Source organism: Nonomuraea dietziae, from assembly GCF_014195505.1.
GTDB lineage: Bacteria > Actinomycetota > Actinomycetes > Streptosporangiales > Streptosporangiaceae > Nonomuraea > Nonomuraea roseola.
Window position 1 is genome coordinate 2,625,494 of sequence record NZ_JACIBV010000001.1, and the last position, 57,194, is coordinate 2,682,687.

The following is a 57,194-nucleotide window of genomic DNA, read 5'->3' on the forward strand; positions in this document are numbered from 1 at the left end:
CGGCGGCGCTCTTGCTTCTCAGGATTCAGGGCTACTTGGGACGAGCCATAGGGAGGATCCACTCAAATGGCATGCGACCAGAGGGAACAATGGCTGATTTGGACCCGTCGACCACGCCAGAGCGTCCGGTCTGTTTATCGAACGCACTTGAAAGGTCAGGGCCGCCAAGAGGGGCAGCCGTGCCCGCAGCCGGCGGCACGGGGCCGCTCAGAAAATCCGAGGACCCCGTGCCGCCGGACACAGGCGCTCCTCTTACGGCCTCGCGAGCTTAGCTACCTAACCTTTTTCGGCTTCTTCTCCTTCTTCGGCTTCCTCGGCTTGGGCCCGAAGCGGTAGTCCGCCTGCAAGCGCACCGGGAACATAGTGAGGATGGACATGCCAACCTCCGATAACAAATTGGGTACTCCTTCAGGGGGTACAATACCGGCCAACTCAGGCCATTCACCCCAAATTCACGTCAATCCGGCCAGGGGGTCTTTGGCGAACATTTTGGCTGGGTGCGCACTGAAACTTTTCCTCCAATTGCGCCCATGCCAGGCTCCGTGGACTCAGGGGAACACGCGACGCCCGGTTCAAAGCGCTGGCAGATCTTTCGTGCGCTGCGCTGCAGCCCCGGCGAGACCGGCACCAGCGGCGCCCCGACAACTGTTCACAACGGCCAGCCGGTAGCAGCGCGAAGCCCCACCCCTCCCTTCGGGATGGGCGGGGCTGTTGCATGCTGTCCAAGGCCCCGGTTTACCGGTCCTTGTAGTCGAACCACCACGAGCCGTTGTACATGTAGCAGTCGGTGACCAGGTAATACCGCTTGAATTCCGTGCGTTCGCTGATGCAGCGGCTGTAGTTGCCGAACGGCCCTCTGGGCTGCCAGTACGGCGCCTGGATCGTGATCGGGGCGGTTGTCGCGGACGGGCTGGCGTGCGCCACTGTTCCCAGCGGCGCCAGGGTGGCGAGAGAGACCAGGGCGACCGTAGCGGCCCTCTTCACAGCATGGATCACGAGCACCCACCTTGAGGAAAGAATGTTGTGTGTGCTCATCTTGAGAGTTCTGCAGTCGTCTTACTATCGCCATCCCTGCCAAAGATCGCCTGAATAGTGCCATCGCGCCACGATCATTCTCTTCGGAGGGTGGGGGCCTCCTTTGCATCGTCGACGATTCGGGCGGATCGTAGGATCCCTCGCGCGTCACAGTGGCTGGTTTCGACGTGCCGCAGACCTGAAACGGTCCTTCCTCGCTCTGGATGCGGTGTGCGGAGATTTCCGCTGCGCCGCTTTCCAACCTGCTCGTACTTGCCGGCGAGGTAGCGGCTGACGTGGAGCGGCAGGCCTGGTTGATGGAGGCGCACTCAGATCGGCCGCGCCTGGTGGAGGAGATCGATCGCCACACCTGGTGGGCAGAGGTCGACGACCCATACGCCGCACCACGACCCGCTCCCCCGGCATCAGTCGGGCGACGCTCGGGGGCGGCTCCACGATGCCGGCGGTGATCCACGCGCCGAGCTCCCGGCCGCCCGCGCTCATGCTGCTGTCGACCGGCTGCCGGTCGTAGACGCGGACGGGCTCAGCCACTCCCCTGTCGGTCAACACCCTCTGCGCCCGCTGAGCGGTGTCGCGGCCAACGCGGTAGCGGGCAGTCAGATCATGCTCGCTGGGCAGCTGAGCGCCCGGGCCGGTAGTCGCCCGCCTCGATCGCGCCGAGTCGCTCGGCCGCGATCTCCTCGAAGGCTTACCGCTCGGCGCTCATCCCACCCATCACTTCTGATCGTGCGCATCTCGTGCGCAGAACATGGGCTGGGGCGGCGGTCATCCTCGGGTACAGCCGTGCATCATGTGTTGCGTTTCGCATGGTCACAGCCTTGATCGCTCATCTGACCAGCAGGGCCACGCACTCCACGTGGTGCGTCATCGGGAAGGCGTCGAAGGCGCGCAGGTCGGCCAGGCCGTAGCCGAGTTCGGCGAACCAGGCCAGGTCGCGGGCCAGCGTGGCGGGGTCGCAGGAGACGTACACCAGGCGCGAGGCCTCCAGCGAGGCGATGCGCGTGACCACCTCGCGTCCCAGGCCCGACCTGGGCGGGTCGACGACGACGAGGTCGGCGCGTTCGATCTCGAAGCGGTCGAGGGCGTCCTCCACCCGTCCGCGTTCGACCTGGGCCCACGGCAGGTCGCGCAGGTTCGCGCGGGCGTCCCGTACGGCAGCGGCCTCGTTCTCGACCCCGAACACCGCGCCGGAGGGGCCGACCGCCTCGGCGAGCCCGGCGGCGAAGAGGCCGACCCCGCAGTAGAGGTCGAGCGCCCACTCGCCCGGCTCAGGGGCGGCGTAGCTGAGCACCGCGTCGAGGAGGGTCTCGGCGGCCCCCGGGTGGACCTGCCAGAAGCCGCTGCCCGTCACCTGGAAGACCCTGTCGCCGACCTGCTCGTGCAGCATGCCGGAGCCGTGCCTCGGCTCGGAGCGGCCCTTACCCTGGTTGACCAGGATGGAGGCGGGCGCCTCGAGCGGGGGCACCGCGACGGAGCTGCGCGGCTTGGGCGCGATGACGACGGCGTGCTCGCCGCCGGAGGAGGCGATGACCTCCACGCCCATGGAGTTGCGCCAGGTGTGCGTCTCGACGCCGACCTCCTCCACGGAGGGGTGGGCGATCAGGCAGGCCTCGACGGGCTGGATGTCGTGGGAGCGGTGCTTGCGGAAGCCGAGCACGCCCTCGCGGGTGGCGGCGAACTGGACGCGGGTGCGCCAGCCGAGGCCGTCCTTCGCGCCGGGCACCTCTTCGACCAGCACGTCCCTGGTGATGCCCGCCAGCCTGCTGAGCTGCTCGGCCACCACGCTCGCCTTGAGCGCTCGCTGGGCCTCGAGGGTGGCGTGCTGCCAGTCGCAGCCGCCGCACAGGCCCGGCCCCCGCATAGGGACAGGGCGGGGTCACCCTGTCGGGTGAGGCTTCGAGGATCTCCACGGCGTCGGCGCGGAGGAAGCGGGTGGTCTCCTCGGTGATCTCGGCGACGACCCGCTCTCCTGGGAGCGCGTGCCGTACGAAGACGACACGTCCTTCGTGTCGCGCCACACACCAGCCACCGTGGGCCACGGGCCCTACCTCGAGTTCCACCACCTGCCCAGACTACTCGTCACGCCTGTCGGGCTCGACCTCGTGCCACGGACGGCGGACCGATCCCGCGGCGTACGGGTCGCGGCGGCCCCTCAGCCTGTCGGAGGAGTGCAGCTGCCACGGCACGCTGGTCACCATGACGCCCGGCTTGAACAAGAGCCTGGCCTTGAGCCGCAGCGCGCTCTGGTTGTGGAGCAGGTGCTCCCACCAGTGGCCGACGACGTACTCGGGGATGAAGACGGTGACCACGTCGCGCGGCGAGCGCCGGCGCAGGGCCTTGACGTAGTCGAGGATGGGCTGGGTGATCTCCCTGTACGGCGAGTCGAGCATCTTGAGCGGGACGGGGATCCCCCTGCGCTCCCACTCCTCCTGCAGCGTCCTGGCCTCCGACCCCTCGACGCCGACCGTGACGGCCTCGATCGTGGAGGGACGGGTGGCCCTTGCGTAGGCCAGCGCCCGCAGCGTCGGCTTGTGGATCTTGGAGACGAGCACGATCGCGTGGTTGCGGGCCGGCAGCATCGACTCGTCGATCCGCTCGTCGACCTCGAGCTCGGCGGCCACGTTGTCGTAGTGGCGGCGGATGCCCTTCATCATCAGGAACAGGATCGGCATCGCGATGCAGACGATCCACGCGCCGACCAGGAACTTGGTGAACAGCACGACCACCAGCACGACCGCGGTCATGACGGCGCCGAAGAAGTTGATGGCCCGCGAGCGGTGCATCTGGTGGCGCGCCCTGAGGTCGGTCTCGGTCTTCAGGTGGCGGGTCCAGTGGATGACCATGCCGGTCTGGCTGAGGGTGAAGGAGACGAAGACGCCGACGATGTAGAGGTTCAGCAGGCGGCTGACGTCGGCCTTGAAGCCCCACAGCAGCAGGCAGGCGCCCAGCGCCAGGATGACGATGCCGTTGGAGAAGGCCAGGCGGTCGCCGCGGGTGTGCAGCTGGCGGGGCAGGTAGCGGTCCTGGGCGAGGATCGAGCCGAGGACGGGGAAGCCGTTGAAGGCGGTGTTGGCGGCCAGGAACAGGATGAGCGCGGTGACGGCCGAGATGATGACGAACATCAGCGAGCCGCTGCCGAAGACCGCGTCGGCCACCTGGGAGATGATCGGCTGCTGGTAGTAGTGGGGGCCGACCGGCGTGCCGTCGGGACGCAGCAGGTCGACGGCGACGTGCTGCGGCTCGGCCACCGTGACGCCCGAGGCGAGGCCGAGCGCGATGATGCCGGAGAACATCGTGACGGCGACCAGGCCCATCATGAGCAGGGTGGTGGCCGCGTTCTTGCTCTTGGGCTTGCGGAACGCGGGCACGCCGTTGCTGATCGCCTCGACGCCGGTCAGGGCCGCGCAGCCGGAGGAGAAGGCGCGCAGCACGAGGAAGGCGGCGGCGAAGGCGGTGAGGTTGGTCTGCTCGGCCACCACCTGGAAGCCGGCCGTCGGCGCCCTGAGGTCGTCGCCGAGCACCAGCAGCCTGAATCCACCCCAGGCGACGAGGCCGAGCACCGAGATCATGAAGGCGTAGGTCGGGATCGCGAAGGCGGCGCCGGACTCGCGCAGGCCGCGCAGGTTCACGATCGTCAGCAGCACCACGATGGCGATGGCGACGGCGGGCTTGTGCTGGGCCACGAACGGGACCGTGGCGCCCACGTAGTCGACGCCGTTGGCGACGGAGACCGCCACGGTCAGCACGTAGTCGACCATCAGCGCGCTGGCCACGGTGAGCCCGGCGTTCTTGCCGAGGTTGACGGTGGCCACCTCGTAGTCGCCGCCGCCGCTGGGGTAGGCGTGCACGTTCTGCCGGTAGGAGGCGACGACAGTCAGCATCACGACCACGACGGCGATGGCCACCCACGGGCTGTAGCTGTAGAACGACACCCCCGCCAGCGACAGGATGACGAGGATCTCCTGGGGTGCGTAGGCCACGGAGGAGAGCGCGTCGCTGGCGAAGACCGGCAGAGCCACGCGCTTGGGCAGGAGCTGCTCATGGAGTTGCCCGCTGCGCAGCGCGCGTCCGACCAGGACACGCTTGACTAGATCCGTCACCTTCGCCACGTCTGACGATGCTAGTCCTCGTCACCCTCCCTGCCGACGCGGCACTCCACGTGCGCGCCATACTGAGGGGAAGGCACACCCGTGGGGAGCACATGCATATCGTGATCATGGGATGTGGTCGGGTGGGGTCCACCCTCGCCCACATCCTGGAGGACAACGGCCACTCAGTCGCGATCATCGACCGCGACCCGCAGGCGTTCAGGCGGCTGCGGGCGGGTTTCAGGGGGCGCCGGGTCACCGGCGTCGGCTTCGACCGTGACGTGCTGCAGGAGGCCGGCATCGAGTCCGCGGCCGCCTACGTCGCCGTGAGCAGCGGCGACAACTCCAACATCATCTCCGCGCGTGTCGCGCGAGAGACCTTCGGCGTCGACAACGTCGTGGCCCGCATCTACGACTCCCGCCGCGCCGAGGTCTACCAGCGTCTCGGCATCCCGACCGTGGCCACCGTGCGCTGGACGGCCGACCAGATCCTGCGCCGCATCCTGCCGGAGGGCGCCGAGCCGCTGTGGCGCGACCCCACGGGCACCGTGGTGCTGGCCGAGGTCGCCACCAACCCGGCATGGATCGGCACCAGGGCCACCAAGCTGGAGGAGACCGTCGGCGCCAGGGTCGCCTTCATCAACCGCATGGGCGAGGCGCTGGTCACCAAGTCCGACACGGTGGTGCAGGAGGGCGACATCCTCCACGTCATCGCCGCCGAGAACGACATGGACCGGATCAACAAGGTGCTGGCCGCCGCACCGGAGGAGGACCACTGATGCGCATCGCCATCGCAGGCGCGGGCGCGGTCGGCCGCTCCATCGCCGCCGAGCTCCTGGAGAACGGCCACGAGATCCTGCTGATCGACATCGACCCCAAGGCCATCAAGATCGACGCGGTGCCGCGGGCCGAGTGGCTGCTCGCCGACGCCTGCGAGATCTCCTCCCTCGACGAGGCGGGGCTCAACAACTGCCACGTCGTGGTCGCCTCCACCGGTGACGACAAGGTCAACCTGGTGGTCTCGCTGCTGGCCAAGACCGAGTACGGCGTGCCGCGCGTGGTCGCCCGCATCAACCACCCCAACAACGAGTGGCTGTTCAACGAGTCGTGGGGCGTCGACGTCGCGGTCTCCACCCCTCGCCTGCTGTCGGCGCTGGTGGAGGAGGCGGTCAGCGTCGGTGACCTGGTCCGGCTGATGACCTTCCGCCAGGGCCAGGCCAACCTGGTCGAGCTCACCCTGCCCGAGGACGCGCCGGTCGTCGGCCAGCGCGCGGGCTCGGTGCCGTGGCCCGTCGACTCGGCGCTGGTGGCGATCCTGCGCGAGGGCAGGGTGCTGGTGCCCACGGCCGACGACCCGCTGGAGGCGGGCGACGAGCTGATGTTCGTCGCCAGCCAGGAGGTCGAGGACGAGCTGGCCCAGCTGCTGTCCCCCCACTAGCCCGGACGGCGGGCCGCCCACCACGCCCATGCGGTGTGCAGCGCCCAGCCGGCGGCCGTGAGCTCGGGCAGCGCCTCCAGCAGCCTGGTCGTGAGGGCGCTGCGCCCTGCCAGGTCGATCCAGAGGTGCGCCACCGTCAGGGCGGCCATGCAGGCCGTCGCCGCCGCTGCGACGGCCGCCGCCGCCCGGGAACGCCGCCACGTCCGCGCCGAGGTCGTGGCGGCCCACGCGGACAGCAGCGCGTAGGCCAGGCTCGTCGTCACGTGGGCGGCGGCGCCCGTCTGGTAGCCGCCCAGGTAGCCGGCGAAGGCCACGAACGGCAGCGCCCTGGTGAGGGTGGCGTTGACGCCGCCGTCCGGCAGCAGGTCGCGCGGGAGCACGACGGCCAGCAGCGCGACAGCGGCGAACAGCACCAGCAGGGCGGTGCCGGGGGCGAGGAAGGTGAGCTCGGTCCCCATCCGCCTGGCCACCCTGGGCACGGCGTAGGCGAGCACTCCCAGCGTCGCCGACGTCACGGCGCCGAACCTGAGCCCCCTGACCACCACCGCCGCCGCCGCGCCTCCCCCCTCACGCGCCGGCCCGCGCTCCCCCGCCGACCGCGCCGGCGCCTCGCGCCGGACCTCCGCCCCGGCCGGCCCCGCCGGAGAGGCCACCCCCGCCGGAGAAGCCACCCCGGCCGGAGAGGCCGTCCCCGCCGGAGAGAGCGGGGGCACGGGACCGGGGAGCGGGTCCGCCGCCTCGGATCTCCCCTGCGACCGAGAGGGCGCCGAACCGGGCGTCCCTGGAGTGAACGTGGCCGGTGTCTCGGGCGCCCTCGGAGAGGACGCGGCGCCGTGCCCGCCCCGAGCGGCCGTCGCAGGCGCCCCGGGACCACCCGGCGAGAGTGCGTCCCGCACGCCAGAAGAAGGAACGGACAACCCGGGGGTGCCGGGAGCAGGCGGGGTGGGCGCTCCGGAAGCGTCTTGAGCACGCGGAGCAGGCGACCCCGGGGCGTCCTGAGCAGGCGGGACATACGACCCAGGCGTGCCGGGAGCAGGCGCGGGCGCTCCGGCGGCCTCTTGAGCACGCGGAGCAGGCGACCCCGGGGCGTCCTGAGCAGGCGGGGCGGACAGCCCGGGGGTGCCGGGAGCTGGCGGGGTGGGTGACTCGACACCGCCAGGAGACGGCGGGGTGGACCAGCCGGAAGCGGTTGGAGCAGGCGGGGCGGGCGACCCGGGAGCGTCCTGAGCGGACGGGGCGGGGGAATCGGGGGCGTCCTGGGCGGGTGAGGTGGGCGGGTCGGGGGCTGGCGAAGCGGGGCCGGGGTCCTGGGGCTGGGCTCTGAGGGGGTCGGTGGGAGGGTCGGGGTCGATCTGGTCCTGGCGTACGAGCAGCGCCAGCGCCCTCGATCCCTCACGCCTGCGCGCCTCCTCGCCGTGCCGCCGCCCCGCCACCACGGCCAGCGCCGCGCTCGCCGCCTCCAGCGTCAACCGCTCCTCGGGTGACCTGCGCATGAGCCCCTCCACCACGGGACGCAGTCGCATGCCACGCCGCATGGGGCGAGGTTCGCGCATCAGGATCGCCGCCATCACCGCGACAGGGCTGTCCATCGCGTACGGCGGCGCCCCCTCGACCGCCGTGTACAGCGTGGCGCCGAGCGCCCACAGGTCGGAGGCCTCGCCCGCCGGCTCCCCCTCGAGTCGCTCGGGCGCCATGTACGCGGGCGAGCCCATGAGCATTCCGGTCGCGGTGAGCGTCGGGGAGTTGGCCACGTGCGCGATGCCGAAGTCGGTCAGCACCACGCCGCCGTCGTCGAGGAGCAGCACGTTGGCGGGCTTCACGTCCCTGTGGGTGATGCCGGCGGCGTGAGCGGCCCGGAGCGCCCCGAGGAGCTTGACGCCGATGTCGGCGACCACGTGCTCGGGCAGCGGCCCCGACCGCTCCAGCACCTGGGCCAGCGACGAGGCCGGCAGCAGCTCCATCACGATCCACGGATGGCCCTCGTCCACCACCACGTCGTGGATGGTGATCACGTAGGGGTTGCGCAGCCTGGCGGTGGCTCTGGCCTCGCGCAGAACCCGTTCGAAGGCCCTTTCCCTGTCCTGCTCGCTCATCCAGCCGGGCACCAGCACCTGCTTGAGCGCCACGGGCCGGTCGAGCACCTGGTCGTGGGCGCGCCAGACCGCCCCCATCCCGCCCCTGCCCAGCTCCTCGGCCAGCAGATACCTGCCGCCGATCAGCCGGCTTTCGGAAGGATCACCCACAGCCAGCCCCTACCCCCACATCCACCCCGCTACATCCGCAATGTCCACCTTCGCACAGTCGTCGACGGGTGATGCGGAGCACGCGAGCGGTGTCGCCGGAGTCGGCCGACCGGTCGTCGAAGGGAGCGAGAGCGGCGGGCATCCCAGAGAGTCAAAGGGAGCGAGAGCGGGCGAGGGCCCCAGGGAGTCGAAGCGAGCGAGAGCGGGCGAGAAGCGCCAGACAGTCGAAGGGAGCACGAGGCCCCGGCAGGTCACGGGAGGGATGTCCGCGACGCCGAGATCGAAGAACGCGCCCGGCATCCCCGGCGTAACGGCGGGTCACGGCGCCGCTGGAGCGCCGTGAAAGACAGAGGGCCACCGGTGACCCCGGTGGCCTCTCCCGTGCTGTGCCGTGAAGGATGAAAAAGGATCAGGTGGCGGCGGCGGCGATGGGGGTGCGGCCGCGGCTGAGGAGCCAGGCCATGGCGGCGAGGCTGGCCACCTGCAGCGGCCACCCCATGAGCACCTTCGCGATGCCCAGGGCCGCGATCGCCTCGTCGCCCCCGCCGAACAGGTAGATCGGCAGTTGCACCGCCACCCGCACCACGCACGGCAGCATGAGCAGCCACGTCAGCTTCGTGCACAGCCGCACGATGCCCGCGTCCTTGTGCCAGGCGGTCGGATCGCCGGTGACCGAGCCGATGAGGAAGCCCACGACCGGCCACCTGGACACGATGGAGACCAGCATCGCGGCGGCATAGCCGGCGTTGTAGAGGATGCCGGGCAGGTAGACGTCGCGCGCGTCACCGGTGCGCGAGGCGAAGAACCAGCCGATGCCGATGCCGATCAGGCTGTTGATCACGAACTGCGGCGTCGAGCGCTGCACGAGGCGCACCACCAGCAGCACCGCCGCCAGGGAGGCGCTGATGATGAGCGAGAGCTGCAACCGCTCGGTCACCAGCCATGACACGGTGAAGGCGATGGTGGGCACCGCCGCCTCGACGATGCCGCGGATGCCGCCGAGGGCCTTGGACAGCTGGGACCTGATGGCCGCCTCGACGGTCTCGTGCGCCGTAGCCTGCTCAGTCACGGATGGGTCGCTCCTTGTCAGGCGCTTGGGCGCAGTTCGTAACGCGGGTTGAACATCACCTTGCGCCCGTCTTGCATGCTGACCAGGCCCTCGGCTTTGACGATGCGGCCAGGCTCGATGCCCGCGATCTTGCGTCGGCCCAGCCAGACCAGGTCGATCACGTCGGAGCCGTCGTAGAGCTCGGCTTCGAGAGCGGGGGCGCCGCCGCGTGGCCGCAACGTCACTGTCCGTAGCGTACCGGCCACACAGAAGCGGCGCCTGCCACCACAGGAGACGATGGGCGTGGCGCCCGCCTGATCGGCGTCCTCCCGCAGCTCTTCCGCCTCGAGTTCGGCCTGCGTGGATGCCAGCCTGCTGAAGAAGCCGCGCAATCCCCCACGTTTGTGGGGCTCTGCCGTACTAGTCATGATGACCCAGCTTATGCGATGAAAAGCTCAGCGGAGCTCGCTGATCTCGGGGCCTCTCCTGAACGGGTTGAGAGGGACGTTCTGCTCGGCGGTGGCGGCCGGGCGCTCGCCGGGAATGCGCAGCAGGATCGGCTCCTCGGGCGCCATCGGGTCGTCGCCGCGCACGACGACGACGTCGCGGATGACGTCCTCGAGGGGCTGGGCGACGTCGGCGTCGAGGGCGGCCTTGCCGCTGATGACCGCCCGCAGGAACCAGCGCGGGCCGTCGACGCCGAGGTAGCGGACCGGCTGGGTGCCGCCCTCGGCGGGGATCTGCCCCACGAGCTCGGGGCCGAAGGGGCCGTCCTTGCGCTCGACCGTGCCTCCCGCCTCCTTCACGCTGGCGGCCAGCTTGGTCCTGACCTCGTCCCACAGCCCGCCCCGCTTGGGCGCGGCGAAGGCGTGCAGTTGCAGGGCGCTGTCGTGGTGGATGACCACGACGCCGATCGGCTGGTCACCCGCGACGGCGACCTGGACGTCGTAGTCGGGGCTCACGCTGATGCGCATACCGCCGAGGTCGACCCTGTCCCTGTCGGGATGCGGCTCGTCGGCGTCCCACGGGCCCGACTCGCGCGCCTCCTGCAGGGGAGCCGCTTCCGCGACAGCCTGCTCGGGCTGCTCACGCTTGCGACGTCGGAACACTGTCGATCACTCCCTCATCGTCCTGTGGATCCGAAACCGCCCGCGCCGCGTACGGAGCCCGGCAGCCGGTCCACCTCGTAGAAGGAGGCCCGTTCGACCCGCTGGATGACCAGCTGGGCGATCCGGTCGCCGCGGCGTAGCCGGAGGGCCTCCTTGGTGTCCGTGTTGAGCAGCGTCACCTTGATCTCGCCGCGGTAGCCGGCGTCGACCGTGCCCGGCGCGTTGACGATGGTGACGCCGTGCTTGACCGCCAGGCCCGACCTCGGGTGCACGAACGCGGCGTAGCCGTCGGGCAGTGCGATCGCGACGCCGGTGCCGACCATCGCCCGCTCGCCCGGCAGGAGCTCGACGTCCTCGGCGGCCACCAGATCGGCCCCCGCGTCGCCCGGGTGCGCGTAGCTGGGCACCGGCAGCTCGGGGTCGAGGCGGTGGATGAGCACCTCTACGGTCATGCGGTCTCCTCGCTCAACCCCAACGTACGCGTCATGGGGCACGAGACTACCCCTTGGGCTGCCCGGATTCGCTCTTGACGGGACCCTCCGGTGGTGTCGGCGGCGCCGGTGGCGGCAATGCTGGCGGTTCGTGCCGAAGCTCGGGTAGCGCCCGGTAGATCACCGCTGCGACCGGTACGGCCACGGCCGCCCCCGCGATGCCGCCCATGATGCCGCCGACCGCCAGGACGATGATGATCGCCAGCGGGTGGAAGTTGAGGGCCCTGCCGACGATCAGCGGCTGCAGCACGTGGTTCTCCAGCTGCTGCTCGACGATGAGCACGGCCAGGAAGATCAGCGCCTTGATCGGGCTGGTGGTGCCGAGCACGACCAGCGTGGCCACGGTGCCCGCGAAGAAGATGCCGACGATCGGGATGAAGCTGGCCAGGAAGATGAGGATGGCCAGCGGCGCCCACAGCGGCACGCCGAGCCCCGCCAGCACGATGCCCATGACCAGGCCGTGCACCGCCGCGACCGCCACGGTGCCCTGCACGTAGTGGGAGACCGTGAGCCAGGCGGCCCTGCCCGCTCTGTCGACCCTGCCAGACATGCCGCCGAAGCCCTTGAGGAACCAGGCCCAGATGCGGTCGCCGTCCTTGAGCATGAAGAACGTCACGAACAGCATGAGCACGATCGAGGCCAGCACCTCGATGGCGACCTGCCCCGCGGTCAGGACCGTGTTGGTGATCGCGGTCTGGGAGGTCTGCAACTGGTTGGTTATGGTCTCGACCCAGTCGTCGAGCTGCTTGGTCTCGAGGTGGATGGGCCCCGTCACCAGCCAGTCGCGCAGCTCGTTGATCGACTTCTGGACCTGCTCGACCACGGTGGGGAACTCGTCGCTGGCCCTGGCCCCGATCAGCCAGCCCGCGCCCACGATGATGGCGAGGGCGACCAGCAGCGTGATCCAGGCGGCGTAGATGGGCCGCAGGCCGGCACCGGTCAGCCTGCTGGACAGCGGATAGAGCAGCGCGGTCAGCAACAGCGCGACGGCCACGGGCAGCGCCACGAAGCTGAGCCGGGCCACGATGAGCGCGAAGATGTAGACGACCACGCCGACGACGATCAGGCACACGCTCCAGGCGGCCATCTTGGCCAGCACGGGCGGCACGAGCTTGGTGGGGCGGTCGGAAATCACGTGTTCAAGACTGGCACGCCGCGCGGCAGAACGCGCGCGGTTATCGCCGTGGACGAAAAGATCGAGTGGGGGTACGACCTGGCCGTACCCCCACGCGATCAGGCCAGCTCGACCGAGACGGTCAGCTCCTCGCCCTGCTCCAGCACGAACTCGTCGACGTTGCCCGACCCGCACAGGTCGTCGGCGCCCTGGTGGACCAGCTCGGCCTGCGGGCCGCGGACGGTCAGCCTGGCGATCTCGGCGCGCATCGACACCTTGGCCTCCGACTTGGCCTTGCGGACCTGCCTCAGCACCTCGGAGACGACCGCGAGCAGCGCGGGGTCGCCCTGCCCCGCCTCCGCCGACGGCCAGGCGGCGCGGTGCACCGAGCCCTCGCGCCACCACGACCACACCTCTTCGGTCACGAACGGCAGGAACGGCGCGAACAGCCGCAGCTGCACGTCGAGGGCGCGCCGCAGCGCCGCGTGGGCCGAGGAGGCCGCCGCGTCGCTGTCGTAGGCGCGGGCCTTGACCAGCTCGAGGTAGTCGTCGCAGAAGGACCAGAAGAAGCGCTCGGCCACCTCCAGCGCCCTGGCGTAGTCGTATCCCTCGAACGCCTCGGTCGCCTCGCGCACCGTCTGCGCCAGCGCCGACAGCATCGACAGGTCGAGCGGCTGGGTGACCTCTGCCTCTCCCTCGGGGAAGCCCAGCACGAACTTCGACGCGTTGAGGATCTTGATCGCCAGGCGACGGCCGATCTTCATCTGACCGGTGTCGAAGGTGGTGTCGGTGCCGGGCCGGCCGCCCGCGGCCCAGTAGCGGACCGCGTCGGAGCCGTACTCCTCGAGCATCGCCATCGGCGTGGTGGCGTTGCCCTTGGACTTGGACATCTTCTTGCGGTCGGGGTCGAGGATCCAGCCGGAGATCGCCACGTTGCGGAAGGGCAGCGAGTCGAACTCCTGGTGGGCGCGGACCACGGTGGAGAACAACCACGTGCGGATGATCTCGTGGGCCTGCGGGCGCAGGTCCATCGGGAAGACGCGGCCGAACAGGTCGGGATCGTCCCTCCAGCCGCCGACGATCTCGGGCGAGAGCGAGGAGGTGGCCCAGGTGTCCATGACGTCGGTGTCGCCGACGAAGCCGCCTGGCACCCCGCGCTGCTGCTCGGTGTAGCCGGGCGGCACGTCGGAGGAGGGGTCGACGGGCAGCATGTCGTCGGTGGGCAGGATGAGCGCCCCTGTGTCGACCTCGTACCAGACGGGGAACGGCACGCCGAAGAAGCGCTGGCGGGAGATCAGCCAGTCGCCCGCCAGTCCCTTGACCCAGTTCTCGTAGCGCACCCGCATGTGGGCGGGGTGCCATTCGAGCTCGGCGCCGCGCTGGAGCAGCCGCTCGCGCAGCTCGGCGTCGCGCCCGCCGTTGCGCAGGTACCACTGCCTGGTGGTGACGATCTCGAGGGGCTTGTCGCCCTTCTCGTAGAACTTCACCGGCCTGGTCACGGGGCGCGGCTCGCCGTCGAGGTCGCCGGACTCGCGCAGCATCTCCACGATCCGCTCGCGGGCGCTGTGGACGGTCTTGCCCGCCAGCTCCTTGTACGGCTCGGGCTCCACCCCTTCGGGCGCGTCGGGCAGCAGCCTGCCGTCCCAGCCCATGACGGGCCTGGCGGGCAGGCCGAGCTCGCGCCACCACGTGACGTCGGTCAGGTCGCCGAAGGTGCAGATCATCGCGATGCCCGAGCCCTTGTCGGGCTCGGCCAGGTGATGGGCCACGACGGGCACCTCGACGCCGAACAGCGGCGTCAGCACGGTGGTGCCGAACAGGCGCTGGTAGCGCTCGTCGTCGGGGTGGGCCACCAGAGCGACGCAGGCGGGGATGAGCTCGGGCCTGGTGGTCTCGATCCAGACCGGACCGTGGTCGCCGTAGAAGGAGACGCGGTGGAAGGCGCCAGGCCACTCCCTGTCCTCCAGCTCGGCCTGGGCCACGGCGGTGCGGAAGGTGACGTCCCACAGCGTCGGCGCCTCGGCCTGGTAGGCCTCGCCCCTGGCCAGGTTGCGCAGGAAGGCGCGTTGCGAGGTGGCCCGCGAGGCGCCGTCGATGGTGGCGTAGGTCAGTGTCCAGTCGACCGACAGGCCGAGGCGCCGCCACAGCTGCTCGAAGGCCTTCTCGTCCTCGATCGTGAGCCGTTCGCACAGCTCGATGAAGTTGCGCCGCGAGATCGAGATCTGCTGCTTGCCCGGTTTGTCGGGCGGCTCGAAGGCGGGGTCGTACGGCACGGAGGCGTCGCCGCGCACGCCGAAGTGGTTCTGGACCCTGCGTTCTGTCGGCAGTCCGTTATCGTCCCAACCCATCGGGTAGAAGACCTCGCGCCCCCGCATGCGCTGGAAACGGGCGATGGTGTCGGTGTGGGTGTAGGAGAAGACGTGGCCGACGTGGAGCGAGCCGGAGACGGTCGGAGGCGGGGTGTCGATCGAGTAGATCTGCTCGCGCGTCCTCGAGCGGTCGAACCGGTAGACGGCGTCGGCTTCCCAGCGCTCTACCCATACCTGCTCCAGGCCGTCGAGAGAGGGTTTCTCGGGCATGGGCGCACGGCGTGATCGCTGAGTCATGCCTCTAAATGGTACGCGTCGAAGACGAATAGGGTTGCACACATGAAGACAGAGGAGAAGCCGGACATCGCCTGGCGCGTGATCGGCGGCCTGGTCGGTCTCGGCACCGCATGGGCGGCCAAGAAGGTGCTCGGGATCGCGTGGGTGAAGATCACGGGCAAGGAGCCGCCCATCGACACCGACTCCGACGAGGTCGGCATGGCCGAGGCGATCGGCTACGCGGTGCTGATGGGCGTGGGCATGCAGGTGGCCCAGATCGTGGTGAACAAGACCGCCAAGAAGCGCTACCTCGCCTGGAAGGCGCTCAAGACTCCAACGCGGTGAGGAACTCGCTGGCCCAGCGGTCCACGTCGTAGGTCGAGACCCGGCGGCGCATCGTGCGCATCCGCCTGGCCACCTCGTGCGGCGTGGCCCGCATGGCCGCGAGCATCGTCCGCTTGAGCCCCTCCACGTCGTAGGGGTTGACCAGGTACGACTGCCGCAGCTCGTCGGCGGCCCCGGCGAACTCGCTGAGCACCAGGGCGCCTCGCAGGTCGTTGTGGCAGGCGACGTACTCCTTGGCCACCAGGTTCATGCCGTCGCGCAGCGGTGTCACGACCATCACGTCGGCGGCCAGGTAGAGCGCGGCCAGCTCCTCGCGGTCGTACGACTGGTGGAAGTACTGGATCGGCTGGTGGCCGAGCATCGAGTGCTCGCCGTTGATCCTGCCGACCTGCAGCTCGATGTCGTCGCGCAGCCTGCGGTACTCCTCGACCCGCTCCCTGCTCGGGGTGGCGATCTGGATGAAGACCGCCTCGCTGGCGTTCAGCCTTCCCTCGGCCAGCAGCTCGCCGAAGGCCTCCAGGCGCTGGCCGATGCCCTTGGTGTAGTCGAGCCTGTCGACGCCCAGCAGGACGTGCTCGGGGTCGCCGAGGTCGGAGCGGATCTCCTTGGCGCGCTGCACGATGTGCGGCTCGCGTACCAGGTTGTCGAGCTCGGAGAAGTCGACGGAGATCGGGAAGGCCTGCGCGGTGACCGAGCGGCCGTCGCCGGTGTAGACCTCGTTGCCCTTGTAGGACAGTCCGAGCAGGCGGCGGCAGAGCCTGATGAAGTTGGAGGCGCCCCCCGGCCGCTGGAAGCCGACCAGGTCGGCGCCGAGCAGGCCCTCGACCAGCTCCGTGCGCCACGGCAGGCGCCAGAACAGCTCGACGGGCGGGAAGGGGATGTGCAGGAAGAAGCCGATGCGCAGGTCGGGACGGCGCTTGCGGAGCATGGCCGGCACGAGCTGCAGCTGGTAGTCCTGCACCCAGACCACGGCGCCCTCGTCGGCGGCCTCGGCCGCGGCGTCGGCGAAGCGCTCGTTGACCTTGCGGTAGGCGTCCCACATGTGGCGCTCGAAGACCGGCGGGGCGACCACGTCGTGGTAGAGCGGCCAGAGCGTGGCGTTGGAGAAGCCCTCGTAGTAGAGCTGGACCTCCTGCTCCGACAGCGGGACGGGGATGAGGTTCATGCCGTCCTGCTCGAAGGGGCCCAGCTCCTCGTCGGGGGCGCCGTGCCAGCCCAGCCACGCGCCGTGGCGGCGCTGCATCACCGGGGCTATGGCGGTGACGAGCCCGCCCGGACTCCTGCGCCAGGAGGCGGTGCCATCCGGTTGCAGGCTCCTGTCCACCGGCAAGCGGTTCGCGACGATCAGGAACGAGCTTCGGGCGGCCACCTATGTCCTCCAGGGATGTCGAAAGTCCGTTGTCATTTACCCGTGGAGTGCGCAAACAAACACAAACCGGTCAGCTATCCCAGACGTAGAATCCCTTACCGCTCTTACGGCCCAGCTCTCCCCTCGCGACCATCTCGCGCAGCAGGACAGGGGGCTCGAAGCGGGGGCCGAGCCTGGCGTGGAGGTACTCGGCGATGGCCAGCCGCACGTCGAGGCCGACCAGGTCGCCGAGCTTGAGCGGGCCCATGGGGTGGCCGTAGCCGAGGGTCATGGCGGTGTCGATGTCCTCGGCGCCGGCCACGCCCTCCTGCACCATGCGGATGGCCTCGAGACCGACCAGCACGCCCAGGCGGCTGGTGGCGAAGCCGGGCGAGTCGTTGACCACCACCCCCGTCTTGCCCAGCGCCTCGACGTATCTCCTCGCCCTGCCGAGCACCTCGGGCGGGGTGTGCGGGGTGACGACGATCTCGACCAGACGCTGGACGGGGACGGGGTTGAAGAAGTGCAGCCCGATCAGCCGGTGCGGGCCGCGCAGGGCCGCCGACAGCTCGGTGATCGACAGGGAGCTGGTGTTGGTGGCAAGGACGGCCTGCGGCCCCATGCGCGCCTCGGCCTGAGCCAGCACCTCGGCCTTGAGCGCGGGATCCTCGGGCACCGCCTCGATCACCAGCTCCGCGGTCTCCGGCACGGGCCCCAGGCTGAGCCGTCGCAGCGCCTCATCGGCCCGTACGTCAGGCCGCCTGGCCTCGGCCGTCCTGAGCCCCTTGGCGATGCGCCCCTCCGCCGCCCTCGCCGCCTCCTCGCCGGCCTCCTGCACGCTCACCCAGGCGCCCTCGGCCAGGAAGACCTGGGCGATGCCCGCCCCCATCCGCCCGCCGCCGATCACCGCGACCCGCACGCTCACCGCCTCCTCAGGGCTCGGACGTCAGGCGTGACGGCGCGACTGGACGAGGTGGAAGCGCCCTGCCACGAAGCCGGGATCGGTGAGCGAGGCGGTCGCGGCCGGATTGGCCCCTGTGCCGTGGTAGTCGCTGAAGGCGGCCGACTGGTTGACGAAGACGCCGCCGGTCAGGTTGCACGACAGGTTCACCCCCGCCTCGAGCGCCGTCCTCTCCGCCGACTCCAGCACCTGCTCGGAGGTGGAGTAGACCGAGGCGGTCAGCGCCCCGCGGCCGGCGATCGTCCGCCTGAGCACCTGGAGCGAGTCGTCGGTCGAGGCCGTGGCGACCACGAAGGCGATGGGGCCGAAGTGCTCGCGCCCGTAGACGTCCTCGCGCTCGGCGGGCAGCTCGACGATCACCGGGGTCCGCACCGTCGCGCCGGGGAAGGAGGGATGCGCCACCGCCCTGGACTCGAGCACGACCTCGCCGAGCGAGGGGGCGGCCTCGAGCCGCTCGAGCACGCCCGCGTTGACGATCGCCCCCGTCAGCTCGACCGCCCGCGCGTCGTCGCCCAGCAGCCTGCCGACGGCCGCGGCCAGATCGGCCGCCACCTCGGAGAAGCTCTTGTGCCCCACGTCGGTCGCGATGCCCTCGGAGGGGATGAGGATGTTCTGCGGCGCGGTGCACATCTGGCCGCTGTAGAGCGACAGCGAGAAGGCGATGTTGCCGAGCATGCCCTTGTAGGCGTCGGTGGAGTCGACGACGATCGTGTTGACCCCCGCCTTCTCGGTGTGCACGAGCGCCTGGGTGGCGTTGCGCTCCAGCCAGTCGCCGTACTCGGTGGAGCCGGTGAAGTCGACGATGCGCACGTCGGGGTGGGTGGCCAGCTGGGTGGCCAGGCCCTGCCCCTCCTCGGCGGCGAGCGTGACGAGATCGGGGTCGAAGCCCGCCTCCGCCAGCACCTCGCGGGCGATGGCGACGGTGATCGCGAGCGGCAGGACGGCGCCTGGGTGCGGCTTGACGACGACGGGGTTGCCCGTGACCAGCGAGGCGAACAGGCCGGGGTAGGCGTTCCAGGTGGGGAAGGTGTTGCAGCCGATCACCAGGCCGACGCCGCGCGGCACGACGGTGAACTTCTTCGACATCACCAGCGGCTCGCCCTTGGCGGGCTTCTCCCAGCGCGCCGAGGGCTGGGCGGCGGTCATCGCGGCCAGGCCGTAGGCGACGGCCTCGAGGCCGCGGTCCTGCGCGTGGGGGCCGCCGGCCTGGAAGGCCATGACGAACGCCTGTCCCGTGGTGTGCTGGACGGCGTTGGCGATCTCGAAGCTGCGCTGGTTGATCCGGTGCAGGATCTCCGCGCAGACCAGCGCCCGCGCCTTCGGGCCCGCGTCGCGCCACGCGGGCATGGCCGCCTTGGCCAGCTCCACGAGTTGCTCGGGCGAGGGCTCGGGGTAGGTGATCCCGAGCTCCATGCCGTACGGCGAGCGTTCGGCGCCGATCCAGTGACCGGTGCCGTGCTGGTCGAGAGGGAAAGGCTTGCCGAGGTAGGACTCGAAGGCCTCCTTGCCCCGTTCGGCCGCGCCCTCGCCGTACACGCGGGGGCTCGGGGACTCGGGGTAGGCGCTCCAGTAGCCGCGTTCGGCGATCGCCTCCATGGCCCTCGACAGCGTCTGTTCGTGCTGGTCGAACATGGTTGTCCCTCCCTTGACAGGACCCGCCGACGATGATGTGTTTACCGAACATTCGGTCAGCTGACAAGGGAGACATCCGTGGAAGGCGCGCGTCGGATGATGGCCGACGACGCGGCCTCGGCCGCGCTGGGCATCGAGCTGACCGAGCTGGCCGAAGGGGCCGCCGACTGCCGCATGACGGTTACCCCTGCGATGATCAACGGACACGGCCTGTGTCACGGCGGATACGTCTTCCTCCTGGCCGACACCGCCTTCGCGTGCGCGTGCAACAGCCACGGGCCCGTCACCGTGGCGGCGGGCGCGGAGATCGTCTTCGTCTCCCCCGCGAGGGAGGGCGAGGTGCTGACGGCCTCGGCCCGTGAGCGCACCCGCTTCGGGCGCAGCGGCGTCTACGACATCACTGTGCGGGGAGAGGACGAGCGGGTGGTCGCGGAGTTCCGCGGGCGCAGCCGTACCTTGAGGGAGGGTCCATGACGTCACCGGACGAGCTCGCCGCCCTCCGGCTGGAGCGGCCCCAGGTCGGCGGGCACGCTCCAGCGCATGGCGGACCTTCGGGATAATCGACCACATGACCACCACTCCGGCCCGTCAGCGCGGGCGAGGGCACGACCCCGAGTCCGTGCTGCACACGGCTGTGGCGGTCTTCAACGAGCGCGGGTACGACGGCACGAGCATGGAGGACCTCGCCCGCGCGCTCGGCATGACCAAGTCGGCGATCTACTACCACGTTCCCGGCAAGGAGCAGCTGCTGGCACGGGCCCTGGACAGGGCGCTCGACGGACTGTTCAGCATGGTCGACGACAGCATGGCCACCTCGGGCCCCGCCATCGCCAGGCTGGAGTGGGTGGTACGGCGCAGTGTGTCGATCCTCGTGGAGCGCCTGCCGTACGTGACGCTGCTGCTGCGGGTGCGCGGAAACAGCGCCACCGAGCAGCACGCGCTGGAGCGGCGCAGGCAGTTCGACAGGTTCGTCAGCGGCCTGGTGAAGGAGGCGGCGGCCGAGGGGCACGTCAGGCCCGACGTGGACCCCGCGCTCGTGACGCGGCTGCTGTTCGGCGCCGTCAACTCGATCACCGAGTGGTACCAGCCCTCGCGCGGCGGGTCGGCGGAGGATCTCGCCGACGCCATCGTCAAGATCGCCTTCGACGGCCTCCGCACGCGCTGAGTTCGGGCGGCGGGCCGGGGGAGGGCCCGCCGCCCGGACACGTCAGCTCTCGAGCTCGGCCGACCCGGCGGGGCGGGGCAGGGCGGGCCGCTTGATGCGCAGGTCCGCGCGCACCGCCTCGCCGAGCTTCTTGGTCGCGGCCCTGTTGAGCATGCCGCCGGCCACCGCGCCGGTCAGGAACGGGCCGAGGGTCGTCAGGTGCCGTCCGAGAGTTCTCATGAGCCTGTTGCGCAGCGCGGTCTTGGTCGCGGCGCCCAGAGCGAGCGTGACTGAGGCGGGCGCCAGCGGATCGATGCCGCGCTGCTTGGACCAGGCGGCGGCGAACGCCACGGCCCGCTGCGTTCCCGTGCCGGGCACGTCGATGCCGTAGACCGCGTGCAGCTCCGCCAGGAGCTTGACCTCGACGGCGGCCACGACGATGGTCTCGGCCACGAGCTGGGCCGGCGCCGACAGCAGCAGGGGCGGGGCGGCGAACTCGGCGGCGGCCAGGGCCCCGCCGATCGCGCCGACCGTCATCGTGGCCTTCTGCGCGGTGCGGACCAGGTCGTCGGCGAGCTGCTCGCCGGTGAGGCCGTGGTGGTGCTCGGAGAGGGTGGCCAGGTCCCTGATCGGAATTCTGGGCGCGATGCTGAGGAAGACGTCAGCCAGCCAGCGGCCCCTGCCCACTCCTGAGGCGCCCGCCTTCCTGCCTCCGTCGGCCAGGGCCTTGGTCAGGCGGCCGAGCAGCCTGCGCCGCTCGCCGCCCTCGAGCTCGTCCGCCTGGACCAGACGTCCGACGAGCTCGCCGACCTCTTCGTTCGGGTCCTTCTCCTCGGCGGAGGCAGCGGGAGACTCTGCGGGTCCAGAGTCGTTCACAAAGTCGTCCCGCTCCTCTTTCTTCGGTGACACGATGCGTTGCCCTCTCCGTCAGGCGGCGCACTCCCTGCAGACCTGCTGACCGTTCCTCTCGGAGGCCAGCTGGCTGCGGTGGTGCACCAGGAAGCACCGTGAACAGGTGAACTCGTCGGCCTGACGAGGAATCACCCTCAGGGACAGCTCCTCGTTCGACAGGTCCGCGCCGGGCAGCTCGAGCGACTCGGCGAGGTCGGTCTCGTCGATGTCGATGCTGCCGGATGACTTGTCCGTGCGCCGCGCCTGGAGTTCCTGGAGGCTGTCCTCCCCCAGGTCGTCATCGGTCTTGCGCGGGCTGTCGTAGTCGGTAGCCATGGTGCTCGCTCCATCCCCCTCATCTATGGTTTCGCGCTCGTCGCGCGTGTCTAACGTCCGAGAGGCCCATCTTGTGCCCGATTCCTTCAGGGAGATTTGTGCATCGGTACCCCGCGGGAACGGCCACTGAACCTCCCTACACGAAGGGCGTGCTGCCAACGGCCCGTGGTTAGCCAAATATGGCGAAACACACAGCATTGGCGGCATGCACCACCGTGTTCGACGGCACATCCAACCACATGTACGGCGTGAACGAGACTCCCCCGTCAGATCAACACGCCGGACTACCGCCCAGGGAGTCGAATGGTCACGACAAGTCCACCGCCGTCGCGCGGCACCGCGGCCACGTTTCCGCCGTGCGCCTGCACGACCGCGCGGACGATGGACAGGCCGAGCCCAGATCCCTTCGCCGAGTCCACGCGGTCAGCGTGGAGCCGCCTGAAGGGCTCGAACAGGCTGTTCACTTCGTACGCCGGGACATGCTGTCCCGTGTTGGCCACCTGAACAACCAGTGCCCCGTCCGCCATTCCCGTGCGGATCCACACTTTTCCGTTTTCTTGCACGTTGTACTTGACGGCGTTCTCCAGCAGGTTGCTGATGGAGCGCTCCAGCAGCACGGGGTCCCCCACCGTGGGCGCCGCCGACAGGTCGGCGGTGAAGGTCACGCCGCTCTCGGCGGCGAAGGGCGCCAGCTGCTCCACGGCGGTCTGGGCGACCTCCCTGACGTCCACGGGCTTGCGCACGGCGAGCTCCCGCTCGCTGCGCGCCAGCAGCAGCAGACCCTCGATCAGCTTCTCGTTGCGCGCGTTGACCTCGAGGAGGGTACGGCCGAGCGCCTTCAGATCCTCGGACGCCTCGGGGTCGGACAGGGCGATCTCCAGGACCGTCCTGTTGATGGTGAGGGGCGTGCGCAGCTCGTGCGAGGCGTTGGCGACGAACCTGCGCTGAGTGTCGAAGGCGACGTTGAGCCTGGTCAGCATGGCGTCGAAGGTGTCGGCCAGCTCCTTGAGCTCGTCCTGGGGCCCCTTGAGGTCGATGCGCTGGTGGGCCAGGTTGCTCTCGGAGAGCTTCTTCGCCGTCGCGGTCATCTGCGCGACGGGGCGCAGCGCCCTGTCGGCCACGAAGTAGCCGAGGATCAGCGCCAGGATCCCGACCCCGATCAGCACCATCACCGACTGCCTGACGAGGTACTCCAGCACCGCGTTGGTGTTGTTGTTGGCCAGCAGCTCCGACTGCTCGTTGAGCCAGTCGGCCAGCGACGGCGGCGAGCCCGCGGGCAGCCTCAGCGTGAAGGAGAGGCTGTCGAGCACCGACCTGACGATCAGGTGCATCGCCACCAGCAGCACGGCTCCCGCCATGAAGAACAGCGCCCCGTAGGTGAGGGTGAGCCGCCACCTGATGCTCACCCTGTCGCGCATCACCCTGATCCGCTCGCCGAGCGTGTCCTCGTCGGCGGCCTGGACGGGAGGCAGCCCTCCCCAGCCTCCCCCTGCGTCCGGTTGTTCCTTCCTCGCCCTCGTCATGCTGGTCCGCTCCGAGTGAGGGCTGATCATCGGATGGGTCGGCACGGCCGGGCGATCCGGCTTCTCGCTCACAACTTGTATCCCACTCCCGGAACGGTCTCGATCACCTGCGGCTCGCCCAGCTTCTTGCGCAGCGTCATCATGGTGACGCGCACGACGTTGGTGAACGGGTCGATGTTCTCGTCCCACGCCTTGTCCAGCAGGTCCTCCTGGCTGACCACGGCGCCGTCGGCGCGCAGCAGCTCCTCGAGGACCGCGAACTCCTTCTTGGTCAGCACGATCTCCTTGCCGTCGCGCTCCACCAGCCGCTTGCCGGGGTCGAGCCGCACGCCCGCCCTCTCCAGCACGGGCGGCAGCGCGGGAGCCGACCTGCGGCCCAGCGCCCGCACCCTGGCGACCAGCTCGATGAAGACGAACGGCTTGGCCAGGTAGTCGTCGGCGCCGAGGCCGAGCCCCTCGACCTTGTCGTCGACGTCGCCCGCGGCCGTCAGCATGAGGATGCGCGAGGCGCTGCGCTCGGAGACCAGCCTGCGCGCCACCTCGTCGCCGTGTACCACGGGCAGGTCCCTGTCCAGCACGATCACGTCGTAGTCGATGTAGGAGGTCTTCTCCAGCGCCGTTCCGCCGTCGTAGGCGACGTCCACGGCCATGGCCTCGCGGCGCAGCCCAGTCGCGATCGCGTCCGCGAGCACCCGCTCGTCCTCAACCACAAGCACCCGCACGGCCTCTGGCACCTCTCCCCACCTCTGGATCCGGCCCTCATTTTGACCACATCCCCGATAAACGCACGGTAAGCCATCGACGAAGCGGCCGTGACGCAGGGCACACGAAGCCGGAGGTTTCGGATCGGCACCGTTGTGGGTAGACCCGCGGGACACCCATCGCCGCGTGCCCTGGAACCCCTATGACCGCACGCCCGGCGCCCCCCGTGATGTTGCTGAGAGAGAAGGTGAGATGGGCGAGTTCACGACCACGATCGAACGCCGCCTCTGCCAGGCCAAGAGGGGTCTCGACGAGGCGAGGTCCGTCGGCGACGACTACCTCGCCGACACCCTCACCGCCGAGATTGAGGATCTGCGCCGCCTGGCAGACGAGCACGGCGTCCTCCTGCCGCGCTGAACCGCACGCCTGAGAGAACGGCCGGGGCCCCCGAGGGCTCCGGCCGTTCTCCGCGTGGCTCAGGGGCTGGCGCTCAGGAGTCGCGCTCGGGGCCGAGGGGCACCAGCAGGTCGTGCAGCTCCTCGAACAGTCCCTGCGCCGCGCACAGCGTGAACTCGCTGCCGGGCCCCTTGCCGTTGAGCCCGCCGAGCCTGGCCCCCGCCTCGCGGGCGATCAGGCCCGCGGCGGCGTAGTCCCAGTAGTTGATCCCGCGCTCGTAGTAGGCGTCCACCCGGCCCGCCGCCACCGAGCACAGGTCGATGGCGCACGAGCCGCCCCTTCTGATGTCGCGCACCGCCGGCAGCACGGCGGAGACGACCGAGCCCTGCACCGCGCGCCGCGTCGCGTCGTAGCCGAAGCCGGTGGCCACGAGGGCCTGGCCCAGCGGCACGCCGCTGTTGCAGCGCAGGCGCGAGAGCGCGAGGCCGTCCTTGTGCAGGACGGCGCCGCCGCCCAGGGAGGCGCTGAACAGCTCCCCTCGCGGCGCCACGTTGACCACTCCCGCGACGATCTCGCCGTCGACCTCGACGGCGATGGAGACCGCCCACTCGGGCAGGCCGTACAGGAAGTTGACGGTGCCGTCGATGGGGTCGACTACCCAGCGCACCCCCGAGGTCCCGGGGGTGTCGCCGCCTTCCTCGCCGAGGATCATGTCCTCCGGCCTGGCCTGCCTGACGCGGGCGCGGATGAGCTCCTCCGAGGCGCGGTCGAGCGCGGTGACCACGTCCGTGGGGCTGGACTTGGTCTGCACGACCTCGGGGTTGGAGGGCCGCTTGGCCAGGAGCATGTCCCCCGCCTCGCGGGCGATGTCCTCGGCGAGGGTGAGGAAGTCCGTCACGCCACCGACTCCGGCCGCTTCCACTCCTGGCCGAGCACGTGCTGTGCCAGGAAGGCCAGGACCGTCTCGTACCAGGCGACGGCGTTGCCTGGCTTGAGCACCCAGTGGTTCTCGTCGGGGAAGTAGAGGAACTTGGAGTCGACGTTGCTGCGCTGCAGGTCCCACCACAGGCGCAGGCCCTCGCCGATCGGCACCCGGTAGTCCTTGTCGCCGTGGATGACCAGCATCGGCGTGGTGATCTTGTCGAGGGCGGCGTGCGGCGAGAGCCTGGTGTAGCGCTCCGAGCCCGGCACGCCGAACTCCCGCTGCCAGTACATCGACGCGTCGGTGGTGCCGGCGAACTGGTCGAGGTTCCACAGCGAGGCGTGGGTGACGATCGCCTGGTAGCGGTCGGAGTGGCCGGCCACCCAGTTGGCCATGTAGCCGCCGAAGGAGCCGCCCATCGCGGCCAGCCGCGTGTCGTCCACCTCGGGCAGCTTCAGCGTCTGATCGACGATGGCGTCGAGGTCGGCCAGCGTGCGGGGGCCCCAGTCGCCCCAGCCGCGGTCGATCATGTGCTGGCCGTACCCGGTGGACATCGCGGGGTCGGGCAGCAGGACCGCGTAGCCGTTCTCCGCCATGATCCACGGGTTCCAGCGCCAGGACCAGTCGTTCCACGAGGAGACGGGGCCGCCGTGGATCCACAGCAGGAAGGGCGCGGGGTTCTCGGCCGAGGCGTCCTTCGGCAGCACCAGCCAGCCGCGGATCTCCTGCCCGTCGTCGGCCAGCGCCGTGATCTCCGTGAGCGTGCCAGGCAGCTCCAGCGCGGGCGCGGGAGAGGGCAGTTCGACGACCTCGCCGGTGGCCACGTCGATCCTGGCCGGGGTGGCGGGGGCGTGGTAACCGCTGCGCAGCGCGTAGACGAAGCGGCCGTCGGGCGAGGCGTTGAGCGCGAGGTAGGCGGCGTCGTCGGTGGTGAGCCTGTCGAAGGCGCCGTCGAGGGACACCCGGAAGACGGGACGGCGGCCCTGGTGGTCGGCCGCGAGGTAGACGGCGCTCGAGTCGGGCGCCCACGCGAGGTCCATGGGGAACAGGTCGTCGGCGTAGGCCCTGCCCTCGCCGGTGGCCAGCTCGCCGATCCACAGCTCCGAGCGGGCCGAGACGTCGAGCGCGGTGTGGCGGCTGCGCGAGCAGGCCACGCGGGCGCCGTCGGGCGAGATCCGCAGCGGCCCCTCGAAGTCGTGGTCGGCGGCGGCGAAGAGCGTGCGCCGCTCGCCGGTGGCCACGTCGATGGCGACGATCTCGGTGCGCTGCCGGCCCGCGTCGAGCGGCACCGTCCACGTGGTGACCACGGTCGCGCCGTCGGGGGTGAGCGCGAAGTCCAGGTGGTCGTCGAGGTGACTGCCCGAGTCAGGGGTCAGGTCACGGACGTCCTCCAGCCGGTCGGCGCCCAGCCTGGCCGCGAACAGGCGGGTACGGCCCGGCCCGAGGTCGTGGTCCCAGTAGCGGACCGGGTAACCCTCGTGCAGGATCGCGCTGATGCCCGCGTCCTTGCGGGCCTTGCGCCGCTCCTCGTCGGTGGCCTCGTCGCCGGGCAGCACGTCGGAGGCGAACACGACGACGTCGCCTGCCGTCCTCGCCGCGCCGATGCCGCCAGGGCGGGTGGCGACCTGCCGCGCCTCGCCGCCGCCGCGCGGCAGCAACCAGAGCGCGGGCACCTCCTCGTCGGAGTCCTTGACCGTGGGGTCGGGACGGCGGGAGGTGAACAGCACGTCACCCGCCGCGGTGAACTCGGTGCCCGTCTCTCCCTTGGCGCTCCTCGTCAGCCGGTAGGGCTCGGCGTCCAGCGGCAGCGACCACAGCGCGGTGCCGTAGGACTTGCCGTCGGGATTGAGCGACTGAACGGCGCTGACGAGCCGGGATCCGTCCGGCGACAGCTTCAGCGAAAGGACTCGAGGGATGGCCACATAGTCACGAATATCCTTGAATGCGCTCACGTCCCGAACCTACATGCTGACCCCCATAGGCTTACCAGCGTGGGGAACTACGACGCACTGCTGCTGCTGTCCTTCGGCGGTCCCGAGGGGCCCGACGACGTGATGCCGTTCCTGGAGAACGTCGTGCGGGGCAGAGGGGTGCCACGCGAGCGGCTGCTCGAGGTGGCCGAGCACTACCAGTCCTTCGGCGGGGTCAGCCCGATCAACGGGCAGAACCGCGACCTGATCGAGGCGCTGCGGCCCGAGCTGGACGTGCCGATCTACTGGGGCAACCGCAACTGGCACCCCTTCGGCGAGGACACCGTGCGCCGGATGAAGGCCGACGGCGTCAGGAAGGCGGCGGTCTTCGCCACCTCCGCCTTCGCCGGGTACTCCAGCTGCCGCCAGTACTACGAGGACATCGCGCGCATCTCCGTCGAGGGCGGGCCCGAGCTGGTCAAGATGCGCCACTTCGGCGACCATCCCGGCTTCGTCGCCGCGATGGCCGACCACACCAGGCAGGCGCTCGACAGGCTGGGCCGCGACGACGCCAGGCTGGTGTTCACCGCGCACAGCATCCCGGTGTCGATGGCCGAGACGGCGGGCCCGTCCGGCGGGCTCTACGAGGCGCAGCTGCGCAGGTCGGCCGAGCTGGTCAGCAGGGCGCTCGGCCGCGACCAGCCGTGGGAGCTGGTCTGGCAGTCGCGCAGCGGCCCTCCCCAGGTGCCGTGGCTGGAGCCCGACGTGCTCGACCACCTCAGGAAGACCAGCGCTCCCGCGGTGGTGCTGGTGCCGATCGGGTTCGTCTCCGACCACATGGAGGTCGTCTTCGACCTCGACGTGGAGGCCAGGCAGCTGGCCGCCGAGCTGGGCCTGCCGCTGGAGCGGGCGGCCACGGCGGGCACGCACCCGGCCTTCGTGCGGATGGTGGGCGAGCTGATGGCCGAGCCCGAGCCGGTGCCGTGCGCCCTGACCTGCTGCCCCGCGCCCGTGCGGCGCCAGGCGTAGGGACCGGGCGCGGGGACCGGGCGTAGGGACCGGGTGCAGGGGTCAGGCGTAGGTGCGGGCGTAGGCCTCCGAGAGCCCGAGGACCTTGTTCACGTACGCCCACGAGTGGTTGTAGAACCACACGGCCTTGCGCAGCTTCTGCCCGCCCTGTCCCGCGCCGTTGGCGCACAGGTAGTTGGCGGCGCCCGGCACGGCGTCGTAGGGACTCCAGATGTCCTTGACGCCGTCGCCGTCGCCGTCCACGCCGTAGGCCTTCCAGGTGGCGGGCATGAACTGCATGGGGCCGAGCGCGCCCGCGCTCGAAGGGCCGTTGTTGCGCCCGTGCGAGCTCTCCACCTGGCCGATCGCGGCCAGCACCGTCCATGACAGGCCGGGGCAGCGGGTGGCGGCGGCCTTGTACAGCTCCAGGTAACTGCCCTGCCGTACGACCTGCTTGTCGGCCTGCGGGCTTCCCGCCTGCTGGTTGCCCGCCTGCTGCTGTCCCGCCACGGGCTGCGGGGCGACGGCGCCGGCGCCGACCGGAAGCACCTGGACCTGCTTGCCCAGCAGCTTGCGCACGGCCGCCTCGCGGATCTTGCCCTCCTTGCCGTGCAGGAGCACGGCGACGCCCTGCATCAGGCCGAGCGAGCGGCCGACCTCGGCGCTGACGATGCCGTCCACGCCGGGCAGCCCGAGCGTGGCCGAGGCCGCCACCCGCAGCCTGGGCCCGCCGTCGACCTGGTAGGAGGCGCCGAGCACCATGCCGAACCTGCGCACGGCGGTGGTGTCGGCGACCAGCTCGCCCCTGGCCAGCGCGCTCCACACCTCGGGCTGGTCGGCGACCGCCTGCGGCGTCCAGGAGCGGTACTCCGCCGGCTCGACCGCCAGCAGGTTCACCGCCGTGCCCGCCACCTTGACCGAGCCCGCGTCGACCACGATGACCTTCTGCACGTGCTTGAGCCGCGAAAGCGCGTAGCGGGTCTTCTTCGGCACCGTGGCAGGGGCGATGGCCAGCAGGCGCGGCGGGGTGACCGTGACCCCAGGGCCGCCCTGCCCGAACCGCCGCACCGGCTCGATCGTCTCCAGCCGGGGAGTCTCGTCCTTGAGCTCGACGGTGGGCGCGGAGGCGGAGGCGGATGCGGAGGCGGGGGTCTTCTCCTCGTTCAGCACGAGAGCGAACGCGCCCGCCGCACCCACCGACACCACGACGGCCGTGACGATCAGGAACCCGCGGACAGAGGGAAGAGCAGACACTCGGCACACGTTAGACGATCGCGCGGAAAATCACTTGCTGTCCGGACAGACGGTGCGTAAAGGTTGGGCGCTTGAAGAGTGGGGAGACGCAGTGGTAGGGCCGTACCGAGGGCTGTTCGACACGCCCGGGGCTAAGGGATTCGTCGTCGCGGGATTCATCGGCAGGATGCCGATGTCCATGCTGGGCATCGGGATCATCCTCCTCATCTCGATGATCACCGGCTCGTACGCCACGGCAGGCGCGGTCGCCGCCACCACGAACGTCTCCTACGCCGTCGCCGCCCCGCTGTCGGGCCGCCTGGTCGACAGGTTCGGGCAGGCCAGGGTCGTCACGCCGCTCGCCCTCGTCAACGGCGCCGCGCTGGTCGCGCTCATGCTGTGCGCGCTGTGGGGCCTGCCGCACTGGACCCTCTACGCCACCGGCTTCGTCGTGGGCGCCACCTCCGTCTCGCTCGGCTCGATGGTGCGCGCCCGCTGGTCGAACCTGCTGGGCGGCTCGGCCAAGCTGCACACCGCCTTCGCCTTCGAGTCGGTGGCCGACGAGGTCATCTTCGTCACGGGGCCCGCGATGGTGACGGTGCTGGCGACGGCCATCAACCCGTACGCGGGGCTGATCGCGGCGCTGGTGTTCATGCTGGGCGGCTCGCTGGTCTTCGCGATGCAGCGCGGCACCGAACCTCCCATCACCGGCGTACGGCACGTCGGCGGCAGCCCGATCACCATCCCCGCCATCGCCCTGCTGTCGTGCGTCTACCTCGCGCTCGGCGCGGTCTTCGGCTCCGTCGACCTGATCACCGTCGCCTTCGCTGAGGAACAGGGCGTCAAGGGCGCCGCGGGCTTCCTGCTCGCGGCCTTCGCCGGCGGTTCGATGGTGTCGGGCCTGTGGTTCGGTTCGCGCGCGTGGCAGCTCTCCCTGCGCACCAGGTTCGTCAGGGCGATCATCGTGTTCGCGGTGGGGCTGCTGCCGATCGCCTTCATCGGCAGCGCGCCTGTCATGGCGATCGGCCTGTTCGTCGCGGGGCTGGCGATCTCGCCGACCCTCATCACCGGCTTCTCGCTCACCGAGCGCCTGGTGCCCCCGTCCCTGCTCACCGAGGGCATGGCGTGGATCTCCACCTCCATCGGGTTCGGCGTGGCGGTCGGCGCGTGGGCGGGCGGACGGCTCACCGAGGCGTTCGGCGCCTCCAACGCCTACGGCTTCTCGCTCGCGTGCGCGCTGCTGGCGGCGATCGTGGGCATCGGAGGTTCGGGTTTGCTGAGACTTCCCGAGGCTCCTTCACCCGCCAAAGGGTGATCCGCTACGGTCGGGAGATCCCCTCAGACACACCCTCCACACAGGAAAGTCTGTTATGTCCCGACATTTTGCTTCACTTCTGGCTATTGCGGTTGTTGCCGTCACTCTGACCCCAGGGGCCGCGTCCGCCGCTCCGAAGGAGAAGGAGGTCGACTGCACGCAGGTCAAGTGCGTCGCCCTGACCTTCGACGACGGGCCGGGCAAGTACGCGGGCGAGCTGCTCGACACACTGAAGAAGCACAACGCCAAGGCGACCTTCTTCCTCGAGGGTCAGTACGTGAAGTCGCGCCCCGCCTTCGCCAAGCGCATGGCGGTCGAGGGGCACGAGCTCGGCAACCACAGCTACAGCCACCCGAACTTCACCACGATCGGTCCGGCGGCCATCCGGAGCGAGATCCAGAAGACGCAGGACATCGTCAAGCAGGTCACGGGCGTCGAGCCCAAGCTGCTGCGCCCGCCGTACGGCATGGCCGACCTCCAGGTCTCCGACATCGCCGCGGAGTTCGGGATGCCGATGATCCTGTGGACGGGCGGCTCGCGCGACTGGGAGTCCAAGAACGAGGAGGCCATCAAGAAGCAGACGCTCGCGGTGGCCAAGCAGGGCAGCATCGTCCTCATGCACGACTGGGTCAAGCAGACGGTGGACTCGATGCCCTCGCTCATCAAGACGCTGCAGAACAAGGGCTACCATCTGGTGACCGTCTCCGAGCTGATCAAGGACCAGAAGCTCGAGCCCGGCGACATCTTCCCCGTTCCCGAAGGCTGGGAGAAGTGAGTATCGTTCGCGTTTAACCGAACGTCATTCGCAGGAGGGGTGCATGGCCTTCACGAACTGGGCCCGTAACCAGTCGGGCACCCCTGCCGAGATACGCACCCCGTCCTCGGTGGAGGACGTGGCGCTGGCCGTACGGGAGGCCGCAGAGAGCGGGCGCCGCGTCCGCATGGTCGGCACGGGTCACTCCTTCACGGGGGTGGCCCTCACCGACGGGATCATGCTGCGCCCCCACGGCCTGACCGGCATCCGCTCCATCACCAAGGACAACGGCTCCAGCTCGGTCTGCGTCCTGGCAGGCACCCCGCTCAGCGTGCTCAACGAGGAGCTCGACAGGCGCGGCCTGGCCCTGGCCAACATGGGCGACATCACCGCGCAGACCGTCGCCGGCGCGATCCAGACCGGCACACACGGCACCGGGCGCGACACAGGCGGCCTGGCCGACCAGGTGCTCAAGCTGGAGATGGTGCTCGCCGACGGCTCGGTCGTGACCGCCGCGCCCGGCGAGGACCTGTTCGACGCGGCCAGGGTCGGGCTCGGCGCGCTGGGCGTGCTGACGGCCGTCACGCTGCGGGTGGAGCCCTCCTTCCTGCTGCACAACAGGCGCCAAGCGATGCCGCTGAGCGAGATCCTCGACAGGCTCGACGCGATGACCTCGGCCAACGAGCACCTCGACTTCTTCTGGCTGCCGCACACCGACGCCTGCCTGGTCAAGACCAACAACCGGCATCCGGGCCCGGCCAGGCCGCCGGCCGCGCTGAAGCACTGGCTCGACAACGTCTTCCTGGAGAACACCCTGTTCGGGGCGCTGTGCGGGGTGGGCGGCCGCTTTCCCGCCGCCATTCCCCGGCTGAACGCCGTCTCCGCGGCCTTCCTCGGCGACTCGGAGTCGGTGAACACCTCCTACAAGATCTTCACCTCGGTCCGTGACGTGCGCTTCCTCGAGATGGAGTACGCCGTCCCCCGCGAGCGTCTCGGCCAGGCGCTGAGGGAGACCCGCGACCTCGTCGAGCGCATGGACTGGAAGATCACCTTCCCCATCGAGGTGCGGGTGACGCCGCCGAGCGAGGCGTGGCTGTCGACCGCGTACGGCAGGCCGTCGGCCTACATCGCCTGCCACGTCTACCGGCCGACCCCGAACCCCGCCTACTTCGAGGGCGTCGAGGAGATCATGACCCGCCTGGACGGGCGTCCTCACTGGGGCAAGCTCCACACCCGCGACGCCGCCTACCTGGGCAAGGTCTATCCGCGCTTCGCCGACTTCATGACGCTGCGCGACAGACTCGATCCCGCGCGGCTGTTCGCCAACCCCTACCTGGACACCGTGCTCGGCCCCTGAGAGCGCAGCCGCGCGCTCATGTGGACGAGCTTGTCGGGGTTGACGACCGTCCTGACCGTGCTGACCAGGCCGTCGGTGATCTCCAGCACCATGACGCCGAGCAGGCGGCCCTCGGCCACGCCGTACAGGGCGGGCTGGCCGTTGATCTCACCGATGGCGACGCCGATCTCGGCCGCGCCGTTCTCCACCCACGAGCCCAGGTAGCGGGCGACCTTGGCCGCGCCCACGATGACACGGCGGGCGGCGGTGGACTTGCCGCCGCCGTCGGCCCATGCCGCCACGTCGGCGGCCAGCAGCGACTCCAGGCTTCGCAGGTCGCCGACCGCCGCGGCGCGCAGGAAACGTTCGGCGATGGCGCGGCCCTCCGCGCGGGTGGCGCGGAAGCGCGGACGGCCCTCGGCGACCCGTTCCCTGGCGCGATGGTAGAGCTGCTGCGCGCCGGCCTCGGAGATCTCCAGGACGGCGGCGATCTCACGATGGCTGTGACCGAAGGCCTCCCTCAGCACGAACGCCGCCCGCTCGGCGGGGGTGAGGCGTTCGAGGAGCAGCAGCATCGCCATGGAGACGGCCTCGCGCTGCTCGGCGCTCTCCATCGGCCCGAGCCGCGCGCCCTCGGTCATGACGGGCTCGGGCAGCCACGGACCCACGTAGGCCTCGCGCCTGACCCTGGCCGAGGCCATGCGGTTGAGGCACAGGTTCGTGACGACCCTGGTCAGCCAGGCCGCGGGGGTCTCGATCGCGGCCCTGTCGGCGGCGTGCCATCGCAGGTAGGCGTCCTGCACCGCGTCCTCGGCCTCGGCGGCCGAGCCGAGGAGCCGGTAGGCCAGCGAGAACAGGCGCGGCCTGAAGCTCTCGAACTCCTCTGCCTCACGTGCGCTCACCTTCGGCATCCTACGAAGTCAGGGAGCTTCGGGGACGCTCTCGAGCCGGTCCTGCGCGGGAGCGCTCTGATCGGGGTCGGGGCCCCTGTCGCCCTGGTCCTGCGTGGGCTCCTCGCTCCCCGTGGGCTCCTCGCCCGGAGCGCTCTCGCCAGGAGTGGGAGTCGCCGTGGGCTCCTCGGTGGTCGGCGCCGGTGTCGGCGTGCCGCTGGGCGTCGGTGTCGGCGTAGGGGTGGAGGTGGGGGTGGGGGTGGGCGTCTGGCTCGGCGCCTCTGGACTCTTCGACGTGGGCGGCGCGACGGGCGCGTCGTCCTCCCGCTCGTTCTGGGGCGCCCTGTGGTGCTCGACCGCCGGCACGTCGCGCGCGCCCCTCGTCTGCTCGTCCACCCGTGAACCCGACACGCCCTGGTAGGCGAGGATCACGCCGGTGCTGATCGTGAAGACGAGGGCGGCCGCCGCCAGCAGCCGCGCCCACGGGATCCGCCTGCGCCGCTCGATCGGGGCCATCACCAGCGTGTCGGAGTGGGGCTCGTCCGGGCGGACGGTGGCCTGCACGGCCGTGGCAAGCTCGCCCTCACCGTCCACGTGGATCGGCGCCGTGTCCTCCCTGTCCTTCCACGCGATCACCGTGTGCTGCTTGATCTGCTCGTTGGCCCGCTTCAGGTAGTGCGTGTACACCGCGCCGCCGATGGTGCTGGCGATGCTGGCCACCGCCGCTCCCACGAACGTCCCCGCCACCCCGAGGTACGACGCCGCCACCGCCGCGGTCACCGCGGCCAGTGCTCCCCCTGCGATCTGCGGCACGCTCAGCTCGAACCTGGGCTGCTCGCCGCTCATCCCCCGGATCAGTCCCCTCTTGTCACGCGTTCGGTAAAGAGCTTTCTCGTAATAGACGCGGCGGCGTGTCTTGTTGTTCCTGTGACCTGCGTGACAGGCAGATTCGACAGCCGTGCCCCGCCGATTCGGTCTCCCTTCCGTGTACGCCGCCGCGGCCCTGGCGACGGCCGTGACGACAGCGGCTCCCGTGGTGGCCTCCGTCATCGCCCCCGCCGCCTCCGCGCCCGTCTCCGACCTGCCCGCGCGCCCCTATCTCGTGACCGCCGCGGGCAGGGCCGAGGCCCGCGCCCTGCTGGCCGACGGTCACCTGCGCGTGCGCCGCTACTACACCTCGGCCCTGCCCGGGTTCGCGACCTGGCTGACCGACCACGAGGCGGCGGCCCTGCGCGCCGACGCGAGGGTGCGATCGGTGGAGCCCGACCGCGAGGTCCGCGCGCTCGGCCTGCCCCCGCTGGGCGAGCCGTCCAGGCCCTCGCTCGCCGGCGAAGGCGTCACCGTCTACGTCCTCGACACCGGCGTGGACGTCACCCGCAAGCAGTTCGGCGACAGGGCGTGGCGCGCCTTCGACGCCACCGGCCCCCGCGGGCGCGCCTCCGACGCCGTCGCCGATCACGGACAGGGCCCGGACGCCGGCCATCACGGGCAGGGCTCCGCCACCGGAGGTGACGGGCATCGCCCGGACACCACCGGCGGTCGCGCGCGGGGCTCCGCCACCGGGGGTGACGGGCATCGCCCGGACACCACCGGCGGTCGCGGACAGGGCGCCGCCGCCGGGGGTCACGAGCAGGGCTCGGACGTCACCGGCGGTCGTGAGCGCGTTCCCGGCATCGCCGGCTCTCGCGAGCGGGCCTGTGGCCGTCACGGCACGAGGGCCGCCGCGCTCGTCGCGGGCAGGAGGTACGGCGTGGCGCCCGGCGCGCGCGTCGCCTCGGTCAAGGTGCTCGGCTGCGACGGCTCGGGGCCGCTGTCCGACGTGGTCGCGGGGCTCGACTGGGTGCGAGGGCACGCGAGACGTCCCGCCGTGGCCGTCCTGGCCGTCTCCGCCGCGGACTCCCCCGCCGTCGAGGCCGCCGCGCGCCGCCTGCGCAGGTCCGGCGTGCTCGTCGTGAGCTCCCCCCTCGCGGCCGGTACGGTGGCCCGCCACCTGGAGTCCCATCCGGCCCCGGCCCCATCGACTCTCGCGTCTTGGCTGAAGTCCACAACGACGCACGACGCGATTCGCCAGAATCCGTCGAGGACACCTAACCTCCTGCTGCACGGTGGCGGGCTGTAATTCCGGATGGAATCGACAAATGTGACCGGCGTCACATCGACCTGGGCCCATCCCATGAAGGCGATGTTCGGACATGCCGGGTACGGTGCTGGCAGGCAACCGGCACACGCGAGAGACTCAAGGGTCCGGGGGAAGATTGAGCACGACGCTGACGAAGGGACTCGCATGCAGGAGCTCCGACTCGTCGCGGTGAGCGAGGACGGCACCTATCTCGTGCTGGCTACGGCCGGGAGAGGGACCCGCTTCACGCTTCCCGTGGACGACCGGCTCCGCGCTGCCGTCCGCGGAAACTTCTCCCGTCTCGGCCAGTACGAGATCGAAGTGGAGAGTCCGTTGCGCCCCAAGGAGATCCAGGCCCGCATACGCGCCGGGGAGACCGCGGAGGAGATCGCCGCGACCGCGGGAATCCCCGTCGAGCGGGTCCGGTGGTTCGAGGGCCCCGTGCTCCAGGAGAGGGAGTACGTGGCCCAGCAGGCGCAGCGCGTCGCCGTGCGCATGCCCGGCGAGTCCGCCCCAGGTCCGACGCTCGGCGAGCTGGTCGCCGAGCGGCTCACCCGCCGCGGCGTGCCTGCCGACGAGATCGACTGGGACTCCGCCAAGCGCGACGACGGCCTGTGGCGGGTCAAGCTCGGCTACGTCTGGAACGGTCACACCCGGCACGCCGAGTGGCTGTTCGACCCGCGCCGCAGGCACGTGACCCCGCACGACGACGAGTCGCTGCGGCTGTCGTCGGCCGACTTCGACCCGAACCCGCCGGTCGAGGACACCATCGTCACGCCGTTCGCGCCCCGGGTGGCCAAGCTGCAGCCGGTGCCGCCGCTGGCGGCTGAGCCGTTGATGCAGCCGCCCGTGCCCTTCCCCTCGGTCTCGCGCCAGGATCCGCCGTACGCGCAGCCGCCGGCCCCCCGTCCGGAGCCCGCCTGGAGTCCAGGCTTCTCCCGTACGGCCGAGCCGCCGGCGCGGGCCGCCGCGCGTGAGCCCGAGTCGATCTACGCACCCGCCGCTCCCGAGCCCGCGGTGGAGCCGTCGTTCCTGCCCCACGAGTCGGCGACGACCGCCGATCCCCCCGCGGCGCCGTTCCTCCCGCCCCCACTCCGCCAGCCCCCTGCCCCCGAGCCTGCGTCGCCCGCTTTGTCGCGTTCGCCCGAAGATTCGTCGTCGTCTTCGACCGAGAGGGCGTCTTCCCCTGAGGTGACACCTTCGTTGCCTCCCATGGCGTCCGCCGCTCCCATCGAGCCGCCCCCCACCCCCGAGGTCGCGGCAACCGCAGCGGACGGCGTCGCGCCGGAAGCCCCTTCCGAAGCCGTCGTGTCGCCCGAGCCGATCGCCGCGACCGATCCCGCCAAGGCACCCGCAGCCCCCGAGATCTCTGAGGCGCTCGCAGCCTCCGAGGCTGCCAAGGCCCTCGAGGCATCCGAGGCGCTCGCGGCGCCCACGACCTCCGGCGCTTTCGACGCACCCGAGGCATCCGGGGCGCCCGAAGCATCCGGCACCTCTGAGGCTGCCAAGGCTTCCGAGGCAGGCGAGGCCGCGAGCGTCTCCAAGCCCGTCGCCTCGACCGACGCCGCCGCTGTACCGGAGGCTCCGGCCGCACCCGGGCAGGCCGCCGTACCGGAGGCCGTGGCCGCGCCTGAGCAGGCCGCCGCACCCGAGGCCGTGGCCGCGCCCGAGCAGGCCGCCGCACCCGAGGCCGTGGCCGCGCCCGAGCAGGCCGCCGCACCGGAGGTCGGGGCCGCACCCGAGGTCGCGCCCGAGACGGTGGCCGCACCCGAAGCCGCACGCAAGGTCGCGCCCGAGGCGACATCCGAGGTCGTGGCCGCGCCGAAGTCCGAGTCGGTCGCCGCGCCCGACACCGTCGTCGCGCGGGAGGTGGAGAGCACCCCTGGCCCCAGCGCCACCGCCACACCCGCGACCGGCGCGGCACCCGAGACCGGCGCCACGCCCAAGGCCGACGCCGCACCCGAGGTCGTCGGCAGGGTCGCGGCCCAGGAGACCGGTCAGGGCGGCGAGGTCGGCAAGCCGGCCGACACCGGCGAGCCCACGTCGGTCACCTCACCCGTCACCGCAGGAAAGACCGCCACGGAGCAGGCCGCCTCGGAGCAGACGTCCGCCGAGCAGGCGTCTGTCGAGACGGCGTCCGCCAAGCAGGCATCCGTCGAGCAGGAGTCCGTCGAGCAGGCCGAGGCGGCCGCCGCCACCACGCCGGAGGCCCGGCCGACCGTCGCCGACGCCCCGACCACGAAGGCCGGCGAGCAGGCCACCGCGAGCGACGCGCCCAAGGAAGCCCCACGGGAGAAGCCCGAGGAGCCGAAGGCCGAGCCCCTCAAAGCAGGCGCTCCCCCGGTCGAGGCCCACGCGGTCGAGACGCCCTCGACGCCCGACACTCAGACCAAGACCGAGGCGCCCACGCAGGCGACCTCGACCGAGAAGGCCGCACAGAGCCCCCAGCCCGAGCAGCCGAAGGCCGAGGAGCCCAAGCCCGCAGAGCCGAAGGCCGAGGAGCCCAAGCCCGCAGAGCCGAAGGCCGAGGAGCCCAAGCCCGCAGAGCCGAAGGCCGAGGAGCCGAAGCCCGCAGAGCGGAACGCCGCAGAGTCGCGGCAGGGAACCGAGGCGGAGGTGTCCTCGCAGGGGGCGAAGGCCGAGGAGCCCGTGGCTGCCAAGGCGTCCGCCGTACAGGAGGAGGCCGCCGCGGTTCCCGCGGCGCGCCCGAGTGCCGAGGAGGACACGGCGCAGGAGAAGCAGCCCAGGCCGCCCGTCCCCAAGAAGCCGCCCGCCGACCCGCCCCCTGTGCCCGTGCCGTCGCCGCCGCCCGCGCCGGCCGCGCGCCAGCCCAAGAAGAACGCCAGAGGCCGCAGGGCCTCGGTGCCGACCTGGGACGAGATCATGTTCGGCGCCCGCCGCCAGGACTGACCACACCGAAAGACCCGCCGCCAGGACCGACCGCGCCCGAAAGACCGCCGTCAGAACTGACCACACCCGTCACGACGGGCCATGCGGAAAGGACTGCCGCCACGACGGACCACGCCGGAAGGACCGCCGCCAGGGCTGGCCACGCCTGGGAGGCCGTCGCAGGATCGGCCTGACCGAGAGACTGCCGGCGGAACCGGCCAGATCCGGGAAGATCGGGAGCGCGGCTGACCGGACATCGAAGACCGAGGGGCGCTGCCGGACAGGGAGCGTCCCTCAGTCGCGTGTCAGGAACGGCGTCAGCCACTCGGGGGTGACTTCGGCGGGGAAGGCGACGCCCTGCTCCTCGGAGACGTCCATCGCCTCGTAGCCGCCCTTGCCCGCGCCCACCCCCGCGACGAGCGTGAGCACGCCCGCCCTGCGCTGGAACCACGTCTGGCGCAGCCGCCAGCCGACGACCGCCCGCCGTTCGATGACCGCCTGGGAGCGCCGCAGCGACCCCGAGCGCACCGACAGCAGCCTGACGCCGTCGTAGCCGTGCCCGAGCGAGCGGTAACGGTCGTTGCCGAGGGGAACGCCCAGCCCGGCCAGCACGAGCGACACGGCGGCCGGGATCCACCAGGCCGGCGTGGCGGTCGCCACCGCGAGGACGGCGGGCACCGCCGCCAGCGCGAGCCAGGGGACGATCGCCCTGAACAGGCGGCGGTTGCGGGCGACCGGAGGGTGCGGGCGCAGCGGCGCGGTGAACGGGCCGACGGACTGGGAGGCGACCTCCAGGGCGACGGGCCTCGGGACGTCGGGCAGCAGCTGCCCCCTGGTCTCCGAGTCGCCGAGGCCGGTCACGATGGCCCACATCCTGACGACTCCGGCCCTCCGCTCGGCCAGGGCGTCGACGATCTCGTAGCCGCGGGTACGGCGGGCCTCGAGGGAGACGCTGCGCCTGGTGACGAGGCCGCGTTCGGCGACGAGGTAGCCTTCGCGCTCCTTGAGCGTGAAGTCCCAGTTGAACACCGCGTACATCACCGCCGCCACGAACGGCATGGCCACGATCAGCGCGAGGACCACCGCCACGATGAGGATCGGGTGGTCCCACACCCAGCGGCCCGCGTTCCACGCCGCGTCGCGCCCGAGCCCGAGCTGGTCGCCCCACTGGAAGAGCAGGCCGATGGCGCCGCCCGCGACGGCGAACGGGGTGAACAGGAAGGCTCCGGACAGCGGGCCGTACAGGAGCCACCTGCGCGGCACCTTCACGATCACGTGCTCCTGCGGCTCCTCGAAGGGCCGCTCGAGCGAGGTGTCGGGGGAGGCTCCTCCTGGCCGGTGCACGGCCTGCCCCTCGGCGAGCGGGGGCGCTGCGACGCTCCCGTGCCCCTCGGGGCCGCCGTCGAGGCCGGTGGCGGCTCCGGCGGCCCTGGCCGCCCTGACGCTGCGCAGCAGGACGTCCTTGAGGCGCTCGGCCTCCGCCACGCTCACCCCGTCGAGCTCGCCCTCCTGCTCGCCTCCCCCGCTGGCCCCCGTGTCGATCTTGAGTACGGCCAGCCCGAGCAGCCGGTGCATGGGAGGCGTGGAGATGTCCACGCCGCGCACCCGCTCCAGCGGGATGGTCCGTACGGACCTGCTGATGAGCGACCGCCTGATCTCGAGCCGGTCGCCGACGAGGCGGTAGCTGAAGGTCGCCCAGCGCACGACGGCGAAGACGATGGTGCCGAGGACGCCGAAGGCGGCCCAGCCGAAGGAGCGCGGCGAGAAGCCGCCCACGAACAGCACGCCCACGAGGGGGATCAGCAGGGACGGCAGCATGCGCACCGGATCGATGAGCAGCACCTTGGGGCTCAGCTTCGTGGCGCCCTGCTCGCTCATGTGGCGTCGTCCCTGAGCTCTTCGGCCCGCCTGGCCAAGTGCTCGGCGAGCCCGGCGGCGACGGTGTGGTCGAGGCCCTGGATCGTGGAGGAGCCGGCGTGCGAGGCGGTGCGGATCTCCAGCGTGGCCAGGCCGAACAGGCGCTCGAACCAGCTCTGGGCCTTGTCGACGGTCTGGATGCGGCTCACGGGGACGAAGACCCACTCCCTGGTCAGGAAGCCCGACCTGGCGTAGACGACGTCTCCCGACAGCTCCCACCGATGAACGGCGAAGCGCACGAAAGGCTCCACCACCAGGAACGGCGTGGCGGGCACGAGCACCACGACCGGCACCAGCCACGAGTTGCCCGACAGCCACAGCGGCAGCCACGACCAGCTCGGTATCCAGGCGGCCAGCAGGAACGACCCCGCGGCGAACAGCACGAGGGCGACCACCGCCTCCAGCAGCCACAGGCGGACGGCCTTGGGCGAGACGCGATGATGGGGGTCACGCAGGGGACCCGCTGGCGGGTCGGGCGCCTCAGTCACAGTGCCCAGCTTAGAAGGGAGCGCCGGCTTTCTGACCGCCTCGGCCGCACCGGGAGCAAGATCGCCCGTGACGACTCCGAATAGGGCTGACGAAGGTCATGGTTGTGTCCAACGTCACCCTTTCCTGCCCCGAATATTCCAGTTTTCAACGGCTTTCCCCGCGACCGAACCTCCCGAACCGGTCGGCGCATCACCGACAGGCGCGTAGCATTCTCGGGCATGGGGCAGCCGAACTCGTACACGCGCGTGCGGCGCGCCACCGTCCTGACGGCGGTGGCCGCGCTGTCGCTCGGCGTGTCCGGCTGCGGCATCCTGAGCGGCCCCGCGCGGGAGATCAGGGAGATCAACGTCAGCAGCTCGAGTCTGCGCGACAAGACCCCCCTTCCGTCGGAATACTCCTGTCACGGCACGAAGGTGAGCCCGCCACTGCGCTGGTCGAGCGACGTGCTCTCACGTGCCAAGTCGATCGCGATCGTGGTCGACGACACCAGCTCCTCCAACCCCGCCGTGCAGTGGGTGGTCTACAACATCGACCCGCGCACGACCGAGATCGGCGAAGACGCCGCCTCCGACCCTCCCAAGGAGGCCGGACAGGCGGCGGTGACCAGCGGCAAGGTCGGCTACGAGCCGCCCTGCGACAAAGAAGGCAGCTATCGTTTCAGCGTCTACGCGTTGAGCGGGCGGCTCAAGGGCACGGCGAGCGCCTCCCTCCCCGACGTCCTGAAGATGATCGCCGACCAGACCATCGCGCGTGGCCGCCTGACGGCGGTGCACATCGAGTGATGGCCCGAACGCTGCTGGTAGTAGTGGTTACCAATTCTTCACTTAGGGTGTGACAACGCTCATAGTGGTCCGACACAATCAGATCCGTTCGCTGTGCGTTGGTGATCAAAGGGGGCAGATCGCGTCGATGGCCGCGCGATCTCACCGGCGCCGCTGGCAGGCCATGGCCTTGAGGGTGGTGCAATGACTGCGGTCGTACTGGTACTCGTCGCCGTCGTGCTCCTCGTGCTCGTAGTCGTGGCACTGGGCATGCGTTCGATGAACAAGCGAGAGAGCTCGCTCCCGCCGGAGCGGCTCAAAGCAATGGCCGAGGAAGGGGAGATGACCCAGGCTCGGTCGACCGACGAGTTCGCCGCGCACGAGCCCAGGATGGTCAACTTCAGCCCCGACTTCAGCCCCATAGACGAGCACAAGCAGCCGAAGCCGGTTCGCACGGGCCAGCGCGGCAAGCGCGGCGTCGACGAGTGGGGCAACGGCGCCGCCGATGACGACGACGAGGAGTTCTGGGCCAACATCCGCAGCGAGGCCACCGAGGGCGGCTTCGGCGCGGGCGGCACCGTCAAGGCGCGCATGGCGGCCAGCAGGCCCGTCGAGCCCGAGCGTCCCGCGGCCGACCCTTCGAGTGAGCGCACGGTCCAGCTTCCGCTGCCGCAGCGCCCCGCCGCCGCCCCTGTCGCTCCCGTGGCCCCCGCCGCCGCCGCCAACCCGCTGGCCGACCTCGTCGAGCCCGCACCGCGTCGCGAGTCGCGGCGTGAGTCGCGACGCGAGCGGAAGTCCGAGCCCCGGCCCGAGCCGCGTCCCGTGCCCTCCGCCGCCGAGCTGGCCGACCAGCGCACGATGACCTTCGCGGCACCGACGCCCGACGTGATGAGCATTCTCGGCGCCGGAGCCACGCCCGTCCCCCAGGCCCAGCCCGAGCCGCGCCAGGTGAGCGGGTCCTTCCCCGCGGTCTCCGCCAGCGGCTCCTTCCCCGTCGTCAACAGCGGCTCGTTCCCCGTGGCGCCCTCGGGCCCGATCCACGGCGCGCCGACCAGTGACCCCTTCCCCGCCTACGGCGCGGTCGAGTCCGAGGCCACCTGGCAGTCGCAGCAGGCCGCCCCCGGCGCGACCTCGGGCTCGTGGGCCGCCGCCGCCCACCACGACGTCCTCGACGACGCCGCCCCCGTCACCTCCTCCTGGCCCGCCTTCGAGCAGCCGCACAGGGAGCCGGCCCCCGCCTCCTACCCCAACTCCTACGAGGTGCGCGCGGGCTGGGCCGTCTCCGACGACGACGCGCTGACGGGCCCGACGCCCGCCGCCACCACTCCGACCGCTCCTGGCAGGGCGGTCACGCCCTATGACGACGTGCTGTCGGGTGGGCAGTACTCCGCCTCCTCCTACGAGCAGCCCCAGGCTCCGTACGTGCCTCCGGCGACGCCCGCCGCCTGGCCCGAGCCGCCCGCCGCGAACGCCAGCTGGCCGTCCTATGGCGAGATGTACGGCGAGCCCGAGACGGAGGCGGCCAGGCAGGGCCGCAGGGGCAGCCACCACCGGGCCCCCGATCAGGACTTCCCCGACTATTACCGCTGATCGTAAAGGCCTGTCGTAACACTCCAACTCCGGGAGTGAAAACCGTTACAGTCTGGCGGTGGACACTCAGAGTAATGGACTGACTGCCCTCAGATACGACGTGCTCGCGTCGCTGGTCGTCTTCCTCGTCGCGGTCCCGCTGTCGCTCGGCATCGCCGTCGCCTCGGACGCGCCGCTGGCGGCGGGGCTGATCGCGGCGGTCGTGGGCGGGGTGGTCGCAGGACTGTTCGGCGGCTCGGCCGTACAGGTGAGCGGGCCGGCCGCGGGCCTGGCCCTGGTCGTGGCCGATCTCGTGCACACGTACGGCTGGCGGGCCACCTGCATGATCACGCTGATGGCCGGGGTCGTACAGCTGGTGCTCGGCGCCTTCAAAGCCGCGAGGGCCGCGCTGGCGGTCTCCCCCGCCGTCATCCATGGCATGCTCGCGGGCGTCGGCGTGGTGATCGCGCTCTCCCAGCTGCACGTGGTGCTGGGCGGCAGCCCGCAGAGTTCGGCCGTCGCCAACCTTCTCGAGCTGCCCGCGCAGATCGTGGGCGTGCACAACCACGCCGCGGCCGTCGGGCTGATCACGATCGGCGTCCTGCTGGTGTGGAAGTGGCTGCCGAGCAGGATCAGGGTGGTCCCCGCACCGCTGGCGGCGCTGTTCCTCGCCTCCTCGGCCGCCGCCGTCCTCGGCCTGGACATCACCAGGGTGGAGCTGCCCGACGGACTCCTGCAGTGGGCGCCTCCCGTGCTGCCGGCCGGCGACTGGCACGGCATCGCCGCCGCGGTGCTGCTGGTGGCGCTGCTCGCGGGGGTGGAGTCGCTGCTGTGCTCGGTGGCCACCGACCAGCAGCACGACGGCCCGCGCACCGACCTCGACAGGGAGCTGCGCGGCCAGGGGATGGCCAACGTCGTGTCGGGCCTGCTCGGTGGCCTGCCCATCGCGGGCGTGATCGTCCGCAGCACCACCAACGTGCGGGCAGGCGCGCGCACCCGCTGGTCGACGGTCATGCACGGGATCTGGGTGCTGGTCTTCGTGCTGTGCTTCGGCTGGACGATCCAGCTGATCCCGATGGAGGCGCTGGCCGCGCTGCTGGCCTTCATCGGGCTGCAGATGTTCAACCTGGGCCACGTGCGGAAGGTGCACGGCCACGGCGAGGTTCCCGTCTACCTGGTCACTCTGGCGGGCGTGGTCGTGCTCGGCCTGGCCGAGGGGGTGCTGTTCGGGCTGGCGCTGGCCGTCCTGCTCGCCCTGCGGCGGCTCACGGGGGTCTCCGTGCAGGTACGGCAGGAGCCCGAGGGCCGCCGACACGTGACGATCTCGGGCTCGCTCACCTTCCTCGGCGTGCCGAGGCTCACCGACGCGCTGGGGGCGATCCCGCCGGGCGTGCCGGTCGACCTCGACCTCAACATCGACTTCATGGACAACGCCGCGTTCGAGGCGCTCCACTCCTGGCGGCTCAAGCACGAGCGTTCGGGCGGCAGCGTCGACATCGACGAGCTGCACGACGAGTGGTACGCCCTCGCGGCCGGCGGCAACCACATGTTCCCCGCCAAGACCCCGCCGAAGGCGCACGAGCGCTGGTGGCTGCCGTGGGCGCACCGCCGCCGCAGGGGCGCCGCCGTACCGCCGCAGGGCGGGCCCGCCGAGTGCGAGCTGACGGTGGGCGCCAGGGAGTTCCACCGCAGGACGGCCCCGCTGGTGCGGCCCATCTTCACCGAGCTGGCCCGCAGGCAGCAGCCCACGCACCTGTTCATCACCTGCGCCGACTCCCGCATAGTGCCGACGCTGATCACGGCCAGCGGTCCAGGCGACCTGTTCGTGGTGCGCAACATCGGCAACCTCGTTCCCCGACACGGCGCGCAGCCCCACGACGACTCGGTGTCGGCTGCGATCGAGTACGCCACCCAGGTGTTGGGGGTACGGACGATCACGGTGTGCGGGCACTCCGGGTGCGGGGCGATGGCGGGGCTGCTGTCGGGCGGGGCCAAGGCGGGCAGCATGCCGGGGTTGCGGCGCTGGCTGCGGCACGGCAACCACAGCCTGGCCAGGTTCATCCACACCGACAGCGACGGGAGCGACACCGGGCCGCTGGACCGGCTGTGCAGGGTCAACGTCATCCAGCAGCTGGAGAACCTGCGGACGCACCGCAAGGTGGACGAGCAGGTGCGGGCGGGGACGCTGGAGCTGGTGGGGCTCTACTTCGACATCGCCTCCGCCAGGGTCCACATCCTGCCGACCCCCGTGCTCGGCGAGCCCACGCCGGATCCACACCCCGCACCCACCCTTCCTGCGTAGCACCCACCTCGCCGAGAGCGGCGCCCTCCTCCGCTCTCGGTGAAGGTGACCGGTTTCGCAGGCCGTACGCGCGCCTCCCCCTACGCTCTCGGTGAAGAGGTGACTGGATTCGCATGCCGTACCCGAAGAATGCTCTTATGAGAGTTCTGGTCATCGGAGGGTCGGCGTTCCTCGGGCGTGCGTTCGTCACGGAGGCGCTCGCCCGTGGGCACGAGGTCACCACGTTCAACAGGGGGCAGAGCTACCCCGACGTCCCGGGAACGGAGGCCGTGCACGGCGACAGGGAGGTGACGGCCGACCTCGAGCGCCTGGTGGAGGGGCGGCAGTGGGACATCGTCGTGGACACCTCCGCCTACGTGCCGCGCGTGGCGGGCGAGTCCGCGCGGCTGCTGTCGGGCCACGCGAGCACCTACGTCTTCGTCTCCTCGGTCTCGGCCGTGCGCGACTTCCCCGCCAAGCCCGCCACCGACTCCTCGGGACTGTGGGACTGCGAGCCTGACGCGGGCCCCGAGGACGGCGACTACGGCGTGCTCAAGGCGGGCTGCGAGCGCGCCGTGGAGCAGGGGTTCGCGGGCAACGTCCTGATCATCCAGCCGGGTCTGATCCTCGGCCCGCACGAGAACGTCGCCAGGCTCCCGTGGTGGCTGACGAGGATCTCGCTCGGCGGCCGGGTGCTGGCGCCCGGCGACCCCTCGGTGGCCATGCAGCTGATCGACGCCCGCGACATCGCGATCTTCAGCTACGACCAGGCGGAGAAGGGCGTCAGCGACCGCTTCATGGTCACCGGCCCGCAGGGCAACACGACCTACGGCGAGTGGCTGGAGCTGTGCAGGCAGGTCACGGGCTCGGACGCGGAGTTCGTCTGGGTGGAGGACCAGTTCCTGGTCGACCACGAGGTCAAGGTCTGGATCGAGCTGCCGCTGTGGGCGCCCGCCGGCCCTGACATGGACAACTTCTGGAAGGTCTCCACGTCCAAGGCCGAGGCCGCGGGGCTGCGCTGCAGGCCCGTCGTCGAGACGGTGAGGGACACCTGGGAGTGGCTGAAGGAGATCCCGGTCTCGGAGCGGGTGTTCGGCAGGAAGAACGTCCACGGCATCGCCCCTGAGAAGGAGGCCGCCATCCTCGCCGACTGGTCCGCCCGCGAGTCCGGCGGCTGAGCTGACGAGCGGGGTGCGGACGCGACCGCCCGCACCCCGCTTCAGCCGTCCGCTCCGGGACGGACGATCATCATGACGACGACCACCGCCCACAGCAGGTTGTAGATCCCCGCGAGCATGGAGAGCCTGCGCAGCCTGGCGCCGTCGTCCGGCTCGGCGAGCGCCTCGCGCTGAAGCGGGTAGATCCACAGGGCCAGCAGGACGCCCGCCGCGGCGGTGAGCACCATGGAGACGGTGATCCAGATCTCCCCCATCCGGCCCTGGACGAGGGCCAGGACGATCCCCACGACCGGCACGACGATGCCGAAGAGGCTGTAGCCCCTGGTGATGCGGAGCAGCGCGACGGCCACGGACCGGTTCCGCTCCCCCGACGCCTCCTGGAGAGTGCCGGCGGCGGCGCCTCCGCCTGCCGTCCCTGCGGGGACGCCGGCGGCGACCGGCGCGTAGCGGGGGAACAGACTCGTCGCGACGGCCGAGCCCCCGACGAAGACGATGCCGGCCAGCACGTGCACCGACAGCAACAGCTTTTCCATGAACGCTCCCTCAGCTAACCTTCAGGCAGATTGAAGGCTAGCACGAAAGCTTCAGGCAGGTTGAAGCTCGGCGGGGCTCACGACGGCTCGCCACTCTGGAACGCCGCGCGGACGGCATCGGCCACCTGCCGCTGGATGGGGTCGGCCTCCGGCCCGAACAGCAGGTCGTCGACGCTCGCCACCGCCTGTCTCGCCGCATGGAGGAGGCTGGTGCCGTCCGGGGTGATCTCGATGGTCGAGGCGGAGCCCGCGCGGGCGGTGTTGTCGCGCACCAGCCCGGCGCCGGCCAGCACCTTCACCGCGGCGTGGACGCTCTGCACGGTGGTGCCCGACATCCTGGCCAGGTCGCTGAAGGACACCCCGGGCAGGCCGGCGATGTGGCCGAGCAGCCCGAGCCTGCTGACGGTGAGATCGAGCGGGGCGAGAGCGGCGTTGAGCTCGGACTCGATTCTGCGCGCCAGCGTCAGCAGGACGATGGAGGGGCTGGTCACGGGCGGGCGGGGGCGGCCGTTCTCGTTCGTCACCTTCCCAGTTTCCCGCACCCTCCACCGTGCCGCCTGTTTCGGTGGCGGAAAGCCGAGCGTCGAGGAGGGGCAGGGGGGTGGACCCAGGCCGCCGACGCCGTGGCGAACGGCCTGCTGCTGCACGACTGCCGAGCGAGCGCACTCGTCGTGACGGGCCGCTTGCCTGGTCAGCGCAGGTAGTAGTGGAGCAGCGCAGGCCGTCCGTCCGTGTCGGGCCAGTCCATCCGGGTACTGGCGACTCTGCGCCAGCCCGCGCGCTCGTAGAAGGCCATGGCCCTGAGCCTGGAGTCGGTGACATCGAGCCCCAGCCGGAGACCCCGCCGCGCCGCCTCCCGCTCCACCGCGGCCATCAGCCCGGCGGCGGCACCCTGACGAACCCGGCCTCCGGAGCCACCCGCCTCCGTGGCCGCTCCTGACCCTCCGGCGTGCACGGCTGAGCCTCCGACATGCGGGGCAGAGCCGCCGGCGGTCGTGTTTGGGCCTCCGGCATGCACGGCCGAGCCTCCGGCGTACGTGGGTGGGCCTCCAGCGTGCACGGCCGAGCCGCCGGCGTTGGCGACTGAGCCTCTGGCGTGCGCGGCGACGAAGAGTCGCGCGACGAGGCCGTCCGCCTCGGGGAGCGCCGGATCCGCCCCACGCAGGACGACATGTCCGGTGATCTCGTCGCCGTCCGTGGCGACCCACGCCTGGATCATCCCCGCCGGCGTGAGCCATCCCTCTGGATCGTCCGGCCAGTTCGCGGGATACCCGTCCCCCTCGTGAACGGCCCGCAGCACGCTGACGCACGCGGCCAGGTCGCCCGGCACCCGCGGCCTGATCACGCCGACGCCCACCACGTGGACTGCGTGATCTCGGTGAAGCCGAGCGAGTCGTAGAGCGGCTTGCCCGCCCTGGCGGCCGTCAGCGTGACGGGCAGTTCCTTCAGGGGCCCGCCCAGTACGGCGTGCATCAGCGCCCGCCCGATGCCGCGCGAACGAAACTCCTGCAGCGTCGTGACCCAGTAGAGCCCGCCCACGCCGCCGTCGACGATCGTCACGCAGGCCCCGCCCAGCTCGCCGTCCTTCACGACGAGGTAGAGCTCGATCTCCTGCCGTCCGAGCAGCGCCGCAGGGAAGGCCTGCCCCGGCCGGTACGGCTGGAAGCCGGGCAGCGGGAAGCCGTCGACCACGATCCGCTCAGCAGCCCGCAGCTGCTCCTCCCTCTCCACCCTGACGACCTCGAGCGCCGGGGGCGGAAGGGTGTCGCCCGGCCTGCGGATCATGACGGGCAGCTTGCGCGGGGTCAGCCCGATCGCGCTCATGTCGACGGAGCCGAAGGCGTCCTCGACGAGCACCGGACCACGCGACCAGCCCTTGGCCAGCTCGGTCAGCTCGTCCACGTCGTCCTTGCCGGGCGCGGACGACCTCAGCACGATCCGCAGCCCGCTGTGCTCGTCTCCCGCCACGGCCTGGAACCCCTGCCGCCTGACCACCTCGTGGCCGCGGGTCTCGGCGAGCGCGGTCCAGAGCGTGGTGGCATTGGGGACGGCCAGGCGCAGATCAGCCAGGTCGATGGTGGTCATGAGAGGACCCTACAAGAGCGCTATCCGACTGTCCCCATGAGTTGGGGGTCGCCCCAGCCGCACGAGATGGCCGCCGCCCTACCGCTTCGCGGCTCGGTAGCGCTTGAGAAGGGCGGTGATTCTGTCGTGGTCACCCACACCGTTCAGCTCATCGAGCAAGTCGTCGGGGCAGAGCTCGTAAAGCTCACCCCACCAGCGGCGCGCTGTGTTGTCCCAGATTCGGTAGCCGCCGGGAATGCCCCTGGCGACATAGCGCCTCCTGCTCATGATCCATCAACCCTGCAGTGCGCGCCGGCCCTGCGGTCAAGTGGCTGCACCACCACCGTGAACCCTGTAGCCACCTCGTCCCGCAAGCCCCTGCACGAGCCGAGGAAGCGCTCGACGTCCCCTCCTCGGGCGCGGACGTCGCGCACAACCCCTTTCCTCCTTGACCGGAGAGGCGGAGAGAGGGGAGAGACGAGCCGGCCTGTAGGCCGGGTTCTGTCCTTCGCGAACGAAGGGGCGACCATCCATCTAGGGCCGTCGTTGCCGGCGGCCTCAAGCGGTCTACCCGCGCGGCTCGGACGGGCAGTCCTCGAACGTCGCGCGCGGGACGCTTCTTGCGAAGCGTCCCTTCTTGACCTTGCTCCGGGTGGGGTTTACCTAGCCGCCCACGTCACCGTGGGCGCTGGTGGTCTCTTACACCACCCTTTCACCCTTACCTCCCGGAAATCCGGAAGGCGGTCTGCTCTCTGTGGCACTGTCCCGCGGGTCACCCCGGGTCGGCGTTACCGACCACCCTGCCCTGTGGAGCCCGGACCTTCCTCGGCGAGCCCCCGAAAGGGGCCCGACGCGGCCGCCCGGCCGGCTCGTCTGCTGGGAGAGTATCAAACCCAAGCCGCCTCCAACTCATCGACAAGATCGTCACGGTGTGATGGTGGACGTCATCGTCTGAGGGGGACGGTGCGAAGGCCCGGTCGTGCGGGCGCCCTGTCCCGTCCCGCACGACCGGGTCACACCCCGGCGGGTCGCTGATCGCAGCCGAGTGCCGTGACGCAGGCTTCAGCGCAGGTGCGAGATGTCGTTGAAGGACTTCACCACGGCGGGACCGTCGGCGTAGAAGTCGATCAGTGACAGGCAGGCCAGGTCGAGGTGCATGCGGTAGAGCGCCTCGGGCGGGGCCATGAGGGCGAGCCTGAGCAGCGTCTTGATCGGCGTGACGTGGGAGACGACCAGGACGGTCCTGCCCTCGTAGCGTTCCAGCAGCCGGTCTCTGGCTGCCTCCACCCTTCGCGCCACCTCGGTGAAGCTCTCGCCCTGGGGCGGTGCGGCGGTGGGGTCGGCCAGCCACGCGGCGAGCTCGGCGGGCCACCGGCGCTGGATCTCGGTGAAGGTGTGACCCTCCCAGGCGCCGAAATCGGTCTCTCTGAGGTCGTCGTCCACCTCCACGTCGAGGCCGGCGAGCCCGGCGACGGCCTCGGCCGTCCGCCTGGCGCGCTTGAGCGGGGAGCTGACCACCACATCCAGCCGGTACGGCGGAGCCGACAGCCTGCGGGCAGCGGCCTCCGCCTGGGCCAGGCCATTGGGGGTGAGCTCGGGGTCGCCCAGCCCCGAGAAGCGGCGCTCTGCCGAGAGGGGGGTCTCGCCGTGGCGCAGGAGCAGGAGTGAGGTGGCGACCCTGGTGGCGGGTCCCCAGCCGCTGCCCTTGGTGCGCTGCGCGGTGACCAGGGAGGCCGAGGGCGCCGACAGGTCAAGCAGATCGGTCTGCTCGTCAGCTGGTCGGCCGGTGGCGAAGGTCTCGCCGGGTGCAGCGTCGCGATCCAGGAGGTCGCCGCCCGAGCCCGCCGAGACGCCGCCCGAACCACGCGAGCCGGTGCCCGGCGAGACGCCGCCCGAACCACGCGAACCGAGGCCCGGCGAGACGCCGCCCGAATCCGGCGAGCCCAGGCCCCCCGAGACGCCGCCCGAGGTCGGGGAGACGCCAGAGGTGGTGCCGCCCGCCTTCCAGGCGAGGCCCTTGGCGGCGGCGTCCATCGCCTCGTTCGCCAGCCGGTCGGCGTGCTTGTTGCGCTCGCGGGGGATCCACGTCCACCCCGTCACCCGCAACCGCCTGACCAGCGCCTGCGCCTCGATCGCGAGCGGCCGCAGCCCCTCGTTCTTGATCTTCCAGCGCCCCGCCATCTGCTCGATGACGAGCTTGGAGTCCATCCTGACCTCGACGGCCGCGCCCTCGCCCGCGAGATCGAGCACCGAGGTGAGCCCGGCGATCAGCCCCTTGTACTCGGCGACGTTGTTGGTCGCCACGCCGATCGCCTCGGCCGCCTCGGCGAGGACCTGACGGTCGCGGGCGTCCATCACCACGGCCCCGTACCCCGCGGGCCCGGGGTTGCCCCTCGACCCGCCGTCGGCCTCGACGAGGTAGGCGGTCGTGCTCATGGACGCTCCTTGAACAGGTCGGTGCGCGAAGGCGCGGGTCAGATGCCGGACTCGGGGGTGCGGACGAGGATGCGGCGGCACTCCTCGCAGCGCAGCACCTCGTCGTGCGGAGCGGCCTTGATCCGGTTCATGTCGGCGATCGACAGCGACACCTTGCAGCCCATGCACCGGCCGCCGTGCAGCATGGCGGCGCCCACGCCGTACTGCCCGCGCAGCTTCTCGTACAGGGCGAGCAGGTCGGCGGGGATTTCGGCGGCGACGTCGGAGCGGCGCGACTCTGCGTCGGCAGCCTCCTTGCCGATCTCGGCCAGGGCCGCGTCGCGGCGGTCCTCGGCGGCGGCGCGGGTGGTGGCGAGCTCGTCGCGCTTGGCGACCAGGTCGTTGACCTTGGCGTCGGCGGCCTCGCGGCGTTCCATGATCTCCAGCACGACCTCCTCGAGGTCGCCCTGTCGGCGGTGCAGCGAGGCGATCTCGGACTGCAGGCTGGACAGGTCCTTGGGCGAGGTCACCATGCCGGAGTCGAGACGCTTCTGGTCGCGCTCGGCGCGAATGCGCACGGTGTCGACGTCGTTCTCGGCCTTGGTCTGCTCGCGGGCCAGGTCGCCCGCCTCGGTCTCGGCGGCGATCGCCTGGGTGGCCAACTGGGCGTACTGCCTCGACTGCTCGTCGATCACGGCCAGCTCAGGCAGGGTGCGGCGGCGGTGCGCCAGGCGGTCGAGGACGGAGTCGAGCTCGGCCAGGTCGAGGAGTCGCTTCTGAGCGGCGGGGGCAGCTTTCATGATCAATATCCTTTTGTCCAAGCATCGGTGACCGTGGCGGAGACGCGCGTCTCAACGTTAACGCCACCGGAGGTGAGGATGGACGCCGCGCTGCGCAGCCAGGGCCATTCGGTGGCCCAGTGGGCGGCGTCGATCAGCGCGGGCCCTCCGGTCTCGACGAACTCGCTGGCCGGATGGTGGCGCAGGTCGGCGGTGAGGAAGACGTCGACGCCCGCGGCCCTCGCCGTACCGAGCAGGGAGTCGCCCGCGCCGCCGCTGACGGCCACGCGCGTGACCGGCCTGGACGGCTCGCCCGCGACGCGCACCCCCCAGGAGGTGGCGGGCAGGCCCGCCAGGACCTGCTTGGCGAAGTCGCCGAGCGTCATCTCGGGAACCGAGCCGATCCTGCCGAGCCCGCGCCACGGGTCGTCGGGCAGCGGCGAGAGCGGCACCAGGTCGCCGATCAGCCCGACCGCCCTGGCCAGCGCGTCGGAGACGCCCGGGTTGGCGACGTCGGCGTTGGTGTGGGCGGTGTAGAGGGCCACACCGTTGCGGATCAGGTCGTGGATCAGCCGCCCCTTGTAGGTGGTGGCGGCGACGCTCGTGGTGCCGCGCAGGTAGAGCGGGTGGTGGACGACGATCAGGTCGGCGCCCCAGTCGAGGGCCTCCTCGGCCACGACGGGCACAGGATCGACCGCGAACAGCACCTTGCGCACGTCCTGGGCGGGATCGCCGCAGACCAGGCCGACGGCGTCCCACGACTCGGCCCTGGCGGGCGGATAGGCGGCCTCGAGCACGTTGATCACATCTGCCAGCGTCACCTGCGCAGACTACCGGCTCGCGCACCTCGACACGTGGACGTGCGCCGCCTACCGTAAGTGGATCCTGACGTCTGGGAGGGCGCATGAGGGTCGCGATCATCGGTGCGGGCTTCGGCGGGCTGTGCATGGCGATCCGGCTCGAACTGTCGGGCATCGCCGACTACACCGTCTTCGAGAAGGCGGGCGGGCTCGGAGGCACCTGGCGCGACAACAGCTATCCGGGCGCGGGCTGCGACATCCCCTCTCACCTGTACTCCTACTCCTTCGAGAAGTACGCCAGCTGGACGCGCCGTTACCCGGAGCAGCCCGAGATCCTGGCCTATCTCGACATGTGCGCCGACAAGTACGGTGTCAGGCCGAAGATCAGGTTCGACACCGAGGTGCGGTCGGCCCGCTTCGACGGCCGCCAGTGGCAGGTCACGACGGACGACGGCACCGAGCGGTTCGACGCCGTCGTGTCGAGCGTGGGCCAGCTCAACCGCCCCGCCTATCCCGAGATCCAGGGAACGGAGAGCTTCGCAGGCGTCTCCTTCCACAGCGCCCGATGGAAGCACGAGCACGACCTCACCGGCCGCCGCGTCGCGGTGATCGGCAACGGGTCGTCGGCAGCGCAGTTCATCCCCCGCATCCAGCCTCTGGCAGAGCGCCTCGACGTCTTCCAGCGCACCCCCAACTGGGTGATCCCCAAGCCCGACTCCGCCTTCGGCACCGCCACCAGGCTGGCGTTACACCTGGTCCCCGGCCTGCAGCGGGTCTACAGGGAGTGGATCTACCGCTACGCCGAGGGCACCCTCTACCCCGCTCTCGCCAGGGGCTGGAGCGCGAACCTGCTGAGGAAGCGGGCGCTCGGACACCTCCACGCGCAGGTCGCAGACCCCGCACTGCGCGCCAAGCTCACCCCGGCCTTCCCCGTCGGCTGCAAGCGGGTGGTCATCGACAGCTCCTTCTATCCCGCCCTCACCAGGCCGAACGTCGAGGTGGTCACCGACCCGATCGTCCGGATCACCCCGAAGGGGGTGGAGACCTCGCAGGGCCTGAGAGAGGCCGACACGATCATCTACGCCACCGGCTTCCGCACGACGGAGTTCCTGCAGCCGATCGAGTTCACCGGCACAGGGGGGCGCACGCTCTCCGACGAGTGGAAGGACGGCGCCGAGGCCTATCTCGGCATCTCCGTGCCGCACTTCCCGAACCTGTTCCTGCTCTACGGCCCGAACACCAACCTCGGGCACAACTCCATCGTCTTCATGATCGAGTGCCAGGTCCGCCACGTCATGGCCTGCCTGCCGTACCTCGCCGAGCGGGGGCCGATGGAGGTCAGGCCCGAGGCGATGGCGGCCTGGCGCCGGCAACTGGGGGCGGCCATGGAGCGGATGGTGTGGGGCAACGGCTGCCAGAGCTGGTACAAGACCGCGCAGGGGAGGGTCACCAACAACTGGCCCGGACCGACCACGCTCTATCGCAGGCTGACCGCTCTGCCGCCGCTGCCCGCCTACCGGCTAACGTCTTCGGCATGATGGTGGCTGACACGCACAACGATCTCCTCATGGCGGTATCGGCGAGAGCGCCCCGGCACTGGGCGGAGTTCTTCCGCTCCCGCTGGCTCCCCCAGCTACGGCAGGGCGGGGTGCGGCTGCAGGTGCTGCCCGTCTTCATCGACTCGCAGTTCCGCCCCGAGGGCTCGCTGAGGCAGACGCTACGCATGATCGAGTGCGCGCACGTCATCGCCGAGGGCAACGCCGACGCCGTGGCGCTCTGCCTCGACGCCGCCCAGATCGACGCCGCCCTCGCCGAGGACAGGATCGCGCTGGTCCTGGCCATGGAGAGCATGCCGGGCATCGACGCCAGCGTGGAACTGATCCCGACCATGCACCGCCTCGGCGTCCGGGTCGCCTCGATCGCCCACTGGGGCCGCACCCCGCTGGCCGATGGCAGCGGCGAGGACGCCACCGGCAGCGGCCTCACCTCCCACGGCGTCGAGGCGCTCAAGGAGATGGAACGCCTCGGCATCCTGTTCGACGTCTCCCACCTCGGCGTCTCGGGCGTCGCCCACGTGCTGGAGCTGGCCACCAGGCCCGTCATGGCCACCCACTCCTCGGCCAGAGCCCTGCGCGACCACCACCGCAACCTCACCGACGAGCAGATCAGGGGTGTGGCGGGCACGGGCGGGGTGATCTGCGTGAACTTCCTGGCCGCCTTCCTCACCGAGAACGCCCGCGAGGCCACCCTCGACCACCTGCTCGACCACATCGAGCACATCGTGGGCGTCGCCGGCATCGACCATGTGGGGCTCGGCCCCGACTTCATGGACGAGGTCCTGCGCGACCTCACGCCCCCGTGCTGCGAGGGCGTCAGCTCCAGCGGCATCGACAACCGCGCGGTGATACCCGGCCTGGCGGGTCCGGGCGGCCTGCCGCTGGTGGGCGAGGGGCTGCTGGCGCGCGGACTGCCCGAGGCGGACGTGCGGAAGATCCTCGGCGGCAACGTGCACCGCCTGTTCGGGAAGGCGCTGGCATGATCGACGATCTCGAGGAACTGGTCACCTGCGAGTCCTTCTCCAGCGACCTCGCGGCGGTGGCGCGCAGCGCCAAGGTGGTGGCCGCGATGGGCGCCCGCCACCTCGGCGCCCCGCCCGAGACGATCGTGGTCGACGGCGTCACGCACCTGCGCTGGAGCTTCGGCACCCCGCGGGTGCTGCTGCTCGGCCACCACGACACCGTCTGGCCGATCGGCACGCTCGCCACCCACCCGTGGTCGGTGATCGACGGCGTCGCGAGGGGTCCCGGCGTCTTCGACATGAAGGCGGGGCTGGTGCAGCTCTTCCACGCCCTCGCCGGGCTCGGCGACCTCGACGGGATCTGCGTGCTGGTCACCGGCGACGAGGAGGTCGGCTCGACCACCTCGCGCGCGCTGATCGAGGAGTGCGCGCGCGGCCTGTCGGCCGCCTTCGTACTGGAGGGCAGCGCGGACGGCGGCGCGCTCAAGACCGCGCGCAAGGGCACCTCCGACTACACGGTCACGGTGTACGGCAAGGCCGCGCACGCGGGGCTCGAACCGTGGAACGGCGCCAACGCGGGCATCGAGCTGGCCCACCAGATCCTCACCATCGCCGGCATGGCGGCGCTGGCCGACTCCACGGACTCCCCCGGCACCGGCGGCACCACCGTGACGCCGACCGTTCTCGCGGGAGGCACCACGCTCAACACCGTGCCGGCGCTCGCGCGGGTGGGTGTGGACGTGCGGGTGCCGACGCTGGCCGCGCAGTCCAGGGTGGACACGCTGATGCGCGCCCTGTCGCCCCAGGTGCGGGGGACGAGGCTGGAGGTCAACGGAGGGCCGAACCGCCCGCCCATGGAGGCGGCCATGTCGGCGGAGCTGTTCAGGCTGGCTCAGGGGCTCGCGGCGGGGCTGGGGCTCGGCGCGCTGGAGCAGGCCTCGGTCGGCGGGGCCTCCGACGGGAACTTCACCGCGGGCATCGGGGTGGCGACGCTGGACGGGCTCGGAGCCGTGGGCGGCGGCGCGCACGCCGACCACGAGCACGTGATCGTGGCGGAGATGCCTGGCAGGGCGGCGCTGCTGCGG

The 57,194-nt window shown here is 71.0% G+C and carries 50 protein-coding genes, 1 other RNA gene and 1 pseudogene (1 of these 52 cut by a window edge); 19 read left to right on the forward strand and 33 right to left on the reverse strand.

All coding sequences use genetic code 11. The annotated features are described in order from the left end of the window. Positions 1–735 precede the first annotated feature (735 nt). From FHR33_RS12655 to FHR33_RS12670, 3 genes and pseudogenes are all read right to left on the reverse strand, one after another. The gene (locus tag FHR33_RS12655; RefSeq protein ID WP_183646381.1) at positions 736–996 is read right to left on the reverse strand and encodes a hypothetical protein; all 261 of its coding nucleotides are present in this window, start codon (positions 994–996) and stop codon (positions 736–738) included. A gap of 865 nt (positions 997–1,861) precedes the next feature. Then, a pseudogene (locus tag FHR33_RS12665) lies at positions 1,862–3,098 on the reverse strand (class I SAM-dependent RNA methyltransferase). 9 nt (positions 3,099–3,107) lie between these two features. Then, entirely contained in the window at positions 3,108–5,144 is a 2,037-nt protein-coding gene (locus FHR33_RS12670; RefSeq protein ID WP_183646384.1) for an APC family permease, read from the reverse strand. A 92-nt stretch (positions 5,145–5,236) separates the two neighbouring features. Between FHR33_RS12670 and FHR33_RS12675 the strand changes: the two genes are divergently transcribed. Together FHR33_RS12675 and FHR33_RS12680 are read left to right on the forward strand one after the other, a co-directional pair. Beyond that, positions 5,237–5,902 (forward strand): potassium channel family protein, encoded by a 666-nt coding sequence (locus FHR33_RS12675; protein WP_183646387.1) that lies wholly within the window; start codon positions 5,237–5,239, stop codon positions 5,900–5,902. Continuing rightward, entirely contained in the window at positions 5,902–6,561 is a 660-nt protein-coding gene (locus FHR33_RS12680; RefSeq protein ID WP_183646390.1) for a potassium channel family protein, read from the forward strand. Before FHR33_RS12675 ends, FHR33_RS12680 begins: the two co-directional genes overlap by 1 nt. On the opposite strand, the gene FHR33_RS12685 is transcribed toward FHR33_RS12680, so the two are convergent. The 7 genes from FHR33_RS12685 to valS all read right to left on the reverse strand — a co-directional run bounded on the left by FHR33_RS12685 (position 6,558) and on the right by valS (position 15,172). Then, entirely contained in the window at positions 6,558–8,804 is a 2,247-nt protein-coding gene (locus FHR33_RS12685; RefSeq protein WP_183646393.1) for a serine/threonine-protein kinase, read from the reverse strand. The genes FHR33_RS12680 and FHR33_RS12685 overlap by 4 nt on opposite strands. A gap of 409 nt (positions 8,805–9,213) precedes the next feature. Continuing rightward, positions 9,214–9,873, reverse strand: coding sequence for a DUF3159 domain-containing protein (locus FHR33_RS12690; RefSeq protein WP_312895497.1), 660 nt, complete (start codon positions 9,871–9,873; stop codon positions 9,214–9,216). 17 nt (positions 9,874–9,890) lie between these two features. Next, the gene (locus FHR33_RS12695; RefSeq protein WP_183646395.1) at positions 9,891–10,280 is read right to left on the reverse strand and encodes an OB-fold nucleic acid binding domain-containing protein; all 390 of its coding nucleotides are present in this window, start codon (positions 10,278–10,280) and stop codon (positions 9,891–9,893) included. A 27-nt stretch (positions 10,281–10,307) separates the two neighbouring features. After that, positions 10,308–10,961, reverse strand: coding sequence for a DUF3710 domain-containing protein (locus FHR33_RS12700; protein ID WP_183646398.1), 654 nt, complete (start codon positions 10,959–10,961; stop codon positions 10,308–10,310). A 14-nt stretch (positions 10,962–10,975) separates the two neighbouring features. After that, the gene (dut, locus tag FHR33_RS12705; RefSeq protein ID WP_183646403.1) at positions 10,976–11,413 is read right to left on the reverse strand and encodes a dUTP diphosphatase; all 438 of its coding nucleotides are present in this window, start codon (positions 11,411–11,413) and stop codon (positions 10,976–10,978) included. 46 nt (positions 11,414–11,459) lie between these two features. Then, a complete protein-coding gene (locus tag FHR33_RS12710; RefSeq protein ID WP_183646406.1) occupies positions 11,460–12,587 on the reverse strand; it encodes an AI-2E family transporter in 1,128 nt (375 codons plus the stop codon). 98 nt (positions 12,588–12,685) lie between these two features. Next, entirely contained in the window at positions 12,686–15,172 is a 2,487-nt protein-coding gene (valS, locus tag FHR33_RS12715) for a valine--tRNA ligase (RefSeq protein WP_183646409.1), read from the reverse strand. A 42-nt stretch (positions 15,173–15,214) separates the two neighbouring features. Between valS and FHR33_RS12720 the strand changes: the two genes are divergently transcribed. Next, positions 15,215–15,496, forward strand: coding sequence for a DUF4235 domain-containing protein (locus FHR33_RS12720; RefSeq protein ID WP_183646411.1), 282 nt, complete (start codon positions 15,215–15,217; stop codon positions 15,494–15,496). Here the strand turns inward: FHR33_RS12720 and FHR33_RS12725 are convergent. The 3 genes from FHR33_RS12725 to paaN all read right to left on the reverse strand — a co-directional run bounded on the left by FHR33_RS12725 (position 15,477) and on the right by paaN (position 19,437). Next, complete coding sequence (locus tag FHR33_RS12725; protein ID WP_183646414.1) at positions 15,477–16,865, reverse strand: alpha,alpha-trehalose-phosphate synthase (UDP-forming); 1,389 nt, start codon at positions 16,863–16,865, stop codon at positions 15,477–15,479. The genes FHR33_RS12720 and FHR33_RS12725 overlap by 20 nt on opposite strands. A 70-nt stretch (positions 16,866–16,935) precedes the next feature. After that, positions 16,936–17,769 (reverse strand): 3-hydroxyacyl-CoA dehydrogenase family protein, encoded by an 834-nt coding sequence (locus FHR33_RS12730; RefSeq protein WP_312895498.1) that lies wholly within the window; start codon positions 17,767–17,769, stop codon positions 16,936–16,938. 21 nt (positions 17,770–17,790) lie between these two features. Then, on the reverse strand, positions 17,791–19,437 hold the full coding sequence (paaN, locus tag FHR33_RS12735) for a phenylacetic acid degradation protein PaaN (protein ID WP_183646417.1): 1,647 nt from the start codon (positions 19,435–19,437) through the stop codon (positions 17,791–17,793). Between the two features lie 96 nt (positions 19,438–19,533). On the opposite strand from paaN, the gene paaI reads away from it, so the two are divergent. Both paaI and FHR33_RS12745 read left to right on the forward strand, forming a co-directional pair. Beyond that, positions 19,534–19,911 (forward strand): hydroxyphenylacetyl-CoA thioesterase PaaI, encoded by a 378-nt coding sequence (gene paaI, locus FHR33_RS12740; RefSeq protein WP_183660038.1) that lies wholly within the window; start codon positions 19,534–19,536, stop codon positions 19,909–19,911. A 94-nt stretch (positions 19,912–20,005) separates the two neighbouring features. Beyond that, the gene (locus FHR33_RS12745) at positions 20,006–20,602 is read left to right on the forward strand and encodes a TetR/AcrR family transcriptional regulator (RefSeq protein ID WP_183646420.1); all 597 of its coding nucleotides are present in this window, start codon (positions 20,006–20,008) and stop codon (positions 20,600–20,602) included. 42 nt (positions 20,603–20,644) lie between these two features. On the opposite strand, the gene FHR33_RS12750 is transcribed toward FHR33_RS12745, so the two are convergent. The 4 genes from FHR33_RS12750 to FHR33_RS12765 all read right to left on the reverse strand — a co-directional run bounded on the left by FHR33_RS12750 (position 20,645) and on the right by FHR33_RS12765 (position 24,053). After that, on the reverse strand, positions 20,645–21,457 hold the full coding sequence (locus tag FHR33_RS12750; RefSeq protein ID WP_312895500.1) for a hypothetical protein: 813 nt from the start codon (positions 21,455–21,457) through the stop codon (positions 20,645–20,647). 51 nt (positions 21,458–21,508) lie between these two features. Further along, complete coding sequence (locus FHR33_RS12755; protein WP_090929286.1) at positions 21,509–21,808, reverse strand: DUF4193 domain-containing protein; 300 nt, start codon at positions 21,806–21,808, stop codon at positions 21,509–21,511. Positions 21,809–22,092: 284 nt separating this feature from the next. Next, a complete protein-coding gene (locus FHR33_RS12760; RefSeq protein WP_246451803.1) occupies positions 22,093–23,331 on the reverse strand; it encodes a sensor histidine kinase in 1,239 nt (412 codons plus the stop codon). Between the two features lie 68 nt (positions 23,332–23,399). Further along, a complete protein-coding gene (locus FHR33_RS12765; protein WP_183646423.1) occupies positions 23,400–24,053 on the reverse strand; it encodes a response regulator transcription factor in 654 nt (217 codons plus the stop codon). Positions 24,054–24,285: 232 nt separating this feature from the next. Between FHR33_RS12765 and FHR33_RS12770 the strand changes: the two genes are divergently transcribed. Then, the gene (locus FHR33_RS12770) at positions 24,286–24,450 is read left to right on the forward strand and encodes a hypothetical protein (protein ID WP_183646425.1); all 165 of its coding nucleotides are present in this window, start codon (positions 24,286–24,288) and stop codon (positions 24,448–24,450) included. A gap of 73 nt (positions 24,451–24,523) precedes the next feature. On the opposite strand, the gene FHR33_RS12775 is transcribed toward FHR33_RS12770, so the two are convergent. Then, a complete protein-coding gene (locus tag FHR33_RS12775; protein ID WP_183646428.1) occupies positions 24,524–25,327 on the reverse strand; it encodes an inositol monophosphatase family protein in 804 nt (267 codons plus the stop codon). Next, positions 25,324–27,303 carry a S9 family peptidase gene (locus tag FHR33_RS12780; protein WP_312895501.1) on the reverse strand — a complete coding sequence of 660 codons (1,980 nt, stop codon included), beginning with the start codon at positions 27,301–27,303 and terminating at the stop codon, positions 25,324–25,326. Before FHR33_RS12780 ends, FHR33_RS12775 begins: the two co-directional genes overlap by 4 nt. A gap of 39 nt (positions 27,304–27,342) precedes the next feature. On the opposite strand from FHR33_RS12780, the gene FHR33_RS12785 reads away from it, so the two are divergent. Further along, positions 27,343–28,290 (forward strand): ferrochelatase, encoded by a 948-nt coding sequence (locus FHR33_RS12785; protein WP_183646431.1) that lies wholly within the window; start codon positions 27,343–27,345, stop codon positions 28,288–28,290. A gap of 42 nt (positions 28,291–28,332) precedes the next feature. Here FHR33_RS12785 and FHR33_RS12790 read toward each other — a convergent pair whose 3' ends face one another. Continuing rightward, complete coding sequence (locus FHR33_RS12790; protein ID WP_183646434.1) at positions 28,333–29,523, reverse strand: lytic transglycosylase domain-containing protein; 1,191 nt, start codon at positions 29,521–29,523, stop codon at positions 28,333–28,335. 91 nt (positions 29,524–29,614) lie between these two features. Between FHR33_RS12790 and FHR33_RS12795 the strand changes: the two genes are divergently transcribed. The 3 genes from FHR33_RS12795 to FHR33_RS12805 are packed head-to-tail and all read left to right on the forward strand — an operon-like array spanning position 29,615 to position 32,928. Continuing rightward, positions 29,615–30,817 (forward strand): MFS transporter, encoded by a 1,203-nt coding sequence (locus FHR33_RS12795; protein ID WP_183646437.1) that lies wholly within the window; start codon positions 29,615–29,617, stop codon positions 30,815–30,817. A gap of 55 nt (positions 30,818–30,872) precedes the next feature. Next, the gene (locus FHR33_RS12800) at positions 30,873–31,592 is read left to right on the forward strand and encodes a polysaccharide deacetylase family protein (protein WP_183646440.1); all 720 of its coding nucleotides are present in this window, start codon (positions 30,873–30,875) and stop codon (positions 31,590–31,592) included. Between the two features lie 43 nt (positions 31,593–31,635). Continuing rightward, positions 31,636–32,928, forward strand: coding sequence for a D-arabinono-1,4-lactone oxidase (locus FHR33_RS12805; RefSeq protein WP_183646443.1), 1,293 nt, complete (start codon positions 31,636–31,638; stop codon positions 32,926–32,928). Here FHR33_RS12805 and FHR33_RS12810 read toward each other — a convergent pair. Together FHR33_RS12810 and FHR33_RS12815 are read right to left on the reverse strand one after the other, a co-directional pair. Then, positions 32,901–33,818 carry an RNA polymerase sigma-70 factor gene (locus tag FHR33_RS12810; RefSeq protein WP_183646446.1) on the reverse strand — a complete coding sequence of 306 codons (918 nt, stop codon included), beginning with the start codon at positions 33,816–33,818 and terminating at the stop codon, positions 32,901–32,903. The genes FHR33_RS12805 and FHR33_RS12810 overlap by 28 nt on opposite strands. A 9-nt stretch (positions 33,819–33,827) precedes the next feature. Then, positions 33,828–34,643, reverse strand: a complete 816-nt coding sequence (locus FHR33_RS12815; protein WP_183646449.1) for a hypothetical protein — start codon at positions 34,641–34,643, stop codon at positions 33,828–33,830. Positions 34,644–34,782: 139 nt separating this feature from the next. Here FHR33_RS12815 and FHR33_RS12820 point away from each other — a divergent pair, with 139 nt between their 5' ends. Together FHR33_RS12820 and sepH are read left to right on the forward strand one after the other, a co-directional pair. Next, positions 34,783–35,916, forward strand: coding sequence for a S8 family serine peptidase (locus tag FHR33_RS12820; RefSeq protein ID WP_183646452.1), 1,134 nt, complete (start codon positions 34,783–34,785; stop codon positions 35,914–35,916). Between the two features lie 165 nt (positions 35,917–36,081). Continuing rightward, a complete protein-coding gene (gene sepH / locus FHR33_RS12825) occupies positions 36,082–38,826 on the forward strand; it encodes a septation protein SepH (protein WP_183646455.1) in 2,745 nt (914 codons plus the stop codon). Between the two features lie 273 nt (positions 38,827–39,099). On the opposite strand, the gene FHR33_RS12830 is transcribed toward sepH, so the two are convergent. Then, positions 39,100–40,683 (reverse strand): PH domain-containing protein, encoded by a 1,584-nt coding sequence (locus tag FHR33_RS12830; protein WP_221241075.1) that lies wholly within the window; start codon positions 40,681–40,683, stop codon positions 39,100–39,102. Further along, a complete protein-coding gene (locus FHR33_RS12835) occupies positions 40,680–41,210 on the reverse strand; it encodes a PH domain-containing protein (RefSeq protein ID WP_312895502.1) in 531 nt (176 codons plus the stop codon). The genes FHR33_RS12830 and FHR33_RS12835 overlap by 4 nt, the downstream gene beginning before the upstream one ends. A 219-nt stretch (positions 41,211–41,429) precedes the next feature. On the opposite strand from FHR33_RS12835, the gene FHR33_RS12840 reads away from it, so the two are divergent. The 4 genes from FHR33_RS12840 to FHR33_RS12855 all read left to right on the forward strand — a co-directional run bounded on the left by FHR33_RS12840 (position 41,430) and on the right by FHR33_RS12855 (position 47,000). Next, entirely contained in the window at positions 41,430–41,993 is a 564-nt protein-coding gene (locus FHR33_RS12840; protein ID WP_246451805.1) for a YbhB/YbcL family Raf kinase inhibitor-like protein, read from the forward strand. Between the two features lie 183 nt (positions 41,994–42,176). Beyond that, positions 42,177–43,562 carry a hypothetical protein gene (locus FHR33_RS12845; protein ID WP_183646458.1) on the forward strand — a complete coding sequence of 462 codons (1,386 nt, stop codon included), beginning with the start codon at positions 42,177–42,179 and terminating at the stop codon, positions 43,560–43,562. A gap of 58 nt (positions 43,563–43,620) precedes the next feature. Next, entirely contained in the window at positions 43,621–45,843 is a 2,223-nt protein-coding gene (locus FHR33_RS12850; RefSeq protein WP_312895503.1) for a SulP family inorganic anion transporter, read from the forward strand. Positions 45,844–45,980: 137 nt separating this feature from the next. Beyond that, positions 45,981–47,000, forward strand: coding sequence for an NAD-dependent epimerase/dehydratase family protein (locus tag FHR33_RS12855; RefSeq protein ID WP_183646461.1), 1,020 nt, complete (start codon positions 45,981–45,983; stop codon positions 46,998–47,000). A gap of 41 nt (positions 47,001–47,041) precedes the next feature. Here the strand turns inward: FHR33_RS12855 and FHR33_RS12860 are convergent, their stop codons facing one another. The 9 genes from FHR33_RS12860 to FHR33_RS12900 all read right to left on the reverse strand — a co-directional run bounded on the left by FHR33_RS12860 (position 47,042) and on the right by FHR33_RS12900 (position 53,612). After that, positions 47,042–47,533: a hypothetical protein gene (locus FHR33_RS12860; RefSeq protein ID WP_183646463.1), complete on the reverse strand. Its 492-nt coding sequence runs from the start codon at positions 47,531–47,533 to the stop codon at positions 47,042–47,044. A 77-nt stretch (positions 47,534–47,610) separates the two neighbouring features. Then, on the reverse strand, positions 47,611–48,057 hold the full coding sequence (locus FHR33_RS50150; protein WP_183646466.1) for a MarR family winged helix-turn-helix transcriptional regulator: 447 nt from the start codon (positions 48,055–48,057) through the stop codon (positions 47,611–47,613). Positions 48,058–48,224: 167 nt separating this feature from the next. Beyond that, a complete protein-coding gene (locus tag FHR33_RS50155) occupies positions 48,225–48,878 on the reverse strand; it encodes a GNAT family N-acetyltransferase (RefSeq protein WP_183646469.1) in 654 nt (217 codons plus the stop codon). Then, complete coding sequence (locus tag FHR33_RS12875) at positions 48,875–49,618, reverse strand: GNAT family N-acetyltransferase (protein ID WP_221241077.1); 744 nt, start codon at positions 49,616–49,618, stop codon at positions 48,875–48,877. The genes FHR33_RS50155 and FHR33_RS12875 overlap by 4 nt, the downstream gene beginning before the upstream one ends. Positions 49,619–49,696: 78 nt before the next feature. Next, on the reverse strand, positions 49,697–49,885 hold the full coding sequence (locus tag FHR33_RS12880) for a hypothetical protein (RefSeq protein ID WP_183646472.1): 189 nt from the start codon (positions 49,883–49,885) through the stop codon (positions 49,697–49,699). Between the two features lie 186 nt (positions 49,886–50,071). Beyond that, an RNA gene (rnpB, locus tag FHR33_RS12885) (RNase P RNA component class A) lies at positions 50,072–50,469 on the reverse strand. 190 nt (positions 50,470–50,659) lie between these two features. After that, on the reverse strand, positions 50,660–52,033 hold the full coding sequence (locus tag FHR33_RS12890) for a histidine phosphatase family protein (RefSeq protein ID WP_183646475.1): 1,374 nt from the start codon (positions 52,031–52,033) through the stop codon (positions 50,660–50,662). Between the two features lie 38 nt (positions 52,034–52,071). Further along, positions 52,072–52,812, reverse strand: a complete 741-nt coding sequence (locus FHR33_RS12895; protein ID WP_183646478.1) for a zinc ribbon domain-containing protein — start codon at positions 52,810–52,812, stop codon at positions 52,072–52,074. A gap of 2 nt (positions 52,813–52,814) precedes the next feature. Then, positions 52,815–53,612, reverse strand: coding sequence for a Nif3-like dinuclear metal center hexameric protein (locus FHR33_RS12900; RefSeq protein WP_183646481.1), 798 nt, complete (start codon positions 53,610–53,612; stop codon positions 52,815–52,817). 83 nt (positions 53,613–53,695) lie between these two features. Between FHR33_RS12900 and FHR33_RS12905 the strand changes: the two genes are divergently transcribed. The 3 genes in view from FHR33_RS12905 to FHR33_RS12915 are tightly spaced (each overlapping or abutting the next) and all read left to right on the forward strand, a layout consistent with a single transcriptional unit that may run on beyond the window. After that, entirely contained in the window at positions 53,696–55,129 is a 1,434-nt protein-coding gene (locus FHR33_RS12905) for a flavin-containing monooxygenase (RefSeq protein ID WP_183646484.1), read from the forward strand. After that, positions 55,126–56,130, forward strand: a complete 1,005-nt coding sequence (locus tag FHR33_RS12910; RefSeq protein ID WP_183646487.1) for a dipeptidase — start codon at positions 55,126–55,128, stop codon at positions 56,128–56,130. Before FHR33_RS12905 ends, FHR33_RS12910 begins: the two co-directional genes overlap by 4 nt. Beyond that, positions 56,127–57,194, forward strand: the 5' portion of a protein-coding gene (locus FHR33_RS12915; protein ID WP_183646490.1) for a M20/M25/M40 family metallo-hydrolase. It continues 30 nt past the right edge of the window; 1,068 of the gene's 1,098 nt are visible here — the first part of the coding sequence; its start codon is at positions 56,127–56,129; the stop codon falls past the right edge of the window. Before FHR33_RS12910 ends, FHR33_RS12915 begins: the two co-directional genes overlap by 4 nt.

Excerpts from the sequence above, each read along its gene's own strand:
- FHR33_RS12675 (WP_183646387.1), top strand. The coding sequence starts at position 5,237 with ATGCATATCGTGATCATGGGATGTGGTCGGGTGGGGTCCACCCTCGCC.
- FHR33_RS12680 (WP_183646390.1), top strand. The coding sequence starts at position 5,902 with ATGCGCATCGCCATCGCAGGCGCGGGCGCGGTCGGCCGCTCCATCGCC.
- FHR33_RS12695 (WP_183646395.1), bottom strand. The coding sequence starts at position 10,280 with ATGACTAGTACGGCAGAGCCCCACAAACGTGGGGGATTGCGCGGCTTC.
- dut (WP_183646403.1), bottom strand. The coding sequence starts at position 11,413 with ATGACCGTAGAGGTGCTCATCCACCGCCTCGACCCCGAGCTGCCGGTG.
- valS (WP_183646409.1), bottom strand. The coding sequence starts at position 15,172 with ATGACTCAGCGATCACGCCGTGCGCCCATGCCCGAGAAACCCTCTCTC.
- FHR33_RS12720 (WP_183646411.1), top strand. The coding sequence starts at position 15,215 with ATGAAGACAGAGGAGAAGCCGGACATCGCCTGGCGCGTGATCGGCGGC.
- paaN (WP_183646417.1), bottom strand. The coding sequence starts at position 19,437 with ATGTTCGACCAGCACGAACAGACGCTGTCGAGGGCCATGGAGGCGATC.
- paaI (WP_183660038.1), top strand. The coding sequence starts at position 19,534 with ATGATGGCCGACGACGCGGCCTCGGCCGCGCTGGGCATCGAGCTGACC.
- FHR33_RS12745 (WP_183646420.1), top strand. The coding sequence starts at position 20,006 with ATGACCACCACTCCGGCCCGTCAGCGCGGGCGAGGGCACGACCCCGAG.
- FHR33_RS12755 (WP_090929286.1), bottom strand. The coding sequence starts at position 21,808 with ATGGCTACCGACTACGACAGCCCGCGCAAGACCGATGACGACCTGGGG.
- FHR33_RS12760 (WP_246451803.1), bottom strand. The coding sequence starts at position 23,331 with ATGACGAGGGCGAGGAAGGAACAACCGGACGCAGGGGGAGGCTGGGGA.
- FHR33_RS12770 (WP_183646425.1), top strand. The coding sequence starts at position 24,286 with ATGGGCGAGTTCACGACCACGATCGAACGCCGCCTCTGCCAGGCCAAG.
- FHR33_RS12800 (WP_183646440.1), top strand. The coding sequence starts at position 30,873 with ATGTCCCGACATTTTGCTTCACTTCTGGCTATTGCGGTTGTTGCCGTC.
- FHR33_RS12805 (WP_183646443.1), top strand. The coding sequence starts at position 31,636 with ATGGCCTTCACGAACTGGGCCCGTAACCAGTCGGGCACCCCTGCCGAG.
- FHR33_RS12810 (WP_183646446.1), bottom strand. The coding sequence starts at position 33,818 with ATGCCGAAGGTGAGCGCACGTGAGGCAGAGGAGTTCGAGAGCTTCAGG.
- FHR33_RS12815 (WP_183646449.1), bottom strand. The coding sequence starts at position 34,643 with ATGAGCGGCGAGCAGCCCAGGTTCGAGCTGAGCGTGCCGCAGATCGCA.
- sepH (WP_183646455.1), top strand. The coding sequence starts at position 36,082 with ATGCAGGAGCTCCGACTCGTCGCGGTGAGCGAGGACGGCACCTATCTC.
- FHR33_RS12830 (WP_221241075.1), bottom strand. The coding sequence starts at position 40,683 with ATGAGCGAGCAGGGCGCCACGAAGCTGAGCCCCAAGGTGCTGCTCATC.
- FHR33_RS12840 (WP_246451805.1), top strand. The coding sequence starts at position 41,430 with ATGGGGCAGCCGAACTCGTACACGCGCGTGCGGCGCGCCACCGTCCTG.
- FHR33_RS12845 (WP_183646458.1), top strand. The coding sequence starts at position 42,177 with ATGACTGCGGTCGTACTGGTACTCGTCGCCGTCGTGCTCCTCGTGCTC.
- FHR33_RS12855 (WP_183646461.1), top strand. The coding sequence starts at position 45,981 with ATGAGAGTTCTGGTCATCGGAGGGTCGGCGTTCCTCGGGCGTGCGTTC.
- FHR33_RS12860 (WP_183646463.1), bottom strand. The coding sequence starts at position 47,533 with ATGGAAAAGCTGTTGCTGTCGGTGCACGTGCTGGCCGGCATCGTCTTC.
- FHR33_RS12875 (WP_221241077.1), bottom strand. The coding sequence starts at position 49,618 with ATGACCACCATCGACCTGGCTGATCTGCGCCTGGCCGTCCCCAATGCC.
- FHR33_RS12880 (WP_183646472.1), bottom strand. The coding sequence starts at position 49,885 with ATGAGCAGGAGGCGCTATGTCGCCAGGGGCATTCCCGGCGGCTACCGA.
- FHR33_RS12890 (WP_183646475.1), bottom strand. The coding sequence starts at position 52,033 with ATGAGCACGACCGCCTACCTCGTCGAGGCCGACGGCGGGTCGAGGGGC.
- FHR33_RS12895 (WP_183646478.1), bottom strand. The coding sequence starts at position 52,812 with ATGAAAGCTGCCCCCGCCGCTCAGAAGCGACTCCTCGACCTGGCCGAG.
- FHR33_RS12905 (WP_183646484.1), top strand. The coding sequence starts at position 53,696 with ATGAGGGTCGCGATCATCGGTGCGGGCTTCGGCGGGCTGTGCATGGCG.
- FHR33_RS12910 (WP_183646487.1), top strand. The coding sequence starts at position 55,126 with ATGATGGTGGCTGACACGCACAACGATCTCCTCATGGCGGTATCGGCG.